The organism is Sphingobacterium sp. Lzh-3, from assembly GCF_046764375.1.
GTDB lineage: Bacteria > Bacteroidota > Bacteroidia > Sphingobacteriales > Sphingobacteriaceae > Sphingobacterium.
The window spans coordinates 922,401-980,071 of record NZ_CP177226.1; the positions used below are offsets into that span (position 1 = coordinate 922,401).

Sequence of the window (57,671 nt, forward strand, 5' to 3'; positions counted from 1 at the left end):
CTTTGGGTAATGGCAAAGAGATCGTGCGGTACATTCGGCTCTAATGTTACTAACATGCCTTTTGTTAGACTGATTTTGCTTCCGTTAACGCCAAAATCAATATTGCCTTCGACAATTTCTACAATAATTGATGCAGCTGTTTTATGCTCCTTTAGATATTGCCCTTCTGCAAAAGCCAAGCGATATTCTTTGCTGCCATTTGTTTCTAGCAGGAGGTCCATTTTGGGTTTTTTGTCCTGAAATGTGACGTTTTGAAAAATAGATGCTGTCTGCATGGTCGTTTTGCTATTATCTGTTGTTGCTAATATATTGTTGATAAAGGTCCTGTAAATAGGTCTGTAAGATCAGGGCGTGGGTATGGATGGTGATGGGGGGGCTTTCATGGCTATATTTATAAAATAACGCTATTACTGATATTAAAATAAATATATGATTTTCAGCTGTAAAATGTGTCAGCTCGTTATCTTATTTGTTCTATAATCGAACGAATTTCCCTCTCGGATAGACGGGAAGAAGTTGGTCAAAACGATGGAAAGTTTCCTATTGCAGGAGTTTTAAAAACAAGTTCACAGGTACTATAGTGAATCACGAACTTCAAGCAGAAAGTTCTTCAACCGCTCCAATGAATCTACAACACGTTGATTTTCTTTTGCCTCAGATTTGTTGTCACGCAGGTAATCACGTGCACCCTGTAGTGTATAACCTTTATCTTTAACCAAATTGAAGATGATCTTTAAATTGGCAATATCTTCTTGCGTAAATAAGCGATTGCCTTTTTTGTTTTTCTTAGGTTGTAGAATGTCAAATTCACGCTCATAAAAACGTATTTGGGACGCATTTACATCAAACATTTCTGTAACTTCTCCCATTGTATAATACAATTTATTTATTTCACGCTCTTTGTACGGCATATCTTCACGATTAATCTATAGCAAACTTAATAAAAATTCCAATTCAAAAAGAAATTTTTGCGATCTCTTATCTGATCAGGTACTGACCGGGAGGGGTATCGTACAATTCTGAGAAGCCAATAATAATTGTGTATAAAGGTAAATTTTTCTAAGTTTGACTAGTTTGAAAACGGTCTTGACATCCTATATGATTATAGTTAGCAAATTTTGGACGAATTTCTTCTCTTTTGGAAAAGCCAATGCAATTACTATTTATCCTTTTATCTTTCTGAAAAGTACCTTTTTTAAACAGCAGGACGACTTGATTCGTCATGAGCGTATACATTTGCGACAGGCGCTTGAATTAGGTATTCTCTTTTTCTATGTATGGTATCTCATAGAATTTGCCGTTCATTTTATTCAATTTAGAGATTTTGATAAAGCTTACCGGCGTATTTCTTTCGAGCGGGAGGCGTATGACAGGGAGGGCGAAACAGATTATTTGTCCAAAAGAAAAATATGGGCTTTTTGGCGATATCTTTAAAAGGATGGTCTATTCAACCCTGCCATAAAAGCCTCATAAGGTCACAGGCTCAACAGTTATGAGCTGAATTGAAGCCGCTTTCTAGCGGATAAAAGAGATACCTTCAGAAAAGAAAGCGGTGCCAAGAGTATTCTTGGCACCGCTTTCTTTTTTATTTTGAGGATGATTATCCCACTAATTTAAGATAAGTAGCTACTTTGTTTTTTAACTGTCTACGGTCGACAATGAAATCCAAAAATCCATGCTCAAGAACGAATTCTGAAGTCTGGAATCCTTTTGGAAGATCCTTTTTGATTGTTTCTTTAATGACACGTGGTCCTGCAAATCCGATTAATGCTCCCGGTTCTGCAATATTTACATCACCTAACATCGCGTAAGATGCTGTAACTCCTCCTGTGGTAGGGTCTGTCAATAAACAAACGTAAGGAAGTCCTGCCTTTGCCAATAATGCTAATTTAGCCGAAGTTTTAGCCATTTGCATCAATGAAAATGCGGCTTCCATCATACGTGCACCTCCTGATTTGGAGATTAGCATAAATGGAATTTTATGCTCAATACAGTAATCTATTGAACGTGCGATTTTTTCACCAACGACAGATCCCATTGATCCGCCGATGAAACTAAAGTCCATACAAGCAATAACAATGTCTTGACCATTCATTTTTCCATGGCCAGAACGTAAAGCATCTTTCAGGCCTGTTTTGGCTTGACTTTCCTTTAAACGTTCAGGGTATGGCTTTGAATCGAAAAATTCTAATGGATCACCAGAATTTAGATTAGGGAATAGTTCTGTAAATTCGTTATTGTCAAATAAAATTGAAAAATATTCTTTGGAGCCAATTCTTAAGTGGTGGCCACAATATTGACAAACATAGTCGTTTTCTACTTGTTCAAGATGCAACAATGGTTTTTTACATGTGGGACATTTGTTCCACATACCATCAGGTGCTTCTTTTTTATTAGCGGTAGCTGTGCTAATACCAGCTTTTTCTCTTTTAAACCAACTCATACGATAGTTCTTATTCGATTACAAACTTATATAAATTTGCTTTTATATACAATTATAATTGTGTTGAATGTACATGCCAAGCGATTAAAACTCCTTGTGTAGCAGGGCTTCTATAAATAGGGGAAATGCGGGTAACAATTGGGATATATAAGATATTTAGCTGATTATTAGGTTAGAATTGAATTTTGGACCGGAGGATTAGTCAAAAAAATGGGCATAAAAAAAGGGTAAGCTACTCCTATCGCACCGCTCAACCAAATACCCTTGCTTTGTTCCCAACCTGGGGGAGTCAATGGGAGCTGGTCGTAGAAGACTTACCCGCCACAAAAGTAGAAAAAAAAACAGTTTTAGGAAAGAAAAAATGCTATTTTATCTTATGCTGCTGATTATCATTGCAATAAATTATATTTAGGAGCTGCTCTTAGCGCTTTTTTATGATGGAAAATAGTGGGTATCCGTGTAAATCCGCTAAAAATGGTGTAAAATAAGTGCTTGACGAAGTCCATTGGTTGTAATTGTTCTTTTGAAAACGTCGGAAGTAGTATAATCTAGTTTATAGGAGATCGACTTTGAATAGGCTGAATAGTCTAGTTTCCCTTATTCAAAATCGATCTCATTTTTTGGACTACATTTTTTCTTGATTGTATTCGCCCAATAGGGAATAATAGCCAAATAAGCCGAGTCCTATGGAGATTATGGGAGTTAAAATGCACAGGATAATGATGCCAAATACCAGATCTTCCTGATGTCCCGTTGAAATCTTTGGCAGGGCCAGTTCAAAAATGGAGAAATAGGCAGTAAACAATGCTAAAACGATCCAAATTATGCCGAGGAATTTTTTGAGATTATTCATGTGTTGGGGGAGTTGATTTGTTGTTGATATAGATACTGCCAATGATAAAACATACAATGGCAATGATAATAGGGTACCATAAACCTGCAAGATAGAATTGCGGAGTAGCGGATGCTTCGGCATTTGTCGTTAAGTACGTCGATACAGCTGGTAGGAGCCCGCCGAATATTCCATTTCCAACATGATAGGGCAAGGACATGGAGGTGTAGCGGATCTTTACAGGAAATAGTTCAACAAGAAATGCCGCAATGGGCCCGTACACCATTGTAATATAAATCACTTGTATAAAGATCAGCAGGACGAGCAGCATATAGTTCTTCCCTGCAAGATGGACTGTGGTTTTGGTCATTGGCTGTCCCTTGAGTTTTCCTGACTGATGTATCATGCTGGTTCTTGTAACTTCTGTCTGGTCCTCATATTGAGTCTTGGTGATCGAAATAGTTTCCGTTGATTGCGGCCCGCTGGGGGCCTCCGTTGTTTCGTTCACCTTGACTTTCTGTTCTGCATTGGACAGTTGGTACATGGATTCGTATATAGGTCGATAAGTCAATACGGCAAGTAACATCCCACCGAGCATGATCCATTTTCGTCCAACTTTGTCACTAAGCCACCCAAATACGACAAAAAAAGGAGTTCCCAAAAGTAATGCGATACCAAGAATCGTATCGGCCTGGTCAGATTGAAGATGCATGACCGTCTTCATGAAACTCATCGAGTAAAACTGTCCGGTATACCAAACAACCCCCTGTCCCATGGCTGCGCCAAAAAGTGCGAGCAGGACAAATTTGAGGTTATAGCGGTTACCAAAGCTTTCTTTTAGTGGATTTGCACTTGTTTTTCCTTCCGCTTTGGCCTTGCTAAATTCGGGTGATTCCTTCATCTTCTTACGAATAAGATAGGAAACGTATACCATGACTAAAGATAGGAGGAAGGGAACCCGCCATCCCCAAGAATCAAATTGTGATTCGCTGAGAAATCCTTTGGTCAGGAGGATGACAACGAGTGATATAAAAAGGCCAAAAGTAGCAGTGGTTTGTATCCATGATGTCCAATAGCCCCGCTGGCCCAATGGGGCATGTTCGGCGACGTAAGTTGCCGCACCGCCATATTCTCCTCCTAGGGCAAGACCTTGCAAGAGACGAAGGATCAGCACCAGCAGCGGGGCCCAAAACCCAATACTCGCATAGCTGGGGATACAACCTATGAGAAATGTTGCTCCGCCCATGAGCATTAAAGTAACCATAAATGTATATTTTCGACCGATAATATCACCTAGTCGCCCAAAAAATAGGCGCCAAATGGCCGGACAACAAATCCTGCGGCAAATGTAGCTAAGGTGGAAAGAAAAGCCGCAGTTGGATTGTCTGCAGGAAAAAACTTAGTGGAGATGACAATGGAAAGGCTGCCAAAGATAAAAAAGTCGTACCATTCAATCAGTGTTCCCATGGAGGATGCTCCGATGACTTTCCAGATACTTTTTGTATTGTTTTCGTTCATTAATTGTTGGTTTTTGTTGTTGGTTTATGGTTTAGTTCACTTATTTTAGAGGTAGCATATGCTATTTTACCACAGAGGGGCCATTAGAATGCGAGGGGCCTTGGTCCTTTGACAAGATTTAATTTTTTTGAACTTCGGCCAGTCCGACTGTTCTATATCGTTTACCGGGCAGGGCGTGAATGAATGACTGCATTTCGAGCTCCAATAGGATCAGTGCCAATTTACTTTGTGGCCATTTTGTAAGTTCAATCATGTGGTCTATTTCTAATTGTCCTTTTTGCTGAATGAGTGTGAAAAGGAGTTGCTGGTCTTTCGTCAGCGTTAACGGAAGGCTAAGCTGTTGGTCAACGGTTTTTGTGCTGATTTCCCAATTCATGAGGTATTCGAGATCCTGAAGCCCTCGAATCATATGAGCACGGTTGGTTTTGATGAGGTAGTTGGTGCCTTCGGAACTTTTTTCATAAATGGAGCCGGGGAAGGCACATACATCACGGTTGTAGCTGTTGGCTATTTCTGCAGTAATTAAAGCACCACCTTTAATGGCTGCCTCCACGACAATGGTGACATCTGCCATTCCTGCAATGATGCGATTGCGCATAGGGAAGTTACTGCGTTCGGGTAAAGTGTTGGATGTGAACTCCGTCAGTAGACCGCCATGGTCTACCATTTTTGCGGCAAGCTCACGATGGGAATTTGGATAGATTCGATCTAAGCCATGTCCAAGTACGGCAACGGTAGACAGATTATTTTTTAGCGCATTGCGATGTGCTAGTGCGTCAATTCCATATGCGAGACCACTAACGATTAAGGTGTCTTTGGATTCATGCATCGCCTCCAGCAAATCTTCACATATTTTCTGACCATAGTGGGTGGCATGCCTTGTGCCAACGATACTAATTACCTTTGTTTTGTTAAGGGGCTGATTTCCCTTATAATATAAAACGATAGGGGCATCTTCACATTGCCGAAGCCGATGGGGATAATTTTCGTCTTCCAAAAACAGTGCTTGTATTTGGTGTTTTTCTATAAAGGCGAGTTCTTTTTCGCAGGCTGGCATATAACTTTTATTGGATATTGCTTCTGCTATCGACTCTCGTATCCCAAGGACTTGCATCAAATCTTTTTTTGAATAGGTGAACAAGTCTGCTAACTTGTAACCTTTTTCAAGGATGTTACGCGCTGTTCTAGGGCCAATGCCCTTGATTTTTGTCAAAGCTATGGGATAAATTAGTTTCATAATTGGGTTTATTTAAAGATAAGAAAAATATAACTAGCTGTCGTACTTTTTGTTAGAATTGCTCTCGGACGCTGTAGTTTTAATGGAATCAGCCAACCCCATTGAGCAGATATATGCTCTTTGTTGAAAAGCTTATGTATTGCTGTTGAACCCAGCAGAATTCCTATGGCCTGGATGATACACTATGAGACGAAATGTTGGCCTATTTTAGAAAGAAAGAGGAGGAATTGGTAACTTTGATTGATTAATGATATTTTGACTATGGAAATGAAGGAACCTTTTGATATCGAATTGGGGGATGTAGTTTATTCTGTTTTCCCTGAGGAAGAAGATACATATGTTATTTTTAAAGATGGCGTAGAATACGTAAAGATTATTAAAGACAATGATACAAACTGGCTGAAACTGAATCCAGAAACGGAGCTTCCTATGTTCGGTATGGATGAGGAAATTAATCTAATTGGCCTAGAAATTAAAAAAGAGTTGGGTCTTTAGTTTGTTTTAGTTAAAGATAGTTAAAGCCCTTTTAACTTTATTTATAGTTGGTTATTTTAGTTTATCAATTATAAATATGGTACGTATTGGCTTTCTATCTTTATTGTTTTTCTGTATTTACTTTTCATTATATCGGCCGGGAGTTTTTGCCTATCCAGCGGAATATTACCATGAGGATACCATTGGGAAAAAAGGAAGTCCAAAAGATACTTTACGTTTGGATACTGTTTCGATCAAACGCAAATCAGCGGGGGATAAATGGGAAGAAAAAAAGGAGGAGTATAAGTCGATCTTTTTCTGGGGCGATACGAAAAATATGGTGACCTTGCCTCACCAGGGGGGAATTGCTGTCAATCTGAACAAGCTTTACAATAAATTTAGTCGAAAGGGACGGAATTCGAGAAAGCTTCAGCGTCAGTTTGAAAAAGAATATCAGCAGGATCTGATTCGCGAGGAATGGTATCCATTGACACAGGAATACAGTAAGTTGTCGGGAGATTCGTTGCGTAAATTTAGGATATATTATGAGCCTTCCTTAAAATGGCTTCGAGAGAATGATCGCTACGAGAAGATTGCTTATATCCATAAGTGTTTAACAAACTACCTCGATTCTGTAGACATTATCCATAGGCGACTTCAGTTTCCTATGGGTAATGCCAAACTTTAACTACATCGGTACGTAGACCAGATATTTTGTTTCAAAGAAGTCTTCTTTAAAGTAGCCTGAAAGCGGGTGTAATTCTGCTTTGAGCTTAGATTCTTTGATCTCTTCGGTGAGATCTCCGCCTTTCAAGTAAAGAATTCCATTAGGAATCCCGTTTTTATCTTTTTTTGCGAATTTATTCTGTATCCACGGCGTAAATTCGCCAAGTCTTGTCACGGCACGTGATATGACAAAATCATATTTGTCGTCGAGTTGTTCTGCGCGAATATGATCTGCTTCAACATTCTGGAGACCGAGGCCAGCGGCAACTTCACGTACGACTTTAATTTTTTTGCCGATAGAATCGACCAAATGGAATTTGACTTCAGGAAACATAATGGCCATTGGGATACCTGGAAAGCCTCCTCCGGTCCCCACATCCAAAATTTGTGTTCCTGGCGCGAGCTCTTGGACAAATTTGGCAATACCTAGCGAGTGTAACACATGGTGCAGGTAGAGGCTATCGATGTCTTTACGCGAAATGACATTGATTTGGCTATTCCAAAATGTATAGAGGTCGGCAAGTTTTGCAAACTGTTCTTTTTGAATATCCGTTAATTTTGGAAAATAGTTATAGATGATATCAACTGTTGGATTCAAAGCTTCGTATTTTAAAAGTGAATTATTTCCAGCTTATTTTTTTCTTTTTTCTGCTGAAGATGCCATTGATGCAAATATAGAAATAGTAGATGAAGTCTACCAAAGGCAGCCACCAAATCAGTTCCTTTACTTCTAGTTTTTTATAGATGTTGGCAAATATTATCCATTGTGCAATTAGCCTTAGGAGGTAGGCTGTAACAGGAACATACCAGTACATTGGAAAGGCAATTGCTGTTGCGATAAGTGCTATGTAAAAGCAGACTGCCGATACCAGCTGGGTGCCCAGCATGCGCTGATGTCGCTTTTTGTAAATAGTAGAGGCGCCTGAGTGTCTTGCTTTTTGCTTGTAATAGCTCTTCCAGGTCGCTTTGGGTTCTGAATAGACAATGGATTCGGCTGCCAGTGCAATATTAACGTTGGTCGGATTTGCATTTTGGTTGACAAAAAGATCATCATCGCCCGATTTAATATGCATATGGGCAGCGAATCCTTTGTTACGAAAGAAAAGGTCTTTTTTGTAAGCCATGTTACGCCCTACTCCCATATAGGCATCTCCCTTTAATGCATAGGAGAAGTAACTCATGGCGGTATGGCTGGTTTCAAATCGAATCAATAGATTTAGTAAGCTTTTTTTCTTAAAATACGGAGAATAACCTAATACAATTTCTGTTTCTGGTCTGAAAGCTGCTGCAATTTCTTTGAGCCATTGATCAGATTGTGGCGCACAATCCGCATCGGTAAACACCAGTGTCTGGTGCTTTGATGCTTTGATCCCCATACTGACTGCAAACTTTTTACCATGTTTCAAGCGAATATGCTCTTTGATATCCACAATTTTTAAATGGGGATATTTTGCTTCAAACTCATGCAATATCCAAGGCGTATTGTCTGTCGAGAAGTCATTGACAACAATTACTTCAAAATTGGGATAGTCTTGATTCAGTATACTTGGGAGGAATTCAGGAATATTATCCTGTTCATTGTGTGCACAAATAATAACGGATAGCGGTGGGAATTCAGTTCCTTCTTGTACAGGTTCAAGTTGATAACTAGTCAATTTACTATATACAAATAAGATGTAGTACAATTGTATCAATAGGAAAAGACCCAATACTCCGAAAGCAATATATGGAAGATTGGCCAAAAATACGTGAAGGTCAAGCATAGCTCACAAAGATAAGTGCTTTCCGCAACTTTTTTATAGGGGAAAAATGATAATTTATTTTTGAAACATCCTGTTTGCAAATCTTTTTATAGTATTTTTGCAACGTATTCTAGGGATGAATCCGAGCTTGGGTGGAAATTAGGAAAGCTATAGCGACTTTTTAAGTTTCAACTAGTTGAAAATGAGTTTTTAATTTTTTTTACTCAAATTGCCGATAGCGCCATATCCATGGCGAATCATCCTTTAAAATAGAAATAGTCTCAGAGGAAAAATATTAATGAAATTTACGCTACAAGCACAAGATAAGTTGTCAAAAGCACGTGCAGGTGTTGTCGAAACTGCACACGGTCCCATTCAAACACCTATTTTTATGCCTGTTGGTACGGCAGGTACAGTGAAAGCAATTCATCAACATGAATTGAAGAACGATATTGAAGCACAGATTATTCTGGGTAATACGTACCACCTCTATTTACGTCCAGGGTTGAATGTATTGAATAAAGCCGGCGGATTGCATAAATTTAATGGTTGGGATCGACCTATTTTAACGGATTCTGGTGGTTATCAGGTGTATTCGTTGACGGAAGTACGTAAGATCAAAGAAGAAGGGGTTACCTTTCGTTCCCATATCGATGGATCAAAACACCTATTTACACCAGAAAATGTAATGGATACGCAGCGTATTATCGGTGCGGACATCATTATGGCATTTGATGAGTGTACGCCTTATCCATGTGATTATGGGTATGCACGTCGTTCTTTGGATATGACCCATCGTTGGCTGAAACGTTGTGTGGATCGTTTTGATAGCACAGATCCGCTATATGGATATGATCAGACTTTGTTTCCGATCGTTCAAGGATCTGTTTACAAAGATTTAAGGATAAAATCTGCGGAGACTATTGCTTCGTTTAACCGCGAAGGAAATGCGATCGGTGGATTGTCGGTAGGTGAACCTGCGGAAGAAATGTATGCTATGACCGAAGTTGTCTGTGATATTTTACCGCATGACAAGCCACGTTATCTCATGGGGGTGGGAACACCGGTAAATATTCTTGAAAATATTGCCTTAGGGGTGGATATGTTCGATTGCGTTATGCCAACCCGTAATGCTAGAAATGGCATGCTTTTCACACAAAATGGTATTATCAATATCAAAAATGAAAAGTGGAAAGACGATTTTTCACCAATAGAAGCGGAGAGTGATCTGCATGCGGATCAATTTTATTCGAAGGCTTATCTAAGGCATTTGATTAAGTCGCAGGAAATTCTTGGGGCACAAATTGCTTCTTTACATAATTTACATTTTTACCTTTGGTTGGTTAATCAGGCTAGGGAGCGAATCATTGATGGAACGTTCTACGATTGGAAAAACAAAATGGTGAAAATATTGGATCAACGTTTGTAGAACTAAAGCTCAACTAAAAAATGCTGTCGTTAATCGATCGTTACATTATCAAAAAGTATCTAAGTACTTTTTTATTCACTATGGCCATATTTACTGTCGTCATGGTGGTTTTTGACGTGTCCGAACGATTGGATGATTTTTTAAAATATCATGCTCCTCTCGATAAGATTATTTTTGAGTATTATGCTGGATTTATTCCTTTTTACCTAAATTTTCTTTGTCCGCTGATCAACTTTATTGCGGTTATTTTCTTTACATCGAAGATGGCGGACCAAACTGAAATTGTCCCGATTCTAAGCGCAGGATATAGCTTCAACCGTCTGCTTCGTCCTTACATGATCGCTGCAACTTTAATCTTTATCGTTTCTCTGGTATTCAATATTTTTATTATTCCAAATACCAATAAGATGAAGGTTGATTTTGAAAATATCTATGTAAAACCACCCAAAGACAACTCGAGGGTTTCTACCCACATGCAGTTGGACAAAAACAGCTATGTTTATATAGATAATTTTGATAATACAACCAAAACTGGATACGGCTTTGTCCTTGAAATTTTTAAAGGGGATACCCTCAAGGAAAAAATGATGGCCGACCGTATTACCTGGGACTCGGTGGCCACAAAGTGGAAGATCGAAGGGTATACCAATCGTATTATCAATGGACTACATGAACGCATGGACAAAGGTGCCGTTAAAGACACAACCTTGGATATGAAACCTTCGGATTTTGAGGTACGTGATAATATGTTTACAGCCATGGATACACGCGAATTAAATATTCGTATCCATAAGGAGGAGATCAGAGGAACCGGAGTCATGAACGATTTATTACTTGAGAAATACAAACGTTATGTGTATCCATTTTCAGCTTTTGTACTGACCTTGATGGGCGTGGCTCTGTCATCCAAGAAAGTGCGTGGGGGAATAGGATTGAGTCTTGGTATCGGTATCGCGCTAAGTTTTACGTACATCGTCTTTATACAGTTTGCAAACATGTTTTCTTTGAAAGGGGGACTGCCACCGTTGATAGCCGTATTAATTCCGAATGTTACCTTCTTAATCGTAGCAATATACCTGGCGATAAAAGCGCCAAAATAATTTTTTGTTCAGTTTTCAATAAATCAGTGAGCTTGCCTTATAAAGGGAAATAATAGGTATTGCTCATCATTTCTATATACATCTATTCTAGCGAATATGACTAAAATTAAATTAAATCGGAATATTCTAATTCTGCATTTAACAATACTTATTTGGGGATTTACCGGAATTTTGGGTAGTCTGATTTCCGTATCTGCTCTTCATTTAGTGTGGTATCGTGTTGCAATAGCGTCTATCGCGCTGTTGATCTATTTCTTGCTAACCAAACAGTCTATCGTAGTTTCGCGGAAACAATTTCTCCAATTTTTTATGGTAGGGGCTGTTGTTGGACTGCATTGGGTATTATTTTTTTATTCGATCAAAGTATCTACGGTATCAGTGACATTGGTTACGCTATCCTCTGTGACTTTATTTACGGCAATATTGGAGCCTATTGTGAATAAAAAGCGCATTGCGCTGTTGGATATTGTTGTTGGTATGGTAATTATTATCGGTATTTATACCATCTTTTCTTTTGAAACACATTACCTCATTGGTCTGTTGGCGGGACTTGGGTGTGCGTTTTGCGCGAGTATATTTTCAATCGCCAACGCGCGCATGGTTAAAAAATCGAGCCCAACCCTGATTACGTTCTATGAGATGATGGGAGCATGCTTCTGGATCAGTATATTGATGTTGTTTACAGGAGAGTTCAATGCTGAAATGCGCTTGGGACAGCAAGATTTAATCTATCTTTTGTTGTTAGGGGTTGTTTGTACTGCTGTGGCCTATGTCATGGGCGTTGCCGTCATGAAGGAGTTGTCAGCCTTTACCGTTGCGCTGACAACCAACCTGGAGCCTGTTTACGGTATTCTATTGGCGATGTTGATCTTTGGACAGAAGGAGACCATGAGCGGCGGCTTTTATCTTGGAGCCTGTATTGTTCTGGGGGCTGTATTCACTTACCCTTATGTAAAGACCAAATTGGAAAATAGACAAAAAGATCTTATCGTCCGGAAATTACATTAAACAAAATAGGCAAGTCAAATGACTGGCTTGCCTATTTTGTTGACTATAGGTTATTGAAATGAAAACTCGCCAATCCCTACACTGCGTTCTTTATTGCGGTCCAGATAGATCGTAACAATTTTTCGTTCCTGCTTTCCACTGCTATAGTAGGTATAGATTTCAGCCATGACCGCTGCTGGACCTGCAAGGGTCAGGGAACCATCGTTAAAGAAATCAACTTCAATTTTGTATTTTCCCTTCAATGCTTTTTTCAATAAAAACTGTTCAGGGCCATAGCCGCCAGTAAAGTCATTGCTGAGCCTTCCTCCAATGGCTGTGGCAGGATTACTATAAAAGCATTTTTCTTGATTTGGATCAGTTACCCAAAGGTCGATATCCGTGTTTTGTGAATTCCAGTTGATGACAACTCGAATGTCAACCGGTAGGTCTGCAATCAATTTTTTGTCCACTCCTAGGGTAGAGCCTGCCGATTTGTTTGCCTTAATGAGATTATTGATTTCCATAACCAATGTTTCTTCAATACCGTCATCGCGGTCGGCAGCTTCCGGGGAGTAGCTCTGGGTCAAAATCCCATATAATTGTTCTAGTGCTTCCTTGAACATACCTTTGTCCTGTAAGACAAGGGCATAATCACGGTGGCTTTGTGGATCCATTGGACGCCATTTTAATACCTTAGCCGTAATGAACAGTGCATTGTCGTAATCTCCCCATTCCCGTAACTTATAGGAGATGGTTTTGTAGAGATCTGCATTTTCAATTTGTAAGTCTGCGAGTGCACTTAAGATGAGTAAGGCTTTGTCTCGATCTCCTCTTTTGAAAAAGAAGTTTGCGACATCAAAATAAAAAGTTGGCGTTCCCATATACTGATTCCGAAGTTGGAGATAGCTTTTGTAAGGATCTTTGGATTGAATAAGGCCCTGTAAATAGGCTTGGTCTTCTTTAATTTCGGGGATGCTGATTTTTCCGCGTATGTTAGCGGTGGCGTTGGCAGTTTGTATGCCAGCTACACGTCCTTCTAAGGATTGAACAACAGCGAATTCCTGAAGAACGTCCTCAGATGCGGCCGCCCTCGCCAGTTCGCCGGTTGTTGCATGGGCAGTGCTTGCATTGCCGGTTGCCGAGATGCTTTTCGCTGAGGTTCCGTCAGATGAACGCGATTCTAAGACTAGTGTAGGAGCTGCAGGACTAGCTGCGGGACGCGACGGACTGGGTGTAACTGGAGCAACACCGGTAGCCATCTCTTCAGCAACGGCAGGTTCTGGAATTCGAATCAATTTTTTACGCTCTGGATATTTCTTTTTTTGCTGAAAATCGGTATTCCACCAGGACCGAAGCTGTTTGGTAATGTCTTGAGCCTGATCCAACAAGTCTGCTACACGTTCTTCCTTTGCTATACGTTCTTCTTTTATGAGCCGATTAAATTCGGAAAGCAATTCGGCAGGTGGAGTTATTGCATAACGTATGTAATCTTCTGCAGTTTCCAGTACAATTAAGCTGGTATTTCGGGTAACAATACCGAACTGTTTACCAAGGGTTTCAATTTCTTCACGATTGTCTTCGTACTGAAGATCCAGCGCTTCAATTTTCTTTTGTGCCCAGATTTGCTGTAGATCAATTTCACCATGGTCAGGTTGCAGCGCTATACTAATTTCTTGTGGTGCTTGCTGCCCATCTCCTACAAGTACTGTGAGCTGCTTCAGTCCTGGACGTTTCCCTATGCCTGCGATAGAAAAATTGGTTTGTATCGGGGCGCCTTTTTGAGGATAAACTTCCTCAAAATCATTTTTTTCTTTTATCCCAAGGTAAATAAGGTCTATTGTATTTAGATTATGATACGCTTCAGTTATTGAGGTATTGACTAAATTGATCATCTTTCCAATATGTTTCTGGGCGATTTGTTTTAGGACACCATAGTCCGATCCACTGGATGAAGTAATGCAATAGACTGGATTGTCAAGGCTCATTTTACTTTGACCGAATGTAGAAAGTCCGTCGCTAAACAGCAGGTAATTGCTGGCCTGTATTACACCGGCCTTTATTTGGCTATAATCTGTACCGCCATCGTAATCAATTCCTTTGATGTAGTTTTTGAGATCATTCCAATTACCTTGACTTACCTGAAACGTATGCCCTTTTACAAAGCGGATGTTCAATAAGCCCAGATCAACAGTCATATTGGGGTTTTCTTTAAAGAAGAGATCTAATAGCGCGAGTTCCTTTTCGATATCTCTATTTTTACTGCTGAGCGAACGGTCCCATATAATTCCAATGCTGTGCCCCCATTTTTTCTGAGCAGGTTTTACGGAGTTGACGTTTGCATTGGCAAGAAAATAAAAGGTATTGTCATTATTTGCCTGAAATAGACCTGATGTTTCCCTGTTGTCTGTCGGCAGTTGAATGACTAAATTTCGCTGGGATTTAAACTGTTGTTTATGTAAAGAAGCTGTATAATTTTTATTTTGTTGTGAGAATGCCAAAGAACCATCTGGTTTTTCTGTGAAATCTGGCTTATGTGTATCCTGAAAGACATGAATATCCAAGGCGAAATTTTCCATGGGGGACGTATAGTTTAAGGGTAGATGGTAGTAACGAGCCTGATCGGATGCTGTTGTCAGATTTTCCGAATAGCTGATCTGAATGGTGCGCTTCCCATTCGCTGGTAGTGGGTAAATTCGAGTTCGAAAATTATTTCCCTCGACTTTTTCCAATAGTCCTGGATCGACCCTACGTGTTTCTATACTTTCAAATACTTCGGTACCTTTATTTTTATCGACTGGAACTGCCTGGCGTAATTTACCGTTGATATCTAGGGCGTAGCCGCTCACGGAGACGTCTTCCGGCATAGGGAATGTCAGTTCGCCCTCGAGATCGCGATTGGTCTTATTGTCGAAGATCATTGTCATCGTCGTTTTGGCAATATTTCCAAAGATGACGACATCTACTTTGAGATCTGCCAACATCACCTTGTTTTGCTGGCCATTGTCATTTTTAATTTTTAAGCTGGGTATTTCGCGTGTAGTTCTGATCTGAGATTTCGTATCCACATTGGAAAATACCAAAATTATGAAAAGGGCAATTATGATCTTTTTCATCTTTCTATGTTTAGTAGGTGAGGTCCGTGAATACATCGATGGTTCGCGGCACAATTAGCTGTTATTTTTCTAGTGATGCACGAAAATTCAAAATTCCATAACCGCGGGTATTTAATTTTTATAGGGTGCTTTTTGCGATAGATGCAGTTTATTTAAACTTATGTTAATGATTGGCTAATATCTAGCAATTATGTTTGCATCAGTATTCGGACAGCCGGTCAAGCCTAGATTATTTAGACTAACATTACTGTTTTATCAGATATGCTAGGCAACAGAAATAGAATTTGGTTATTGGAATAAACCTGAACAGCAGTAAGCATTATTTAAAAATTTGAACAGATGAAAAAAATATACAGTGTACTGGGGATGGCCCTATTGTGTGCTTCATGTAGTAAAGATGATGTGTCGCAGATTATTGACCCGATTGTGGAATTGACCTATCCCCAAAAGGCAATAGCAACAGACCCAAAAGTATTAAGTGATATTAATGGTGTAAAAGTGTATAATGGAGGCTATGGGTCATCGATGGTCCAAGATCCTACTGATAAATCCATATTTTATCTTTTAACTGATCGGGGACCGAATATTGATGGAACTGAAAGTGATAGCAAAGTATTTGCTACTCCAGCATTTGCGCCACAGATCGGTAAATTTAGGTTAAAGGATAATACGCTGACATTGGAGTCTGTTATCGAATTAAAAAATAAAGATGGCGTGAAATTGAATGGTCTGCCAAATCCTGAAGGAAAGGGTGGTTCTGGGGAAAAAGCATTGGGGGTTGATGGTAAAGATCTAGGGAAAAGTGAGGATGGAATCGATTCCGAGGGACTAGCAAGGGCTGCGGATGGTACTTGGTGGGTCAGTGACGAATATGGACCACATATTGTTCACTTTGACGTTTCGGGAAAAGAAATCGAACGGATTAATCCTTGGTCTACGGGCAAAAAGTTGCCTTTGGTATTTGCCAAACGTCGTCCTAATCGCGGAATGGAAGGATTGACGCTTACACCAGACGGTAAAACACTGGTCGGAATCATGCAATTTCCACTGTATAATCCATCTAAAGATGCGATTAAAAATTCGTTGGCAATCCGTATTGTTACGCTGGATATTGCGAGCGGCGCCACGAAACAATATGTCTATATGATGGAGCGTACCGATTTGCAGGCTGTGAGTGAAATCGCTGCCGTGAGCAATTCAACATTTATTGTCTTGGAACGTGATGGGGAATACGCGACAGAAGCAACTCGTTCTACTGTATTTAAGAGAATTTATAAAATAGATCTTTCTGGCGCAACAGATATCTCAGATGCGAATAATACCGCAAACGGGAAATTATTTGACGGTAAAACTGTCGAGGAACTCAAAGACGCGGCTACATTGGCTAAATATAATATTAAACCAGTCAATAAAACGTTGGTTGCCGATTTAATGACTGACATCAAGGAATTGTATCCGCATGATAAAGCAGAAGGCTTGGCTGTTATTAATCCATCCCTGATTGCGGTATGTAATGATGATGATTTTGGGGTAACCGGAAAAGGTTTCTATGAGTCGAAAATATTGCCTTACATAAAGACTGTAGATAAGAATAGCATTTATTTTGTTAAGCTTAAGGACCCATTGAAATAGGGACTAATAACTGATTATAAAAAGGTCCGTTGAGAATTCAACGGACCTTTTTATAATTTTATACTGTTCACGCTTTTGCTCTTATCGCTAAAGATTATACGGTGGCTTGGTGTACCACTTGTATGACCTCTCTGTTGAGCGCGGCCTACTTTTAAGCATTTATTGTGGTCAGGAAGTCTTTGCTTTCAAGCTCTGAATAACCCATTAGGTATTCATCGACTTTTCGAGCACATTCGCGTCCTTCGGAAATGGCCCAAACAACAAGCGATTGGCCTTTACGGCAGTCTCCGGCAGTGAAGATGTTATCAATTGTCGTTTGGTAGTCTTTGTCATTTGCGAGGATATTTCCTTTTTCATCTACACGAACACCTAACTGTTCTAAGAGCGTATGTTCAGTATGTTGATAACCAATAGCCAGTAATACGAGGTCTGCCGGTATTTCACGGATCTCGGATTCTCCTAAGCGGGTTCTTTTTCCAAATTCATCAACTTCGTATTGAACTTCCTTGATTTTTACTCCCTTAATATGACCATTTTCGTCTTGGACAAATTCCTGGGTTTCTGTAGCCCAAAGTCTTTCACAGCCTTCTTCTTGGGAAGAGGAGGTTCCGAATGTGAGCTTGTCCATCGGCCAAGGATTGTTCTTTAGGCGATGTGTAGATGGTGTAGGTTTGCGGGCAATCTGTGTGATACTTTTTGCACGATGACGATTGGATGTACCAATACAGTCTGATCCGGTATCACCGTCACCGATGACAACAACATGTTTGTCTGTTGCCAAGATGCGGTCTTGTTCGATAGCTATTCCGCTTACTTCTTTATTCTGTTGGGTCAAAAAGTCCATAGCGAAATGTATGCCTTTAGCTTCATGTCCCGGCAATTGCATATGCCAAGGAACGGTTGAGCCGGTGGCCAATATAACTGCATCATAAGCTTTTAATTCATAAAAGCTGATGTCTTTGCCAACTTCTGTATTGACCTTGAATTCTATTCCCGATTCTTTCATGAGATTGACACGGCGATCGATCACCGATTTTTCTAATTTAAAATCCGGAATACCGTAGCGGAGTAAACCTCCAACCTGGTCATCACGTTCGAAGACGATAACATCGTGTCCAGCCTTATTGAGCTGAGCGGCAGCCGCTAGTCCTGCTGGACCAGAGCCCACGACAGCGACGCGTTTGCCTGTTTTTAAATAGCTTTTATGTGCTTTGACATAGCCTTTTTTGAAAGCGATCTCAATAATATGTTTCTCAATCTCTTCAATAGTAATCGGACTGCTATGTATACCTAATACACATGCCGATTCGCAAGGTGCCGGACATATCCTGCCTGTAAATTCGGGGAAGTTATTGGTGGAGGACAAAATCTGATAGGCCTCTTCCCATTTTCCATCGTATACGGCATCGTTAAATTCAGGGATAACATTGCCCAGTGGGCAACCTGAATGGCAAAATGGAATGCCGCAATCCATACAGCGTGCAGCTTGCTTATTGAGCTCATTCTCTGAATATCCTTTATTGAATTCCTTAAAGTGCTTTACGCGACCTTCCACAGCTTCTTTTGTCGGAAGCACGCGCTCAAATTCTTTAAAACCTGTAATTTTTCCCATGATCTGTGCTTCCTATATTATGCTTCCACTAATTTTTGACGAATGACATTTTTGTATTCTCTAGGGAATACCTTAATGAATTTATTTTTTTCTCTTGACCAGTTTTGCAGGATGAAATCTGCTCTGCGGCTATTGGTAAGCAAAATATGACGTTTCAGCAAAGCGATAATTGCGGTTTCGTCTTCACTTTCCAATGGATCCAGATCAACCATTTCCTGATTACAGTTTTCGCGGAAATCTTCGTTAATGTCGTAGATCCATGCGATACCACCGCTCATTCCGGCAGCAAAGTTACGACCCGTTGCCCCTAAGATCAGTGCACGACCTCCAGTCATGTACTCACAGCCATGGTCACCAACACCCTCAACTACAGCTGTTGCACCTGAGTTACGTACAGCGAAGCGTTCGCCGGCCTGTCCGTTGACGAATAGATGGCCGGATGTTGCTCCAAATAGTGCAACGTTGCCGATAATGATATTATCTTCCGGTACGAGAGCACTTTCTGCAACTGGATAGATTGCTAGCTGAGCTCCTGATAGCCCTTTTCCAACATAATCATTGGCTTCACCTTGTAATTCAAATGAAAGACCCTTTGTTGAAAATGCACCGAAACTTTGTCCGGCCGAACCTTCAAATTTGAAATTGATGGTATTATCAGGTAGGCCTTCAGAACCGTAGAGTTTTGAAATTTCATTGGATAACATTGTTCCGATCGTACGGTCTGTATTTTTGACCTTAAATGTGCCAAACACAGGAGTTTTGCTCTCAAGAGCTAATTTAGACTGTTTTAATAAGCCCCAATCCAAGATCATGGCCATACCGTGATCCTGCTCTTCGGTATTGTATAACGATTGCCCAGGCTCGTTGCGTTCCACGTGCAAGATGTCGGTAAAGTCAATTTTCTTTGCTTTCCAATGATCTATATTTTCGCGTTTTTTCAAGAATTGAGCTCTTCCCACCATTTCGTTGATGGTACGGAAGCCTAGATAAGCCATTGTTTCACGGACTTCCTCTGCGAGGAAGGTAAATAAGTTGACAATATCTTCTGGTTTTCCAGAGAATAATTTACGCAGTTCTGGATCTTGGGTTGCAACACCTACAGGACATGTATTAAGATGGCATTTACGCATCATGATACAGCCGCCGGCAACCAATGCTGCTGTCGATACGCCCCATTCCTCAGCACCCAATAGTGTAGCGATGATGATGTCGCGACCTGTTTTTACCTGGCCGTCCGCTTGTAATACGACGCGGCTGCGCAATTTGTTTTTAACAAGTGTCTGATGCGCTTCTGCAAGGCCTAATTCCCAAGGTAGTCCAGCATGCTTAATTGAACTGATTGGAGATGCACCTGTACCACCATCAAAACCTGCAATAAGAATGACGTCGGCATGGGCTTTTGCAACTCCTGCAGCAATGGTACCAACACCAGCTTTAGAGACCAATTTTACGTTGATTCTTGCTTGACGGTTAGCATTTTTTAGGTCAAAGATCAGCTGGGCTAAATCTTCGATGGAGTAAATATCGTGATGGGGTGGTGGTGAAATCAGACCGACACCCGGTGTCGAGTGTCTGGTTTTTGCAATCCAGGCATCCACTTTGGGACCCGGTAATTGACCTCCTTCTCCCGGTTTGGCACCTTGGGCCATTTTTATTTGTAGTTCGTCCGCTTGTGTCAGATAATTGGACGTGACACCAAAACGGGCCGAGGCAACCTGTTTAATTGCCGAGCGCATCGAATCTCCATTTGGAAGCGGTTGATAACGCAATTCATCTTCTCCACCTTCACCGGTGTTCGATTTTGCACCGATGCGGTTCATAGCGATGGCAAGGGTACTATGCGCTTCGTGGGAAATTGACCCAAAGGACATCGCCCCGGTTGCGAAACGTTTTAGAATTTCACTAGCAGGTTCTACTTGCTCCAACGGAATAGAGTTGCGATGTTTTGCAAAGTCCAACAATCCACGAAGGGTAAACATATGTTCCTTCTGCTCGTTGATTTTCTGTGCATATTTTTTATAGGTTGCGTAGTCTCCTGTGCGACAGGCCTGTTGCAATAGGTGAATCGTGTCTGGATTCCAAAGGTGGCCTTCACCGCGGCGTTTCCATTGGTAAATACCGCCTTCTGGCAATAGATTTTGGGGTGTACGGCTTTTTTCAAATCCACGCCAGTGTTTTGAGAGGGCTTCTTTGGCAAGATCATCTAATGTCATGCCACCGATACGTGAGACTGCTCCGCAGAAAAATTTATCGACGACAGATTTGTCGATGCCAAGTACCTCGAAGATCTGTGCTCCGTGGTAGGATTGTAATGTGGAGATCCCCATTTTGGAGAAAATTTTCAACAAGCCATTATTGACGGCCTTGACGTAGTTTTTCGATAATTCTGGCCAAGTGAGCTCTGTATCTAAGGTATTTTGTTCCTTCATCGTACGGATACTCGCCAATGCCATATACGGGTTGATCGCAGTGGCACCGAATGCCAATAGGCAGGCAAAATGGTGTACTTCCCAAGCATCACCTGCTTCGACCACTAGACCTACAGCACCACGGTTACCTGTTTTGATCAAGTGGTGATGGACGGCCGAAACAGCAAGTAACGATGGTATAGCTGCATGTTTAGAGTCAATCGCACGATCTGAAAGAATTAAGACTTCAAAACCATCACGTACGGCATCATCCGCATAGCGGCACAGGCGTTCCAGACCTGCTTCCAATGATCCAGGTTTACCATCCGAGCGGAAATAAGACTGAATGGTTTTTGCTTGGAATAATCCTGTATCGATCGAACGCAATTTCTCCAGTTCTTTGGAGGTCAAGATTGGATGCGGCAAAGTCACACAGTGACAGAATTTCTTGTCTTCGATCAGGATATTGCCTGCATTACCGATGAATGTTGCTAAACTCATGACCAAGCGTTCACGAATCGGATCGATTGGTGGGTTGGTTACTTGGGCAAAAAATTGCTTAAAGTAACTTGAGATATGTTGTGGTTGATCGGAAAGAATGGCCAGCGGAACATCGGAGCCCATTGAGCCTGTCGGTTCGTACCCTGTCAATGCCATTGGGGTCAGGATGGTTTCCAAATCCTCGCGGGAGAAACCAAATGTCTTTTGATATTTGAAAACGGAATCTTTGGAAAGATAGGTGTAGGTTACACGAGGTTCTTCCAGTTCTTCCAGTTTGATTTTGTAATTGTCCAACCAATCGCTGTAGGGCTGCTGGTTGATCAGCTGATCTTTTACTTCTTTATCGGTAAGAATACGTCCCTGTTCCATGTCGACAAGAAAAATCTTGCCTGCTTGTTGGCGGCCTTTTTTGATGATGGTAGACTCCTCGATCGGAAGCGCTCCCGCTTCAGAAGCAACAACGACGCGGTCGTCTGAGGTTACGGCATAACGAAGAGGACGTAAACCGTTGCGGTCTAGTGTAGCACCAATATGCTTACCATCGGTGAAGCAGAGTGCTGCAGGACCATCCCAAGGCTCCATCAACGTCGCGTGGTATTCGTAGAAAGCACGTTTTAAAGGATCCATTTGTGTATTGCCATCCCAAGCTTCAGGGACCAACATCAACATAACATGGGTGAGGCTACGACCACTGTGTAAAAGAAGTTCCGCTACATTGTCGAGGCAGGCCGAATCGGACTGACCACGGTCAACGATTGGAAGTAAGATTTCCATCTCTTCTTCCGTAAAATAGGGCGATGATAAAGCGCGCATACCTGCATAAAACCAATTCAGGTTACCTGTCAACGTGTTGATCTCGCCATTGTGTGCCAGCATGCGGAATGGCTGTGCGAGGGACCATGAAGGGAAGGTATTGGTGGAAAAGCGCGAGTGAACTAAGCCAAAAGCAGATACCACACGAGGATCGCGTAAGTCAAGATAATAAGTTCCGACCTGGTATGTTGTTAATTGACCTTTGTAAATAATTGTTTTGCAAGAAAGCGATGCAAAGTAAAGCGGGAGAGGATATTCTTGTTGTTGTTTAACTTTTTGAATGATCAGGCGACGTAGTACAAAAAGTTTGCGTTCAAATTCTTCAGTGTTTGAAACGCCGTCCGGTCTGCTGACAAAAAATTGGACAATTTCAGGTTCTGCACTGAGCGCTGTTGGTCCAATACCTTCACGATTGACTGGTACTGGACGGTAGCCAAGGAATTTCATACCCCTTTCTGCTGCCGCTTCCTCAATCAAGTCCCGACATATTTTGTTCATGTCTTCTTCTTTAGGAAGAAAGACCATACCTGTGCCATAATAACCTGGCTCCTCCAGTTGTATACCCAAGTTGATACATTCTTCCCATAAAAATTCATGGGGAAGCTGGATCATGATACCTGCTCCGTCACCGCTTTCTGGGTCACAGCCACAAGCACCGCGGTGTTCCATATTTTCCAACATGGTCAATGCATCCTTGACTTGTGCGTGTGATTTATTTCCTTTGATATGGGCGACAAAGCCTACCCCACAGGCGTCATGCTCAAAATTAGGGTCGTAAAGGCCCTCCGTTTTCGGTCTCTGTTCGATCATCTTTCCTTTTCAAATAATTATGATTGCTAATATAGGAATAAAAATCGTAAATATTATAAATATTATAATGAAAATGTATTTAATTTGATTTTATCATTTCTTTTAACAGGTTTTGTTGCTGATATTGTATTTGGTATTCGTGGCTGTTAATACAGTTTGATGCGTAGCTGAATAATGCATCATTTGGCAATATTTTTTGTGGAATATGGAAAAAGCATCCCAAGAATGCGAGAATATATATAAATTAGGCAAAGTATTGCATATCCTTTTATGCTGTATCGACATGACTTAACTAAAGAGAATGAGATGAAAATAACTGAAATTGAAATTTATCGATTAAGCATTCCTATGGAACCTTTTGTCATTGCGACAGGGACAATGGACTATGCGCAAAATACTTTTATACGTATATATACCGATGCTAATATATATGGTGTGGGCGAATGTTCTGCCTTTCCGATGATCGTTGGAGAAACACAGGATACTTGCTTAGTTCTGGCAAGAGATTTTGCAAAGATCTGGAAGGGGCGCGATCCTTTGGCCATAGAAGAGCGTTTGGCTGAACTGGATTTGTATATTGCCGGTAACAAAACGATCAAATCGGCTTTTGATATGGCCTTGTATGATTTGGCCGCCAAGCATGCTGGTCTACCGCTTTATCAGTTTCTAAAGGGAACGAAACGAGAGATTACGACAGATATCACTTTAGGAATTGCATCTCCGGAAGAGATGGCGCTGAAGGCAAAGCGTTTACAGGACGAAGGTGCGGTTATGTTGAAAGTTAAACTGGGGAAGGATCCAAAAACGGATATTGCGCGTATCCGTGAAATACGTAAGGCTGTTGGATTCGAAATGCCTATTCGCGTGGATGCAAATCAAGGCTGGTCTTATGCGGGGGCAATAGAAGCTTTGCAGGGGCTGGAACCTTTTAAGATACAATTTTGTGAACAACCAATGCGTACCTGGGATGACGAATATTTACCCCAATTGCGCACAGAAACTATTGTTCCCGTGATGGCAGATGAATCTGTTTATTCTCACCATGACGCAGAGCGTCTCTGTAAAGCTGATGCTTGCGATTATATCAATATTAAATTTTCGAAATCAGGAGGTATTCAAGAGGCCTTAAAAATTAATCATATTGCCGCGGAATACGGCATTACTTGTATGATAGGAGGAATGCTGGAATCTCGCTTGGCTTTGGCTGCTAAGGTACATTTCGCGTATGCTGCCCCAAATGTCAAGTTTTTTGATCTAGACACATGTATGGTTGGCCATCTGGAGGATCCTGTTATCGGTGGTATTCAATATGACGGATACAAAATACATATCTCAGACCAAATTGGAATCGGGGCAGATATAGACCAAACTTTTTTAGATCAATGCGAGAAATGGATCATTTAAATTGGGAAAAAAATTATGAATAGTATGAACTGGGGAATAGGGACACAAGAGATTATTGTCCTGATTATTATCGTTATCTTTTTGATAGCGGCCTATTTGTTTTTCTCTAAGTTGTTGAAAAAATAGGTTTTAGATTCTTTTTTTTGATTGAATATCTTCTGTGAACTTGTTTTTCAGTTTTATAACTTATTTTTCAGTTGTAAAACTGAAAAATAAGTTATAACTTTATGTTAGTATAAACAACGTATCAAATTATGGAAGAATTAACAAAAAAAGAAGAGGAAGTCATGCAGGTGATCTGGAAGCTCAACGAGGTCTTTGTCAAAGATATTATTGAGTATCTGGATCCAAGTAGTTCCATACCCTATAATACAATCTCCTCGATTGTAAGAATATTGGAAAAGAAAGGGTATGTAGGTTATAGAGCCTTCGGAAAGACTTATCAGTATTATCCTTTGATTTCGAAGATGCAATACCGAAAGTTATCATTCTCAAGAGTGCTCGATCATTATTTTGATGATTCGGTTGAGAATTTACTGTCTTTTATGGTAAAAGAAAAGAAGCTTTCGGCGGAGGATATTCAGAAAATAGAACAACTCATCAAAAAACACGAAGATCATGAATAGCTTACTTTATTATTTATTTGAAGTTAACTGCAGTCTGATAATCGGGGCAGTTCTTTATTTTCTGGTATTCAGACAGCTTTCATTTTTTCAATGGAACCGTTATTTTATCCTGGGTTTATGTTTGTTGAGTCTGCTTCTGCCATTTGGAACTGTACGTTTGGGCGAACTATTTCTTTCGCCAACAAGTCCAGTGCTCGCTTTTGAACAATCGAACACAGTTGCTCATTCGATAGGAGCTTCGGGTGATCTCGTATCTGAAACAGAAATGGTCGATTCATTCTGGCATTCCTTTTCGATTGGATATGGCATTGCTTATGGTTATCTGCTTGTATCTTTTGTTTTGTTATGCCGATTTGCGTTACGCTATATCCGCTTAGGCCGTCGTATTGGACAGCTGAGTCAGTATAAATTTGAAGGATTTACGATGGTTGTTCCCTTTGGACATTATGCAAATTGTTCAGTTCAGCATGTAATTGTTATGGAAGAAGATCAGCTTGATACGGCCGATGGGAAATTAATTTTTGAACATGAGAGCCAGCATATTGTTTTTAACCATCGCCGGGATAAATTGCTTATAGAAGTTTTTCGTTGCCTTTTTTGGCTAAATCCATTTGTTTATTGGATGCGTAGACAGCTGTATTTGGTGCATGAATATCAGGTTGACGAGGTATTGGCCAATCGATATGGTAACAGCGGCTATGCCCGTTTTCTACTGACTTTAACACAGCAGTCCTGTCCTGCTGGATTGCAGAGCAGTTTATTTAACAATAGGCATGAGCTGGTTGAACGGGTTCAGGCTATGATGGCAAAACCTTCCTCTAAAAAGAAAAGATGGCAATACGTATTGACCGTTCCTTTATTAGGCCTTTTACTGCTATTTTACTCTTTTATTAATCCACCCAAGAGCGTTTGGTTTTCCGCATCTTTAAATGGGAAAAAGAATCCGTCTAAAACGATCATCCTTGACCCCGGACACGGTGGGAAAGACACGGGGGGGATTTCATCTTTCGGAGTGGAAGAAAAATCATTGACCTGGGAAACCTGTTTGCTTTTGAAACAGGAGCTGGAGCGCAAGGGGTACAAAGTAGTGTTGTCAAGGGCTGCTGATGAATATAAATTACTCAGAGACCGATCGAACTTTGAAGGGGATTTATTGCTATCGATCCATTTCGACAATGTAAAGGACAAACAATCTCTTCCTATTCGAATATTATATCAGTCGGGGGTTAATCATACGATGCTAGAAGAGCTTAACCGCAAATTTGCATTTAGTTTAGGACAAAGATTGCAACAGAATGGACTGGCAGCAAGTGCTCCGGCGATAAATACAAAACTAGCGATTTTACGTGGTGCTAAAATACCGGCACTTCTTCTTGAGCTAGATAACATCAATGCCATTGATAAAAATGTGAAACCTGACTTTGTCAATAAACTAGCCCACGCTATAGATCAAAGTTTCGAATACTAAGCACTAATAAAACAGATCTAAATTTTAATTATACATTTGGCCTTTATAAAAAGCAAAAGATCAAACAGACTTCGATCGAGGGAGAAGCGTCACGTTTATAATCGCAGCCTAGGAATACCATTTTTTTTACATTTGTTAAAAAAAATCTGGTCTATACGCGTTTTGAATCTCTATTGGGACGAAAATAGATTATATTCAGTACCTTTGCGATACTTATTATTTTATAAAAGTTAGAAAATATCATGAGTACTCAAAAAGGACCTATTTCTCAATTTATTGAGCATAATTACCGTCACTTTAACGCAGCTGCATTAGTAGATGCTGCAAAAGGTTACGAGGAACATCTATTGGATGGTGGAAAAATGTTGATCTCTTTGGGAGGTGCAATGTCTACTGCTGAATTGGGTGTTTCTTTGGCAGAAATGATCCGTCAAGATAAAGTACACTTTATTTCTTGTACTGGTGCTAATTTGGAAGAGGATGTGATGAACCTTGTGGCACACTCACATTACAAAAGAATCCCGAATTATAGAGATTTGACAGCTGAGCAAGAAAGAGAGTTATTGGATAACCACTATAATCGTGTTACAGATACTTGTATTCCGGAAGAGGAAGCTTTCCGTCGTTTGCAGAAACATCTTGAAGATGTTTGGCATGCTGCTGAGGCTAAAGGTGAGCGTTACTTACCACATGAGTTTCTTTATCAGGTTGTTAACTCTGGTGTGTTAGAGCAATATTATGAAATCGACCCAAAAGATTCTTGGATTGTTGCTGCTGCTGAGAAAAATTTACCGATTGTATGTCCAGGATGGGAAGATTCAACGACGGGTAATATCTTTGCTTCCAATGTGATCAAAGGAAAATTGAAAGCGAGTACGGTTAAATCTGGTATTGAGTACATGATTTACTTGACAGAGTGGTACCGTAACAACTCAGCAGGTAAAGGTGTTGGATTTTTCCAAATCGCAGGTGGTATTTCTGGTGACTTCCCAATCTGTGTAGTTCCGATGATGTATCAAGATCTTGAATGGGAAGAAGTACCTTTCTGGGCTTATTTCTGTCAAATTTCGGATTCAACAACTTCGTATGGTTCTTATTCTGGTGCTGTTCCAAACGAGAAAATCACTTGGGGCAAATTAGATATTGATACGCCTAAATTTATCGTAGAATCTGATGCGACGATCGTTGCGCCATTAATCTTCTCGTATATCTTAGGTCATTAATCTTTTTGACATACAGAAAGGAGCGATTCTTCGCTCCTTTTTCTTTTCCCTTTTCTTCTTTATCTTTACTGTCTAATATTTCTTTTCCCGATGAGCAATCTTACAACAGAAAATCCCGTTGCACTTCAGACCTTAATGGATGAAACAATCTTTGGAAATGGTTTTGATTTTCAAGCAGATCTGTCTCCACATCCTATGCAGGAGGAGAACGGTGCTCATGCGCAAGTAGCTGTTGTACAAGCATCATCGGAAATGAAGGATACCTCGTATGTGGCCGTGGGCTTAGGTGCAGAGAAAGCCGCTGAAGCGATTGAGTCCGGCAGGGGCGGCGATACTGTTAACCATCTGGAGGTATTGGGCGGTGAGTTTATATATCAGGGAAATAAGGATCAAGGAGTACTTTTTATTTTGCGTTACGAGCAATACCCTTACTTTTCTCCCGCCGCATTAGACGCTTTTGAAAAAACAATTGGTGCTTTGAAATTGACCAAAGAGACCGTTGCGGTACTCAATTTGGCAAATCCCCATAACCCGAATGATTTTAAGCGTATTATGCAGTTTTTCCAACCAACTAAGATTATATTGTTGGGTGTGGAACCCGCGTCTTTGAAACTTCCATTTATTGAACATAATTCCTACATGAAAGGCCGTATTGCGACGGTTTTTAATACGTTCAGTTTTGAAGAGATGTTTGTTGATGTGAATAAAAAGAAGCTGTTCTGGAATGAATTTAAGACCTTTATTGTTTCTTGATTTTTTTATCAGAAACTTGTTATGAATAAAATTGGGATTTAAGAGGGAATGTGAGCTCCTAAACCCCATCTATTATTTAATCTTCTTTGTTATTAATTTGGCAAGGGACTTTGCAGTTTTAGCGTAACCCTCGGCTATTCTGTCATTAGTATTGGGTATCCCGACGAAATCAAAATCTCCAGAAAGAACTTTCATTTTTTGTGCAAATGTACTGCATGGCGACACCATCACTAAGGTCAGCAGTAGATAAACTGCTAAAGAAAACTTTTTCATTATTTTTATTGGGTTAATAGTTGCCAAATATAAGTTTTATTACAGAATATATATATCGTAATGCTTATTTTTGAGGTGTAACTTCATGGAAAAATCGTAGCCCACTGCAGAGTGAGGAGCACGGTCGATAAAGCGAAATAACAAACAAAAACTAAATTTCAAGAAGATGCTAGAACTAGTGTTTGCAACCAATAATACCCATAAACTAGAAGAGGTCCAAGCGATCGTGGGGAGTGCTTTTATCATTAAGAGCTTAAATGATATTGACTGTAACGATGATATTCCAGAGACGGGAGTGACCTTTGAAGAAAATGCCCAGCAGAAAACGGACTATTTGGTGAACAAATATGGTCTTTACTGTTTTGGAGATGATTCAGGCTTGGAAATTGATGCATTAAATGGCGAGCCTGGAGTTTATTCAGCACGTTATTCCGGATCGAGGGATATGGAAAAGAATATTGATCTTGTCCTGAAAAATTTAGGCGATAACCCCAATCGTACAGCGCGATTCAAAACAGTTATTTCACTATATTTGAATGAGCAGCAGCACTTTTTTGAAGGAAGTATAGAGGGGAAAATTATTGAAGTGCGTAGGGGTATTGATGGTTTTGGTTATGATCCCATTTTTATTCCGAATGGCTATGATAAAACTTTTGCGGAGATGACTGCCCTGGAAAAAAACAGCATAAGCCATCGCGCGATTGCTGTCGGTAAACTTGCTGAATACCTAAAAACAAAATAGGTTATATTAAGGTACTCATTTGAGTTGTAAAATAGAAATTTCCATTTATCTGAGGTAGGGAATGAGCACATCTAATAGGATCAGCAGATAGCCTTAAATACAAAAAAGCAGCGCAAAACAATTTGTTTTGCGCTGCTTTTTTGTGCGACTCAGTATTGGCCGGTTATTTAGCTTTTACTTTTGTCTGTGTACTATCTTGTGCAGGTATTATCGCCGATTTATTAGTTTTTGAGTCGGACTTTGCAGCAACTTTGTCGGTTGCGGTCTTTACATTTGTTTTTGTAGCGTTGGCTTTAGTCGTTGTTTCAGATGGTTTAGCTGTTTTGGTAGCAGCGCTTGTTTTATTGTTTGTAGCGTCTACCTCTTTTTCTTTCTCGGGCGTTTCGTTCGCACCAGCTTTATTGGTGGCACCTTTTTGAGGGGTAGTTGTTTTATCACCTTTCTTAATAGACTTCATTGTTCCAGATTCTTCACCTTCTGGTGCCGCCGGAACCGTAAATGATGCTTTTGAAAGATCTCTTTTTCGATTTAATAAATCATCTTTTGATTTAGGTCGATCTTCGGGGCGCCAGATGAAATTCGGAAGAAACTCCTTGTCGGCCGTGACTTCAGCAATAGGATATACTTTGCCATCCACTTTCCGAATAGATACATATTCCTTCAGCTTATTATCTTCCATCAAGATCTTAAAACGGCTGCTTCGATCATGGATAAGCTCAGTGGTTACATTGGTCTTTTCATCAATATTGTAGAAGATATTTTCTGCGTTGCCATCAACAAACAGACGTTCCATACGGTTATTGGTGAAAAAGCTGGTAATCTTCCGACCTTTAATCTGATTGAATTTTAATGAGTCGCTTGTTGCGTTTACCATGAAAGCGTTACCGACTAGTAGTGAATTGTCCAATTTTTGATTCTTTACCTGTAGGAATATGGTATCTCCAGAGATTTGTGAGTTTTCGGCCCACATCATTGGTTTTCCCATTAGTCTGAACATGGAATCTTGCATACCATAATACATAGAATCTGCTACAGCTTGCAGGTCCGATTTAAATAATCGGGCATTATAATATGCCTTTATAATCCGTGTTTTGGCCGTATCCTGGGCGAGAGAATCCCGATTACCCTGTTGGGCATTTTTTAAAGCTGCGCCCATCAGTTTATCGGATTCACCGCCTTTCGGGATGATCGCTTTTTTACGCAATACACTATCAGCCTTAAGGTTTTTTTCAATTTCTATCTTGTTTTGATCACCGACAATAGCTGGTGTTTTCTTTGCTGCAATCGGTTTCTTATTTGTCAGGGTATCTTGTACTTTTTTAATGCTCTTTTCAAGAACCGGTTTGCCGTTGTCTTTTTTAGGCAAACTGTCGATTCCCTTGTGAAGGTTATCTTTTATATTTTCTAATGTACCCGTGGAATCAACTGTTGTTGAGCTGGAATCCTGGTCACCATAATCGACCTCATTGTCGTCCTCAATAGCCCCGCCTTCACGATTCAATTTAAAATCTTTTGCAATATAATCTCGGCGAAATATCATCTGTGAGAAGAGCGTGTCGGCTGTCATAAAAACAGAATCTACCTGTGCGTCAGCCTTAAGTGGTTTATTATTGCCGCTTTTGATATTTTTACCTGGATGTTCCTTTTCTTCTAGAGCAACTTGTGATGTGGTTTTATTTGATTTGAGGTCATCTTTGCGTTGTTCTTTTTCAATCTTCTTTAATTCTTTAGCTTCATTTTTTAGCTCTTTCTCCGACTTTTGTTGGACAGGAGACAAAGAAGATACAGAATCTTTTTGTGTTGAATCTTTTTTAACAACCGAAATGATCAGTGGTTTGTCTGTCATCGTAATGGATTCATTCCTCCCGTTGTACAAACCAAATCCACCATAGGCGTAAAATTTGTCTAAAGTATCAACAAAGACCACATTTTTTACGGCTTTACCGATTCCCACTTGTCTATCGTAGAATAGGCTGTCACCCTTAAGAAACTTTGTCCCTTCTGTATAAAGGTTGTTTTTAGAGAAATAAGCCTGGCCCGTTGCCATATGGTATCGGCCTTTTTCAGTATACAGATTTTCCCCTTTATTTCCCTTGATATTGGTAGGCCCATAGAAATCAGTAATACGTGTATTACCATTATATTTCATGGAGTCCGTGTAGACTTTTACATTGGTTGATCGGACCACAACTTTTTGATTGAAATAAGATTCCCCTGTATTTTCGAAATAAGTAGCTCGCTGGCTTGTAATTGTATCGCTTCCGGATAGAATACGCCCGCCACTGTAATAATTACCGATTTTACTTCGCATATTATAGACAAGGTGATCAGTTGTCAGTATAGAGCCACTGGTGCTGACCATTCGTACAGCGCCCGTAAGTGTAGCGAGCTGCATGGCCGCTTCATAGTGTAATTTATTGGAAAATATCTGCGTACCGTCGGGTTGAGTAATGATTACATTTCCAAAGGCTTCAAAAAATTGTCTACCAATGTTGTCTTTGTGTAAATAGCCACTATCTGATGATAGTGTTGAGCCTACATGTTCATAGACTGGGCGGTAAAAGAGGATATTGCCGTCTTTTCCAGTAATAATATGGGATGATGAAAGAAGCTTTAGTTCATCCTGTTTCTGCGCTTGGACCGACAAGCCAGTTAAAATAAATACAATAAGTGTATAAATGTATTGTTTCACAAGGGCAAAAATATGGATTTTAATTGCTACTTCACTGGATTTCACAAATTTTAAGACTTGAATTTATCATTCGGACAAAATATACCGTAACTTTGTTATATGAATGTGCTGGAAAGACTAATGGGCTATATTGAAAAGGAGCATTTGTTGATGCCTCATGATAAAATATTGCTTACGGTGAGTGGGGGGAAGGACTCGATGTTAATGGCACATTTATTTGCAAAAGCAGGGTATACGATTGCTATTGCACATTGCAATTTTCAATTAAGGGGGGCGGAATCGGAAGCGGATGAAGCTCTAGTCAGAAAATTTGCAGTGGAAAATAATGTTCCAATATACGTGAAGCACTTTAATACACAAGCTTACGCAAAGGACCATCAGATTTCGATTCAAATGGCGGCACGGGAACTTCGTTATGCTTGGTTTGAGAAATTGCGACATGAGCTGCAGTTCGACCGAATTGCAGTAGCTCAGCATCTGAACGATCATATCGAAACGGTACTCCTAAACCTTTCACGTGGAACCGGTCTCCAAGGACTCCAGGGTATTTTCCCTATCAGAGAGCGTATCATCCGACCACTGCTTTTTCTGAAGGCAAGCGAAATTGAACATTTTGTGAATATGTATGGGATTGCTTATCGAGACGATCAATCCAACTTTTCAACAAAATATGCACGTAATAAAATAAGGATTGATATCATCCCACATTTTAAAAAACTTCAGCCAGATTTTGAAATGGTCTTCGAGCAGAATATCAATCATTTTAAGGAATCTTACCAGCTGTTGCAGCAATTTGTGGAGCCCATTCGGAGAAAACTGTTTTACCCTATAGATGAGGGTTGGGGAGTTCGGAAAGAAGATCTGGAACCCTATATGGATAATTTGCCTTTGCTCTATGAGCTGTTTTCGGCTTTTAATTTCTCAAAGCCGGTGCTAAGTGATCTTCAGCAAGCTTGGTCAAGAGAATCGGGGCGTATTTTTCAATCCGATGCCTACCATATGCTCCTGGATAGAAATGAACTTTTTATTCGTGAAAAGGAATTTATTTCACCCGATGAGGCTTTGATCACCTCTGAAACTTCAACTGTGGAGTGGAAGCACTATTGTTTTCATGCCAATGTTTCTGCGGATCTAGCTATTGTCAAAGCGAGTGGGGTTGCAAAGCTGGATTATGATGTATTGGTTTTTCCGCTTACGATTCGTTCGTGGAAAGTTGGCGATAGCTTTTATCCTTTAGGTATGGAAGGGCGCAAGAAGTTGAGTGATTTTTTTATCAATAAAAAGATCAGCTTATTTGAAAAGGAAAATATTCCGATCGTGGTGAATGGAAATGGAGATATCCTTTGGGTAGCCAATTATCGCATGGACAATCGTTATAAAATTACCGCCAATACAAAAAAAGTCCTTACTTTAGTTTGCAGAACTGATTAACAAGAAAAATTGTTGCTGCTAAAAATGATGGAATGATCCTGAATGATATAAAATCTATTGAAGCAAAAATGATACTAATGAGGAGTTCAAATAATAAGAGACAATGGTGCGAAGTCTCCAAATTAATAGCTAAATCTTAAGTAAATGAAAGAAGGTGTACTCTATTCGGAAAATCAATATTTAGGTCGTGACCGCGTTTGGATCAGTGTGCGTTTAGTGCTCGTACTTTTTTGCTTTACGGCATTTTATTTGAATTTAGACCATTTGATATCGAGCCAATTGTTCTTTATTGTAGGAGTAGGTATTATCATCACGTCTATTGTCATGATGTATATGGTATTATTCCGTACGGAAGTATTTCAAGACCATATACTTATTAGTGGACTATGGTCTACTCGAGTCGTCAAAATCGATCTTGCTTCTATTAAAAAAATAGAGAAGGCGCCATATAGCACATTTTTTTTCAATAATCCAGTTTATAATCTGCATACAAAGGGAAAGATTAAATTCTTTGCTGGCGGCAAAAATGCAGTTTTTTTAACGGATAAAGATGGTCTTACTTATGTGTTGGGTACACAGCGCCAGGAAGAGCTTTATCGAATTATTATGGAAACAAAAGCGCGATTAGGAAAGTCTTAAAATTTGTTAATAAATTCTTATCTGACATTTTAAAGACAACAGTTTATCGAGTTATTGGTTAAATTTGAGAAAATAGCAACGAATTAACTATGGCATTTTTAAAATTTATACTTATTACATTCGCTGTTTACTTTGTAGTAAGATTCTTATTTAGATTATTTTTACCGTTTGCAATGCGTAAAGCAGCTGAAAAGTTGATGAAAAAAGCGCAACAGCAGGGTGGAGCATACGGTAGCCAAGGATCAGGCGGTACCTTTTATTATGAATTTAATGGTCAAGGGCAACAGGAAAGTAAAAGGTCTCAGCCCGAAGGTAAAGTACATGTCGATTACATTCCACCCAAAGAAAGCCCTGAACGTAAAGGAACTGAAACCGCTGGTGAGTTTGTGGATTTTGAGGAAATAAAATAATTTTTAGCAATCCAAATAGCGTATCTTTGTGCTATGTGGCTGAAGCAACTTTCTGTTCTAAATTTCAAGAATTACTCGGAATCATCTTTGGAATTTCTCCCCGAGGTAAATGCGTTTACAGGGAATAATGGTGTTGGTAAAACCAATCTTTTGGATGCGATTCACTATTTATCACTCTGTAAAAGTTATTTCAATCCAATTGATTCGCAGCATATCAAATCAGGCAATGACTGGTTTATGGTACAGGGTGAATTTGATAAAGAATCCAATAGTGATTTCATTTCTTGTAGCCTTAAAAAAAATCAGAAAAAGCAATTTAAAAAAAATAAAAAGGATTATCCCCGACTGGCTGATCATATCGGCTTATTTCCTTTGGTCATGGTATCCCCAAACGATAGCATCATTGTCACAGATGGGAGTGAAGAGCGTAGAAAGTTTGTGGATAATGTGATTTCCCAAACAGATAATAAATATTTAGATACCCTGATTATTTATAATAAGTTTTTAGCCCAACGTAACAGTCTCCTTAAACAAGCACGTCAAACCAGTGTATTGGATCTTGGCCTAATCGAAATTCTCAATTTTCAACTTGAAGAAGTTGGAAATATTATTTTTCAAAAAAGAAGGTCTTTTATGGAGGAGTTTCAGCCGGAGTTTGACCGACACTATCGGTTCCTCACCGAGGATGCAGAGTCTGTTCAATTACACTATGAATCGCCTTTAATGACAGATTCGTTTCTAAATATTTTGGAGAAGAATTTGGAACGTGACCGTATGCTGGAACGCACAACGCAAGGAATACATAAAGATGATCTGATCTTTACCATTCACGGTGGAATGCCCTTAAAGAAGTTTGGTTCTCAGGGCCAACAAAAATCTTTTCTAATTGCTTTGAAGCTTGCACAATATTCTTATCTCCAGCAGAAAAAGGGTTTTAAGCCCTTACTTCTTTTGGATGACATCTTTGATAAACTTGATGATCGCCGTACACACAAATTGATGCAGATGGTTTCAGAAGATGATTTTGGACAGATTTTCCTGACAGATACGGATTCCGTGAGAATTCAGCGAATCTTTGACGAAATCAGCCGACCTGTTCGTATATTTGATATTGAAGGAGGACAAGTCAATGTATAAGAAGCAAACTAAAAAAAGCCTAGAATTCATTCGGTCAAGCGACGATATGACAATTAAGGAGGGGGTTGAGCGTCTTCTTGAGGCTTATAAACTACGAAGAAAATTTGATGAAACTTCGATCGCATCTGTTTGGCCTCAATTGATTGGTAAAGCTATTGCTAATCGCACACAGCAGCTATATGTTCGTGATAAAAAACTGTTCGTACGTGTAGAGTCTGCTGTTATTAAGAATGAATTGGCGCTTATGCGAAGACAAATTCTAGGAAGGGTAAATGAATATGTAGGTCACGTCATTATTGAAGAAGTCGTGATTTTATAAAACCTCCTTTCATGTTAGATCAGCTCTTTCAAGATTTTTTTCCTATTTCTGAGGCTAGTTCCTTAAAACTTTTCTCAAACTTCGAGCGTATTGAATTAAAACGAGGGGAATATCTGATCAAGGTGGGCGATTATTCTTCCAATCTGTTTGTGATAGAATCCGGATTAATCCGTCAATATGCTTGGTCAAAAAAAGGAGAGTTTACGCAATGGATAGGTACAAGGAATCATTTTGTGACAGATCTTGCTTCTTTCATTTTTGACAAGGCTTCCATATGGAATTTCCAATGCGTTAGCGATTGTACGGTATACCGTTTGTCAAAGTCCGATTACCAGCGAATGGAATCCGAAATTGTGGAATGGAATAAATTTGAGAAGGCTTTTTTGGCAAAATGCTTTTGTACTATGGAGCAGCGAATCTCAGATTTTATTTGTCTAACAGCGGAAGAAAGATATGTCCAATACTTTGAACAACATAAATTATTATTTCAACAAGTTCCCCTTCAATATATCGCCTCCGTGTTGGGTATGAGCCCAGAAACCTTGAGTCGTATTCGAACAAAAATAAGTTCTTGATAAAAGTCAAGAGCGAGCTGCCTGCCTTTTTCTAGTTTTGTCTTGTAGCTGTTAACGAACAGCCTGCTTAATCGAACACGTAACCAAAATTTTGTGTATTTATACATTTATATGGTTCATATTAAGCTTGGAGTAGTTTGTTTGCAGTTGTAATAATTGAAATTAAGATAAAACTAGAATAGCATCACATGTGCTTTATCGTTATTTGAAGACAGGTGAAGAAGCTTGAGCTATTTTGTCATTTCAGCAATAAAAAAACAAAATGAAAAAGATTGAAACGAGTATTCTCATTGATGCAACAGCAGAAGAGGTTTGGCAGGTATTAATTGAATTTAAGGCTTATTCCCAATGGAGCCCAACAATCAAACAGTTTGAAAAGCAACCGGTAGTCGGAAAACGCTGCAAAGTCCTTTTAGAACAACCAAACGGATTCAAGATCAAAATGAATCCAAAATTCCTGTCTATTGAACAGCATAGCGAGCTGCGCTGGAAAGGAGATTTATTCTTTCCAGGTATTTTTGATGGCGAGCATTATTTTAGGTTAGAACAAGTGGGAGCTTCACAAGTTAGATTTGTCCAAGGTGAATTTTTTTCTGGATTGCTGGTTCCTTTTCTGGGAAAACTACTGATAGAAACAAAGCGCGGATTTGAACTTTTCAACATAGCGATAAAAAGGCGGGTGGAGTATCGTTCTTAACTTTCCACAGAGATCTGTTAGTATAGTTTATTTATAAACACGATATTTAGCGAATTTGTCGATGAATGTTATCTTATACACATTTTTATGTGTATAACCCCCTAGTTTTACACATTTTGTTACTTTTTTGAATCCTTTCGGTTTGCGTTATTAACAATTCGATGTTGATAAGTGGTCGGTTATACACATTTTGTGTTAATATGTCCATGTCAACAGACTGCTTATTAACATTTCTTGTGTTAATAAGTAGTCTATTTTGTTGATAAGTATGTTGATGGAGTAGTTTATGCACAAATTACCAACAATGCTGCTGCTGGGAATTTTGCAAATAGTTAATAAGGGGAGTTTCTATTGAAAGTTGGTTTTTTTATAGGAATTGCTCCAAATCACCTTTTCCTTCACGAATAACATCAAAAGTTCCTTCGGTAACATCGACCACGGTAGATGCGACATTATCGCCATAACCGCCATCTATAACAGCATCAACTAGATCTTCGTATTTTTCGTGAATTAATTCAGGATCAGTAGAATACTCAATAATTTCATCTTCATCGTGAATGGAGGCTGTCACAATAGGGTTGCCTAATTGTTTGACTATTTCACGAACAATATTATTGTCTGGGACACGGATACCCACAGTCTTCTTTTTGGAACTTAGGAGCTTAGGGACTTTAGTTGTTGCATTAAAAATAAAAGTAAAAGGTCCAGGTAAGGCTTTTTTTAATACGCGGAAAACGGAGGTATCGAAGGATTTTGTGTATTGCGAAATATCTGTTAAATCATAACATATAAATGATAGATTTGCTTTTTCAGGCTTTAGCCCTCTAATTTCACATACTCGTTCTATGGCTTTTTGTTGCGTGATATCACAGCCAATACCATATACGGTATCGGTAGGGTAGATGATTACACCACCACGTCGAAGAATATCAACCGCCTGTTCTATTGCCTTGGGGTTGGGGTTGTCGTTATATATCTTAATAAGCATTTTCTATTGTTGTTAAGTACCTGAATTAGGTTTGATCTCAAGCCCTATTGAAGGATGCCAATTGGGCAATGGTTACTATCTGTCTTCAGATACGCTATATCTAAAAGAACAACAGCCAAAATATTTTGTTTTGGCTGTTGTTCTTTATATTAAAATTCTGCGTTTTTCGGTGTGCGTGGGAACGGAATGACATCGCGGATATTGGTCATTCCTGTCGTGAATAAAACGAGGCGTTCAAAACCTACGCCAAATCCAGAATGTGGTACCGATCCAAAACGGCGTGTATCCAAGAACCACTCCATTTCTTCTGCGGGAATACCAACTTCAGCCATACGATCAAGTAAACGATCAAGATTTTCTTCACGCTGCGAACCACCGACCATTTCACCAATACCTGGGAAAAGAATATCCATGGCACGTACGGTGTTTCTTCCTTGCGCATCCGGCTCATTTTGCTTCATATAGAAGGACTTGATTTCGCGTGGATAGTCTGTTAAGATAACAGGTTTCTTGAAGTGTTTTTCAACCAAATAGCGTTCGTGTTCCGATTGTAAATCTGCCCCCCAATCATCAATTAAATATTTGAATTGTTTCTTTTGGTTTGGTTTGCTACGCTTTAATATTTCAACAGCATCGGTATAGGTAACGCGTTCAAAATCGTTTGTTAATACGAAATTTAATTTCTCAACAAGGTTTAATTCTGAGCGTTCTGCAGCGGGCTTGGATTTTTCTTCTTCCAACAAACGATTTTTGAGGAACTCGATTTCTTCTGGACAAGTTTCCAAAGCGTATTTGATGACATATTTCAGCAAAGCTTCGGCCAAGTCCATATTGTCTTCTAATTCATAGAAAGCCATTTCGGGTTCGATCATCCAAAATTCGGCTAAGTGACGTGTTGTATTTGAGTTTTCCGCTCTAAATGTCGGACCGAACGTATAGATGTTTCCAAATGCCATGGCACCAAGCTCACCTTCCAGTTGTCCCGATACCGTAAGGTTCGTCGATTTTCCAAAGAAGTCTTCCTTGAAATCGATATCTCCATTTTCTTTGCGTGGCGGGTTTTTTAAATCCAGGGTTGTAACCTGAAACATTTCTCCAGCACCTTCCGCATCCGAACCTGTGATGATTGGTGTATGCATGTAGACAAAGTCGTTTTCCTGAAAAAACTTATGTACCGCAAATGCTAAAGCATTACGCACCTTGAATACCGCATTGAATGTTCCGGTACGGAAACGCAAATGCGCAATTTCACGTAAAAATTCTAAGCTATGCTTTTTAGGCTGTAATGGATATTTTTCGGGGTCAGAGTCGCCAATAATGCTTACCTCGGTAGCTTTAACTTCAACTTTTTGCCCTTTACCCAATGATTCTATCAATTGACCTTTTACGCGGACTGCTGCTCCAGTGGTGATACGTTTTAAGATATCTTCAGGTGTATTTTCAAAATCGACAACTGCTTGAATATTATTGATTGACGAACCGTCATTGATTGCTATAAACTGATTGTTGCGGAAAGTTCTTACCCAACCTTTAACAACGACCTCTTTGCCAAATTCTGTGGCATTCAATAGTTCCTTTATTCTTGTGTGTTCCATCTTAATTTTTGGAGATTGACTTGTAAAAGATGCTTTGTTAAAAAAGCAATACAAAAATAAGCTATTCTGTTGGTTTATTGGCTATAAATGTTGATTTAATTCACTTTATGAAGGTTCGTTAACCTCATAAGGAAAATATATTTTGAAATAAAGACAGGTGAAAACTCAAACATTGGGAAATGGCACACAGCTCGTTTTGCTATGGAATATAGGTTTGCTAAGAAGAGAACTTTTTGTTTGTGTCGCGAACGATACGAAGATTAGAAACAAAAAACGCGGACTAGTTATAGTCCGCGTTTTTTGTTATGATGATTAAAGGAATTAACCTTTCAATACTTTCGTTACCAATTCAGCAGCTTCTTTCAATAAGATTGCAGAATAAACTTGTAAACCGGACTCATCAATTAATTTTTTCGCTTCTTCAGCATTTGTACCTTGAAGGCGAACGATGATTGGAACAGGGATGTTACCGATTTCGCTGTAAGCATCAATTACACCTTGAGCAACACGGTCACAACGAACAATACCACCGAAGATATTAATCAAGATCGCTTTTACGTTAGGATCCTTTAAAATGATATTGAAACCAGCTTTTACAGTTTCAGCATTTGCAGTACCACCTACGTCCAAGAAATTTGCAGGTTCACCACCAGCTAATTTGATGATATCCATTGTAGCCATTGCTAAACCAGCACCATTTACCATACAACCTACGTTACCATCTAATTTAACGTAGTTTAGGTTTGATTCACCAGCTTCAACTTCTGTTGGATCTTCCTCCGTTACGTCACGCATAGCAGCGTAATCTGGGTGACGGTATAAGGCGTTCTCATCAAGATTTACTTTCGCATCAACTGCTAAGATCTTGTCGTCTGAAGTTTTTAATACCGGATTGATCTCAAACATAGAAGAGTCTGTAGAATCGTATGCTTTGTAAAGAGCGGCAACAAATTTCACCATTTCTTTATGCGCAGCACCAGAAAGACCAAGATTGAAAGCAATTTTACGTGCTTGGAATCCTTGTAAGCCTACTTTTGGATCGATTTCTTCTTTGAAAATCAAGTGTGGTGTTTTTTCTGCAACTTCTTCGATATCCATACCACCCTCTGTAGAGTACATAACAATGTTACGTCCTTTAGCACGGTCTAATAATACAGACATGTAGAATTCTTTTGTTTCGCTCTCGCCAGGATAATAAACGTCTTGAGCTATCAAAACTTTGTTTACTTTTTTACCTTCAGGTCCAGTTTGAGGCGTAACTAATTGCATGCCAATGATGTCAGTTGCTCTTTGTTTGACTTCATCTAAGTTCTTAGCCAACTTGACACCACCACCTTTACCACGGCCACCAGCGTGAATTTGAGCTTTAACAACAACCCAATCAGAATTGTAGTCTTCTTTCATTTTTTTGGCCGCTTCCACAGCTTGCTCTGGAGTATCTGCTACGATACCTTCCTGTACGCGCACACCAAAGCTCTTTAGTATTTGCTTTCCTTGATATTCGTGAATGTTCATTTGCAAAAATATTTGGCGTAAAAATATAATTTTTTGGGGGATAAGACAAGGGATAAGTTGCTCTTTTATCTATTTTTTGACATTTAGGCAAAATAAAATGGCTGGAATAGAGAAATAACAGCTTATTTATTCAAACGCGTGGTATCGTAAATTTATTTATCTTTGTCCTATGATGTTACATGCCAAAGGAATTCACAAAGCTTATGGGTCATTACCAATTTTAAAAGGTGTTGATATCGCTGTTGAAAAAGGGGAAATTGTCAGTATCGTTGGTGCCTCAGGAGCTGGTAAAAGTACGCTGTTACACATCATTGGTACATTGGATAAAGCCGATCAGGGGTCGGTATTCATAAATGGTGTTGATGTTCAAAAATTGAGTGCTAAAAAGCTGAGCGCCTTCCGAAATGAACATATTGGCTTTGTTTTTCAATTTCACCATTTGTTGCCCGAATTTACCGCATTGGAAAATGTCTGTATTCCTGCTTTTATCCAAGGAAAAGGAAGATCTGAGGCAGAAGCTAAAGCAAAGGAATTGTTGGAATTGTTGGGGGTTTCTCACCGTATTGACCATAAACCGGCTGAAATGTCGGGTGGTGAACAACAACGTGTTTCTGTGGCCCGTGCCTTGATCAATGATCCTTCCATTATTTTGGCAGATGAACCTTCAGGTAATCTCGATTCGGAAAATGCTGCCGCTTTACATCAATTGTTTTTTGATCTTAGACATAAATTTCAGCAGACATTTATTATCGTTACCCATAATGAGGAGCTTGCCCGAATTTCGGATCGAACGATTCATATGCGCGATGGGTTAGTCGTGTAACAGTAATCCGGATTATAACTATATTTTTAATGAAGAAAATACTCATAACTTTCGGAACCAGACCTTTGGCGATGCGTATCGCGAAAAGACTTGGTGCTGATTTCGAAATAGTATATGCAAGTTCAGAAGATATTCCCGAATTGCTTTTAGCATCGGGGAAATATGCGAAAATTCCGAAAGGCCTTCTTCCAACTTTTGCACACGAGGTACTCAAATTAAGCTTAGACCAACAGGTTGATTATGTGCTGCCTTTAGGTGGTTTTGAACTGGAACCATTGGCTGCAGCCAAAGTTTTATTTGAGGAATATCAGATTTCAGTTCTTGTCCCCGATAAGGATCTGCTTGAAGCTATTCCTGTTATGGAAAATCCACCAGCTGATTTGCCTTATAGACTTCTGTCCAAGGGCAACGATTTATTGAACTCAGCGACTTTCGAAAGATCACTGGATGGATTGTTTGTTGCTTCGGATTCCGGGGAGGATTTAGCATTAATTTGTGTGTCCAAATAGAATCTTATTTTTGTGGTTAGTGTCATTAAGGTTTTAACCCTGTCGACACAGCCCTTAATTTTAAGCTTTTACATATCATGATGTTCCCAGAAGAAAAAAAGGTATATGTTTTTGAATTAGATGACGTTGTTTTTCCTAAAAAGGATTACTTACTTCAAGTATATTATCTTTTTGCTAATTTTATAGAATTTACAGAGACTGTTCCGGCTCAAGCAGATTTGGTTCAATTTATGAAAAATCACCTCGAGCATCAAGGTGAGAATTTATTGTTCGAACATGCGCAGCAAACTTTTGGATTTGATCAAAAATATAAGGAGAATTTTGAGCGGCTTCATGTCAATGCAATTTTGCCGCTACGGTTACATTTGTTTGATCATATTCATACGCTGTTTAGGCAGTTAAAAGCCGCAGATAAACATGTTTGTATTTTGACGAAAGGAAATCCGCTAGAACAACTCAATAAAGTCAAATTTGTGGATTGGGGTGAATATGGGGATGATATAAAAGTTTACTTTAAGGATGAACTTGTTTTTAGGGGAATTGATCCATTGGAGTTCCTCGCCGATGAGTTTACGGTAGACACGACCGCAATTCAATTTGTAGACTAACTTTACAGTCAGTATCTTTGTTGAATCTACCAACAATAATTGTTATTAAAGTCGTTTTCGATATTGTTGAGAAAAAATTATGATTAGGGATATAAAAGCCCTATTTTTATATAAAGCCCTTGGATTTATGAATAAAGTGAACAAGCCTGCCACGATTAAAGAAATTGCCAAGAAGCTGAAAATCAGTCCTTCGACGGTTTCTAGAGCATTGAATGATCATCCTAGTATTGGATTGGTAACAACAATGCGCGTAAAAAAAATGGCCGAAGAATTGAATTATGAACCCAATCAAACGGCTATATTCTTCAAGCAGCGTAAAACTTTTACGATTGCTGTTATCTTACCGAGTTTGTCTGAACCATTTTTTTCTTTTGCGATCAGTGAAATTGAAAATGTTGCGTCAGAACACCGATATACTGTTTTGATGGGACAATCATTGGACGATCCTGATCGAGAAGAACAGATCTTGAAAACATTTAAAAACCATCGTGTCGATGGGATTTTGATGTCTATAGGGAAGAAGACGACCAATTTAGAATTCATTGAGAAATTGGAAGCGTCTGGTATACCGATTGTCTTCTTTGACTGTGTACCTAGCTTACCCAATATCAATAAAGTACAAAGCGATCTTTCTACGGGTATGAACGAAGCTGTGGATGCTTTTGTCGCGCGTGGACATAAAGTTATTGCACTTGTAAATGGGCCCAAAACCTTGCCGGCTAGTGAAGATCGAAAAGTAGCTTATCTATCCGCCATGAAAAGGAATGGTATGGATATTCTAGAAAAGAATATCATCGAAACAGACCTGAGTACGGAAGGAAATGAAAAGGCTATGGATAGTATATTTGCGATGTCTGAGCGACCTTCTGCAATTATATCTTTTAATGATTTCGTTACACTTGATTTGATGAAAGCGGCCAGACAAAAGGGGCTTGTCTTAAATCAAGATATTTTCTTTATTAGTTATGCCAACTATCCGTTATGGCAATATATGGAAAATCCGCCAATGGGACGCATCGAGCAATTTCCGGGAATGCAAGCGCGTAAAGCGGCTGAAATTTTATTTGAACGGATTGACAACACCGAAATTGTCGATCAACAGATCGTCTTTAAGTCAAGGTTGGTTATGTAGTCGCCATTGCTAATCGGTCATAAAACTAAAAAGGGGAAAATCGTTAGATTTTCCCCTTTTTAGTTTTATTTGTTTTAATACTATAAGTGAATGACTTCACCATAAGCATCAGCACAAGCTTCCATAATCGCTTCACTCATTGTTGGGTGAGGATGGATCGTTTTAATCATTTCATGACCTGTTGTTTCCAGTTTGCGGGCAACAACAACTTCTGCAATCATTTCTGTAACATTGGCTCCGATAAGGTGTGCGCCTAGGAACTCACCATATTTAGCATCAAAGATAACTTTAACAAAGCCATCTTTCGCACCAGCAGCTGACGCTTTTCCAGAAGCTGAGAATGGGAATTTACCAACTTTAATTTCATAGCCAGCTTCTTTCGCCGCTTTTTCGGTATAACCTACAGAAGCAATTTCTGGGGAGCAATATGTACAGCCTGGGATATTATTGTAGTCGATAGGTTCAACATGTAGACCTTTGATTTTTTCCACACAAGTGATCCCTTCTGCTGAGGCAACGTGAGCCAAGGCTTGGCCTTTAACAATGTCACCGATCGCATATACACCTTCGATGTTTGTTTTGTAGAAATCATCTACAACAACACGGCCGCGATCAGTTATTACACCAACCTCTTCCAAGCCGATATTTTCGATATTTGGAGCGATACCAACAGCCGATAATACAATCTCTGCTTCGATAACTTCAATACCTTTTTCAGTTTTGATAGAAACTTTGCTCAACTCACCTGTTGTGTCAACGGATTGAACTTCAGATTTCGTTAAGATGGTGATACCTTGTTTCTTTAAGCTTTTCTCTAATTGTTTTGAAATTTCTTCATCTTCAACAGGAACGATTCTATCCATAAACTCTACGATAGTTACTTTTGTTCCGATTGCATTATAGAAATAAGCGAACTCAACACCGATAGCACCTGAGCCAACTACAACTAAAGATTTTGGTTGTTTAGGAAGAGTCATTGCCTGACGGTAGCCGATGATTTTTTTACCATCTTGAGGTAAATTAGGCAATTCACGTGAACGTGCACCAGTCGCTAGGATGGTATGTGTTGCCGAATATTCTTTAGTAGAACCGTCTGCACCTTTTACATCGATTTTACCACCTTTTTTAATTTTTGCAGTTCCATTGATGACGTCGATTTTATTCTTTTTCATCAAGAACTGAATACCTTTACTCATTCCTTCAGCAACCCCGCGACTTCTTTTGACAATAGCGTCAAAATCAGCCTCACCACCTTGAACATTGATGCCGTAATCAGCGGCATGGTTTAAATATTCAAATACCTGAGCACTTTTCAATAATGCTTTTGTAGGGATACAGCCCCAGTTTAGACAGATTCCGCCTAATGATTCGCGTTCAATAATCGCTGTTTTGAACCCTAACTGAGCGGCTCTAATGGCAGCAACATACCCGCCTGGACCACTACCGATTACAATGATGTCGTAATTCATATAAATAAATATTCTGTAGTTGAGTGTTATAGCTTCAAATGACAAAATCTGTGAAGCATATATTCATTCAAAAGTACGCATTTTTTCTGATGAATATGAACTATTTATTGTAAAATTGGCGGTTTCTGATAAAACACTGTCGCTGTTTCTAGCTGAATGTCACATCCTGGTCAAAGGGGGAAAAATAATAGTTAAAGCGTTTTTAGAGTCTTATTTTTGAAGTTCACAATACACAGTTTATCATTATGTTAAGAATATTCAGACAGATCGCCCTGTGGGAAGCAATCTCCACCATTTGCTTGTTTTTTATTGCCATGCCGTTGAAATATTTCGCGGGAATCCCCGAAGCAGTCAAAATAGCCGGTTCCATTCATGGCTTCTTTGTCGTTATCTTCGTCGTTATGCTGATCATGTCAACTGTAGAATACAAGTGGCCTATATTAAAGGCCGTGAAATATTTCTTGGCTTCTTTGATCCCTATTTTTGGCTTTTGGGTAGAATTGGATCTTAAAAAAGAAATTGAAGGAAAGAGACAGAAATCATAGTTTGTTGAAAAAACGCAAATGCATAAATTTTTGCAAAGGGTTAGGTAGGGGAGAGATACACCAAATTAATAAAGACAGGGGAGATGTTTAATCATCTCTACCTGTCTTCTCAATCCCCATATACGCATAGGTAATGCTATCTTTTCCATGAGGAGCTGGATTGCCATCTTCATCCAGGTTGACAAAGACCAATTTATCGATCGATAGAATTGTTTTCCTGGATATTTTATTACGTACCTCGCAGCGCATCGTTAACGATGTTGTTCCAAAATTGATCGCTTCAATACCCAGTTCGAGAATATCGCCTTGCTTGGCTGAGCTTACAAAGTTTATTTCTGAAATAAATTTCGTAACCACTTTGGGATTTCCTAATTGAACGATAGCATAGATGACCGCTTCTTCATCAATCCATCGTAATAAAGTTCCACCAAATAATGTTCCATTGGGATTTAGGTCTTCGGGTTTGACCCATTTTCTTGTATAAAAATTCATCGTGTATAGGTATTTATGACAAAGGGGAAAAGTTTCCTTTTCCCCTTGAGTATTCGATATTTATCACCTAAGCGTGTATTGCTCTGTTCGCGGTTGCTGCAAGTGCTGCTTCTTTGATTGCTTCAGTATAGGTTGGGTGTGCATGGCAAATACGAGCGATATCCTCTGCAGATGCGCGGTATTCCATAGCTACAGTAGCCTCACCAATCATATCTGCCGCACGTGGTCCAATCATATGTACGCCTAATACCTCATCAGTAGTAGCGTCAGCTAGGACTTTCACAAAACCATCTGTGTCACCCGATGCTTTTGCACGACCAGAAGCTTTGAACGAGAATGATCCAGCTTTGTATTTTACACCGGCCTCTTTAAGTTGCTCTTCAGTCTTTCCAACAGAAGCAACTTCAGGCCAAGTATAAACAACACCTGGAATCAAATTATAATCAATATGTGGTTTTTGACCTGCAATATATTCTGCAACATAGACACCTTCGTCCTCAGCTTTGTGTGCCAACATTGCTCCAGTGATCACATCACCAATTGCGAAGACTCCTTGTACAGCTGTTTCCAGATGGGCATTAACAGGGATTTTCTTACCTCTTTCTTCTACTGTGATGCCGATATTTTCTAATCCTAAGCCTTCAGAATATGCGGTACGACCAACGGCTACGATACAATAGTCGCCTTCTAAAGTGACTTCTTGTCCTTTTGGATCTTCAGCAGTTACTTTTACGACTTTACCTTTTGCGGAAGCTCCGGTCACTTTATGGCCTAAATAGAACTCCATGCCCAATGATTTTTTCAAAACACGTTGTAGTTCTTTTCCTAAGCCACCATCCATTGTACCGATGATAGATTTTGCAAATTCAACAACAGAAACTTTTGAACCCAAACGAGCATAAACAGAACCTAGTTCCAAACCTATCACACCACCACCAATGACAATAAGGTGTTTTGGAATCTCTTTTAGGTTAAGTGCTTCGGTTGAGGTAATGATTCTTTTTTTATCTACAGGTAGGAAAGGCAATGAAGTCGGTTTCGATCCCGTTGCGATAATTACATTTTTACCAGTGATCTGCTCTGTCGAACCATCTGCTTTCGTTATTTTGATGGTGTTTTTGTCCACAAATGAACCCACACCCTGAAAACTGTCAATTTTATTCTTCTTGAATAAGAAGGTGATACCGGCAGTATTTTGGGCAATGACATCGTCTTTACGAGCAATCATCTTTGCCATGTCTACTTTCAGGTCTTTTAAGTTGATGCCAAATGCATCAAAATTATGCGCAGCATTGTGGTAATGCTCCGAAGAATCTAAAAGCGCTTTTGAAGGAATACATCCAACGTTAAGACAAGTACCACCAAATGTGCTATATTTTTCAATAACAGCTGTTTTTAATCCTAATTGGGCGCAACGGATAGCTCCTACATATCCGCCTGGACCACTTCCGATTACAATTACGTCGTATTGCATTGATTACGTTTTATTTTTTTGTACCACAAATTTAATGATTATTAATGGGATAGGAAATCAAAACTTACGATTTGTGGCCAAAGGCCCTTACTTTACATTTTTTTGATAAAAGAAGGGAAATTATGCACCGTAGGGAGAAATGTAGTGATGCCTGCCTGGGTATAAATCAAAAAAGGATATTCATATTTTGAATATCCTTTTTTATTTGATTATTGTCTCGTCCTGAAATATCGATACACAAAAAAAATCGTTATGGAAGAAGGAACAAATTATGTAAAGCGGACTCAGCGTGATTACACTTTAACATTGAAGCTGAATGTCGTTAAAGAGATTGAATCGGGGAAATTGACACTCTCCCAAGCACAAAAACAGTATGGCATCCAGGGAGATAGCACTATTCGCAATTGGTTAAAAAAATATGGTAACTTTGATTGGGAGAATCAAATACCATCCAATATGGCAAAGTCACCAGAACAGCGCATTTTAGAACTTGAAGCCAAAGTCAGACTGCTGGAGAAGCAAAAGGCTCAACTTGAGCATCAGAATCACATCGCTGATTCCAAAGCGATCATCTTTGACATGATGATCGATATTGCAGAAAAAGAATATAAAATCGACGTAAGAAAAAACTTGAAACCCGCGCAATCAATCGTTTCCGGCAAGAAAAACAAGAAAGCCTAAGTTTTACTTGTGGATTGTTCGGGTTAGACAGGCAGGTGTATTATCGAAGGATCAAACGTATAGCCAGGAGCCAGGGTATAGCCGGGAAAATTGTGGACTTAGTTCATGAAATACGCACTACCCAGCCAAGAATAGGTACACGGAAACTTTACCATATGTTGGCAAGGGAGCTACGGGCATTAAAGGTGGGTAGAGACAAATTCTTTGATATTTTACGCGCCAACCATTTGTTAATTACACGTAAAAGAAGCTATCATACGACCACTATGTCACATCATAGATTTAGAAAATATCCGAATATTATTAAAGAAGTGGCTGTTTGCCGTCCCAATCAGGTTTGGGTAAGTGATATCACTTATATAGGAAAGCGAGAAAACCCCTGTTACCTGAGTTTGGTTACAGATGCCTATTCGAAGAAAATTGTTGGCTTTGAGGTCTCACAGACCATGTGCACACCGCATGTTGTAAAAGCACTAAAAATGGCACAAAAACAAAGAAAAACAAACGAGCCGTTAATCCATCATTCCGACAGAGGAGTACAATATTGTGCAGAAGAATACCAATATTACCTAAGCAAGTACCAGCTCAGTTGCAGTATGACAGAAAACTCTGATCCTTATGAAAATGCCATCGCTGAACGAATCAATGGTATACTCAAACAAGAGTTCATGATTGATACCTATCATTTAGATCTACATTTGATGAAGCAGATCGTAGCTGAAGCAATCGATATCTATAATAATGACAGACCACATTGGTCTAATCATATGCTAACTCCAAATCAGATGCACATGAAATCAAACATGAACTTCAGAACTTATAAAACAAAAAACAGTAGCAACCTATCGGCTACTACTGTTTAAATTATTTATTTTTAATCACTGAAAACCTGTATCGATTTTTCAGGACTAGTCATATTATTCTGCAACAATTTTTCCTTGCATGACACCATAGTGACCAGGGAAGCTACAAATAAACGTATAAACTCCTTTTTCAAGTGTAAAAGTGATTTTATCAGTTTCTCCAGGTCCCAATAATTTTGTGTGGGAAACAATTGAAGATAAAGCTGATTTTGGAATATATTCGTCTGCAGCAGCTGCAGCAGCCTCAGCACCAAAAGTTGGAAGGTCAACACCTGGTTTTAGGATAACTACGTTATGTCCCATGGACTCTTTTGGCATAGTACCTGCATTTTTGAAAGATAATTCTACTGGCTCACCCGCTTTTACACGGAATAGATCCTTATTATATTTCATTTGATCGTTACCTTCTAAAGATAAGCTGTTGGAAATAGCTACGTTTTCAATACCAGGCACTGTTTCTGTTGCTTGGCTTTCTGTTGAAGTTGTCGCTTCTGTACTAGTTGATTTTTCAGACTTGTCACTGTTTCCACCACAAGACGCAATTGATAAAGCAACTGCAACTGCTGGTATCATAAAAAGTTTTTTCATTAGAATGATTGTTTGTTTATCTTTTATTTATTGTAGGCATTTCCGCAGCCTTTAGCGGTTTAGTGATGAAGTTATGACGAACGTAATTCCTTTTTGGATGCACGTTCATGAGAAATAACATCAAACATCTTGATTATGTTCTAAAATTAATGATTTCATTGCTAAATTGAAACTATCATTTCAATTTTGACAATAAAGTATCAATTGTTTTATACAATTTGATAGGATCGAATGGTTTTCCGACAACTTCATTGGCTCCAGCATCGAGCGCTTCCTGTTGTTCGGCTTGGAGCACAGAGGCTGAAATGGAAATAATCGGCATGTTTGCGATTATCGGATTCGCGTTTCGACGTATTTCCTTGATCGCTTCAAAACCACTCATGAGCGGCATATGGGCATCCATAAACACCAGGTCGATTTTTTTCTTATTGATTTCTTCTAGTGCGATGAGTCCATTCGTCGCCAAAGTAATTTCGCAATTCCAGCTTTTGAGGATATTCGCGAGCATAAAGCTGTTTAATTCATTGTCCTCAGCAATGAGCACCATCGGGAAGTTGAACTTGGGCAATTCCGTATAGAGTATCTGCGTTTCTTTTTCTACGGGTTTATCTTTGATTTTGTCGAAAGTACATTCAAAAGAGAAAATACTCCCTTTACCATATTCACTCGATGCAAAAACCCGACCGTTGAGCAGCGCTGCAATACGTTTTACAATTGCGAGGCCCAATCCAGTACCGCCAAATTTTTTGGTTATACTATCTTCTCCTTGTTCAAACGCAATAAATATTTTTTCCAGGGCATCTTCTACGATGCCGATTCCTGTGTCTATCACCTGAAATCGTAAACAGATGCTATGGTTATCTTCAGTTAGGAGCTGAATTTTTAATACAACAGAACCTTCCGAGGTGAATTTGAAACTATTTGATATAAAGTTGGTCAATATTTGTTTCAACCGTAGTGGATCTGTCAGAAAATAACTTGTGATCCGATCGTCCACATCAATGGAAAAATTCAGCCCTTTGTAGATGGCTTTATCAATAAAGAGGTTGTTTAGATCATCGGTAATATCGTGCACTGATGTTGACTCCATGTTAAGTTTCATCATACCTGAGTCGACTTTCGATAGGTCCAATATATCGTTGATAATAGTGAGCAGATTTTGCGAGGCAGAATCCAGCTTGTTAATCCAGTTTTCTTGTTCTAGCGTCAGTTGAGAATTTTTTAGCATCTGTGTAATGCCCATAATACCGTTAATAGGTGTACGGATCTCATGACTCATATTGGCTAAAAAGGTTTCCTTGGATTTTCGAGCAAGATCGGCCTCTTCTTTCGCTTTGAGAATAGCCTGTTTTGATTCTTCTAAGGCAATGTTTTTTTCTTTAATTTCCTGCTGTATCAGTAATTGCTGCACAAAAGATTTTACTTTCGCGATGGTTGCTTCAGGGTTAAGCGGTTTATATAGATAATCCACAGCGCCGCTATTAAGTCCCTGAATGAGGTATTTGTCTTCTTTTGAAATCGCTGTTACCATAATGGGGATGATATGGTTTGTTTTCGGATTCTTCTTTAGGAAGGAAACAAATTCAAAACCATTGATCTCTGGCATCTGCACGTCAACGAGCGCCAAATCAATATCCTCTTTCCAGCAGATTTTTAAAGCTTCGTTGGGATCTGTGCTCGTCACTATATTTATATTTTCGATATCCTCCAGCAGTGCTGTAAGACTGATAATATTTTCAATTTTATCATCGACAATCAATATATTTATCTTCTTCATTATAGCAAATCTAAATACAATTTTAAGTCAATTGCTTGATGTAATCTTTTATTTCTTGAATGGTCAAAATGCGTTCCTGTGCATCGAGTTGAATAGCTGCTTCGGGCATGATGGGAACTTCAGCCGTGGCAGGGTCTTGTACAAAAGTCGTCCCGCCGTATCGTTTTATCATTAATAATCCCTGTGCACCATCCTGATTCGCTCCAGAGAATAAGATAGCTGTACAATTTTCTTTATATATTTCGGCCACGGATTCGAAAGTCACATCAATTGATGGTCTTGAGTATTGAACAGGTTCTGAGATATCCAAAGAAAAGCTATAATCTGGTTCAACTAAAAGGTGATAACCAGCAGGGGCAAAATAAATAGTCCCATTTGCTATCGCTTCCTTATCATCTGCAGTTTTTACTTTTTGAACAAGTGCTTTGGAAAGCGTGTCCTCAATACTAGAAGCATATTTGGGGTTTCGATGTACAATGACAATAACGGGTATAAGGATTGGCCGTTCCAATGACTTCAAGATATTTAGAATGACACTAAATCCACCTGCAGACCCCGCTAACAAAAGAATTTTTCTTTCCATCACGTATTACCCAATTTTTTGGTAAATATTCTGTTTCTTGTTTACGATCTTAAATTTAGCAGCGTCTTTGTAGTTGATTAAAGATTCTTTCGCTCCCAAGCATAAAAAGCCCAAATGGCAAAGTGAATGATAGAATAGATCCAGGACTTTATTTTGCAATTCGGTGTCGAAATAGATCAATACATTACGGCAGGTAATCAGTTGAAATTCATTAAAAACGCCATCGGATACCAAGCTATGCATGGAGAAAAGGACATTTTTTTTAAGACTATTATTAATGGTAGCGGCGTTGTACATTGCTGTATAATAATCCGACAATGAGTTTTTTGGCTCCGTTTTAATAAAATTTTCCGAGTATTCTTTCACTTTTGCAAGAGAATAGATACCACGTTTTGCCTTTTCTAACACTTTGCCGTTAATGTCGGTGCCATAAATAAACGCACGTGGGTAAAGATTTGCTTCTTCTAACAAGATGGCCAGCGAATAAACTTCTTCGCCAGTAGAACAACCGGCACTCCACAGTTTTATATGCGGATAAGTTGCGAGATAGGGAAATACATCTGTTTTTACAGCTTTATAAAAATCGGGATCCCTAAACATCTCAGTCACATTAACTGTAATTTCCTGCAGGAAATAGGTGCTGAATCCGGGTTGATTGATTAAATTGGATTTTAGCTCCTGTAGATTGAGCTTGTTAAGTTCCATTATTCTAGTCACCCGTCTTTTTAAAGAAGCTCTTGTATAACCGGATACATCATAGCCGTGTAGATTTTTGACTATATCAATAACTTCTTCCAACTCTTCAAAACTTATCATTACTACTCTTTTATCGGTTAACTCAGCCATACGCGCATTAGGGATATTAATTTGTCGACATCAACCGGTTTGCTAATGTAATCGTTTGCTCCGACAGCAATTGTTTTTTCTCTATCCCCTTTCATTGCTTTCGCTGTCACAGCAATAATAGGAAGGTTTGCAAATTTCTTGTTTGCCCTAATTTTTTCAATAGCCTCATAACCATCCATAACGGGCATCATGATATCCATTAAGACAAGGTCAATCTGTTTATTTCGTTCAAGAATATCCAACGCTTCCTGACCATTGTTAGCGATTTCAATGTTCATATCATAGCTTTCAAACGCCGTGCTCAGGGCAAAAATATTCCGCATATCGTCATCTGCCAGTAGTACGGTTTTGGAAGCTAAATTGTTTTCCGCAATTACAGAGGCTCCGGAATGATTGAACATCGTGTATTCGTGCTTATTGCTGCGGATTTTATTTAAGAATAAATTAACTTCATCAATCAGACGATTATTTGATTTAGCTGATTTAAGGACCATCGCCTGGCTATGATGCAGAATTTCGGAAGTCTGCTCTGTAGTGAGTTCCATTGCCGTATTGATGATAATGGGTAAATCCTTAAATTGAGTGTTCGATTTGATCTCATTTAGGAGTTCAATGCCTGATTTATCGGGGAGATTCAGGTCCATAATGATGCAGTCAAACAATTTCTCTTGATCTAATAGATCGAGGGCTTGTTTCGCATTGAAGGCCTGAAATATCTGAATATGCTGTTCTTCTAAAGATTGTTTGATAAAATCGCTTTGGATTTCCTGATCTTCCACCAGCAGAATTTTTTTCAATGGATGACTAGTCGACGCTTTTATTTTTAAGAATGTTTCAGCCAAAGATTCTTCTGAAACAGGTTTAGCCATAAATCCGATGGCTCCGGCAGAAATAGGTTCATCATGTAAAAATGTTCCTGCCGACATCATGTGTACGGGAATCTCCTTGGTGCTGTCAATTTTTTTGAGGTTACGAAGAACTTCCCAACCATCCATTTTAGGCAACATAATATCTAAGATAATTGCGGCAGGTCGTAAATTTTGTGCTTTTTGTAACCCATCTTGCCCATCATAGCTAATGTATACATCGTAGCCGTTTTGTTCGGCGTAGTCTTTTAGAATATCTGCAAAAATAAAATCATCCTCAATAATCAGAAGTTTATTGTGTTTTCCATCGTTGTCGATCGACTTCGTTTTTTCGACTATGGGATTTTCCTTCGGCATTTGTGACGGCGGATCAATTTCTTTTTCGATTGATGTTACTTTCGGGACTGGAATTTCCTGCTCCAGCGGGATACTGAAGGTAAAGATACTGCCTTCACCAACCTTACTGGATAAGCTTATTTTCCCTTTTAATAAGCTAGCAATTTCGCGGCATATCGATAAGCCTAAACCAGTGCCACCATATTTACGACTCGTTGAGCCATCTTCCTGTTTAAAAGCATCGAAGATTAGCTCTTGTTTTTCAGGAGCAATGCCAATACCGCTATCTTTAACCGTAAAAAGAAGATTTTCAGCTTCAGCTTCTATCGCTAAAGAGACTTCGCCCTTTTCACCTGTGAACTTGAACGCATTGGATAATAAATTCTTGAGGACTTGTTGTATACGATGTTCATCACCGATGAATTCCTGCGGTGCATTTACATTGACATCGAGTAGGAAGTCAATATTTTTCGACGCTGCGGTATCATTGAAAAAATCTTTAATATAATTGACAAGGTAGTTTGTGTTGATACGTTCTTTTTGGACTTCAACTTTACCGGATTCAATTTTTGCCAGATCCAACAATTCGTTAATTAAATGGAGGAGATCTGAACCGGCACTGTGAATAACAGAAGCATACTTTATTTGGTCCTCACTGAGGTTTTTCTTTTTATTATCCTGAAGTAATTTGGCAAGAATGAGAATACTATTAAGTGGTGTCCGCAGTTCATGGCTCATATTGGCCATAAATTCAGATTTATATTTGCTGGACAGCTCTACTTCCTCTATTTTTTGCGCTATGGCCTGACGGGCTTTTTCCAGATCTTCATTTTGTGCAAAGAGCAATTTGGCCTTCTCGTCCAGCTCGTTATTGGTTTGGATAAGTTCTTCCTGCTGTACTCTAAGCTCTTCCTCAGAAGCTTCCAACAAATGTGTCTTATGGATTAACTCCTCATTTGTTGTTCTCAATTCTTCCTGTTGCGTCTCTAATTCCTCGGTCTGTTGTTGAAGTTCCTCATAAAGATCGGCAAGCTTTCCATGAGTTTGGGCTACTTTGATGATAACGGCAATGTTATCTTTTGCTTTATCCAGGAAGTTAAATCGTAGTTGCTCGTCTTTCTCATTGACAATGGGGCAACAGATTTCCATGACACCGACACAATGGCTTTCATAAGAGAAGGGAACAATATAGATCTCAGCGTCTAAGCGATCGGATAACGAGGTTTCTAAGATAAGATGCTTGTGGTCGACGTCTTTTATTTTAACGACTTCATGATTGTTTGCGACTTCGCCCAAAATGCCATCGTTTTCTTTAAACGTTCGTTTGATATACTGTGTGGAGGAAATACCAATTTTGTGGCAAAGCTGATACTCCTGATAGTTATCATCGAAAATGTAAATCGTTCCACCTAATGCTTTTGTCGTGGAAGCAATAGCATGTAGGCTTATTTCGGCAATTTTCTTGTCTGTATAGTCACCGCGTAACTGTTCGTCGATGCCATTAATCGCATTCAAAATCCAGTTATCACTGTTGGTCTGTTCTTGCAATCGTTGGAGACTTTTATTGGATTCTTGTTGACTTTTCACTGTAGACCTCAGAAATCTAGAGATCGAGGAAATTTTAGCGAGAATATAGAAGAACCCACTTAAGCCAATAGCGATGAAAAGGTAAGTAATGTACTGGGCCAGTTGCAATTCATTTCTAGATTTTTCTAAGAGTCTTGCCCGTTGGTCTAATAGATCTCTCGACATGAGATCGATCTGATTTAATATCGAGGCCTTTCGTTCGTGAATATTATGGGATATGGATTGAGTTTCCTTTGTGTGATCGATATCCTGCTCAAAGTTATAAAATGCAACAATATCTTTGCGGATGTTTTCGGTGCTGTTTGGTTGAACATGATAGAAATCATCTTTCAGACTTAAAGATCGCAACAGTTCGTCCATTTTTTTTAATTCCATTTTATAAGGAATAAATAGAGAAGCGTCTTTCTTATTCAGGTAATCCAGTTTGATATCATTTACCTCGTCGACACTTGATTTAATTTCATTAATGATATTGAATCTATTTTCGGCAACACGAACAATACTTCGCTCGTTATTTAAGTTATGATGCAGCGATATGAAAAAATATAGGGCTGAAAGGAAGATAAGCGAAAAAGAAATTATCACTCCTATGGTAATTTGCTTTCTATAATTTTTTCGATCCATGTTA

Annotated in this window: 50 protein-coding genes, 1 other RNA gene and 1 pseudogene (1 of these 52 only partly in view); 27 read left to right on the top strand and 25 right to left on the bottom strand. The window is 39.3% G+C overall.

Annotation, left to right across the window (positions count from 1 at the left end; translation table 11 throughout):
• Both ACLCDV_RS03720 and ACLCDV_RS03725 read right to left on the bottom strand, forming a co-directional pair.
• A protein-coding gene (locus ACLCDV_RS03720) for a cupin domain-containing protein (RefSeq protein ID WP_120333520.1) crosses the window boundary here: on the bottom strand, positions 1-275 show its 5' portion. Its footprint begins 34 nt before the window's first position; only the first 275 of its 309 coding nucleotides appear in the window; its start codon is at positions 273-275; the stop codon falls past the left edge of the window.
• Positions 276-575: 300 nt separating this feature from the next.
• Complete coding sequence (locus ACLCDV_RS03725; protein ID WP_046674120.1) at positions 576-911, bottom strand: MerR family transcriptional regulator; 336 nt, start codon at positions 909-911, stop codon at positions 576-578.
• A gap of 187 nt (positions 912-1,098) precedes the next feature.
• Here ACLCDV_RS03725 and ACLCDV_RS03730 point away from each other — a divergent pair, with 187 nt between their 5' ends.
• A complete protein-coding gene (locus ACLCDV_RS03730; protein ID WP_201666327.1) occupies positions 1,099-1,434 on the top strand; it encodes a hypothetical protein in 336 nt (111 codons plus the stop codon).
• Between the two features lie 166 nt (positions 1,435-1,600).
• On the opposite strand, the gene accD is transcribed toward ACLCDV_RS03730, so the two are convergent.
• The 5 genes and pseudogenes from accD to dprA all read right to left on the bottom strand — a co-directional run bounded on the left by accD (position 1,601) and on the right by dprA (position 6,030).
• A complete protein-coding gene (accD, locus tag ACLCDV_RS03735; RefSeq protein WP_088160245.1) occupies positions 1,601-2,443 on the bottom strand; it encodes an acetyl-CoA carboxylase, carboxyltransferase subunit beta in 843 nt (280 codons plus the stop codon).
• Between the two features lie 222 nt (positions 2,444-2,665).
• Positions 2,666-2,763, bottom strand: an RNA gene (ffs, locus tag ACLCDV_RS03740) — signal recognition particle sRNA small type.
• Between the two features lie 305 nt (positions 2,764-3,068).
• Positions 3,069-3,296 (bottom strand): DUF6814 family protein, encoded by a 228-nt coding sequence (locus tag ACLCDV_RS03745; RefSeq protein WP_201666325.1) that lies wholly within the window; start codon positions 3,294-3,296, stop codon positions 3,069-3,071.
• Positions 3,289-4,793, bottom strand: a pseudogene (locus ACLCDV_RS03750) (MFS transporter). Before ACLCDV_RS03750 ends, ACLCDV_RS03745 begins: the two are co-directional and overlap by 8 nt.
• Positions 4,794-4,911: 118 nt before the next feature.
• On the bottom strand, positions 4,912-6,030 hold the full coding sequence (dprA, locus tag ACLCDV_RS03755; RefSeq protein WP_336830015.1) for a DNA-processing protein DprA: 1,119 nt from the start codon (positions 6,028-6,030) through the stop codon (positions 4,912-4,914).
• 261 nt (positions 6,031-6,291) lie between these two features.
• Between dprA and ACLCDV_RS03760 the strand changes: the two genes are divergently transcribed.
• Together ACLCDV_RS03760 and ACLCDV_RS03765 are read left to right on the top strand one after the other, a co-directional pair.
• Positions 6,292-6,525, top strand: coding sequence for a hypothetical protein (locus tag ACLCDV_RS03760; RefSeq protein WP_293905108.1), 234 nt, complete (start codon positions 6,292-6,294; stop codon positions 6,523-6,525).
• Between the two features lie 76 nt (positions 6,526-6,601).
• Positions 6,602-7,192 carry a hypothetical protein gene (locus tag ACLCDV_RS03765; protein ID WP_411972938.1) on the top strand — a complete coding sequence of 197 codons (591 nt, stop codon included), beginning with the start codon at positions 6,602-6,604 and terminating at the stop codon, positions 7,190-7,192.
• On the opposite strand, the gene rsmG is transcribed toward ACLCDV_RS03765, so the two are convergent.
• Positions 7,193-7,828, bottom strand: a complete 636-nt coding sequence (gene rsmG, locus ACLCDV_RS03770; RefSeq protein ID WP_411972939.1) for a 16S rRNA (guanine(527)-N(7))-methyltransferase RsmG — start codon at positions 7,826-7,828, stop codon at positions 7,193-7,195.
• A gap of 22 nt (positions 7,829-7,850) precedes the next feature.
• Positions 7,851-8,993 (bottom strand): glycosyltransferase, encoded by a 1,143-nt coding sequence (locus ACLCDV_RS03775; protein ID WP_317668398.1) that lies wholly within the window; start codon positions 8,991-8,993, stop codon positions 7,851-7,853.
• A gap of 277 nt (positions 8,994-9,270) precedes the next feature.
• On the opposite strand from ACLCDV_RS03775, the gene tgt reads away from it, so the two are divergent.
• From tgt to ACLCDV_RS03790, 3 genes are all read left to right on the top strand, one after another.
• Positions 9,271-10,401, top strand: coding sequence for a tRNA guanosine(34) transglycosylase Tgt (tgt, locus tag ACLCDV_RS03780; RefSeq protein WP_075991063.1), 1,131 nt, complete (start codon positions 9,271-9,273; stop codon positions 10,399-10,401).
• Between the two features lie 23 nt (positions 10,402-10,424).
• Positions 10,425-11,501, top strand: coding sequence for an LptF/LptG family permease (locus ACLCDV_RS03785; protein WP_411567696.1), 1,077 nt, complete (start codon positions 10,425-10,427; stop codon positions 11,499-11,501).
• Positions 11,502-11,597: 96 nt separating this feature from the next.
• Positions 11,598-12,509 carry a DMT family transporter gene (locus ACLCDV_RS03790; RefSeq protein WP_317668396.1) on the top strand — a complete coding sequence of 304 codons (912 nt, stop codon included), beginning with the start codon at positions 11,598-11,600 and terminating at the stop codon, positions 12,507-12,509.
• Between the two features lie 50 nt (positions 12,510-12,559).
• On the opposite strand, the gene ACLCDV_RS03795 is transcribed toward ACLCDV_RS03790, so the two are convergent.
• Positions 12,560-15,601 carry a VIT domain-containing protein gene (locus ACLCDV_RS03795; RefSeq protein ID WP_411972940.1) on the bottom strand — a complete coding sequence of 1,014 codons (3,042 nt, stop codon included), beginning with the start codon at positions 15,599-15,601 and terminating at the stop codon, positions 12,560-12,562.
• Between the two features lie 339 nt (positions 15,602-15,940).
• On the opposite strand from ACLCDV_RS03795, the gene ACLCDV_RS03800 reads away from it, so the two are divergent.
• A complete protein-coding gene (locus ACLCDV_RS03800) occupies positions 15,941-17,233 on the top strand; it encodes an esterase-like activity of phytase family protein (RefSeq protein ID WP_336830010.1) in 1,293 nt (430 codons plus the stop codon).
• Between the two features lie 151 nt (positions 17,234-17,384).
• Here ACLCDV_RS03800 and ACLCDV_RS03805 read toward each other — a convergent pair whose 3' ends face one another.
• Together ACLCDV_RS03805 and gltB are read right to left on the bottom strand one after the other, a co-directional pair.
• Entirely contained in the window at positions 17,385-18,845 is a 1,461-nt protein-coding gene (locus ACLCDV_RS03805) for a glutamate synthase subunit beta (RefSeq protein WP_333576253.1), read from the bottom strand.
• A gap of 17 nt (positions 18,846-18,862) precedes the next feature.
• Entirely contained in the window at positions 18,863-23,377 is a 4,515-nt protein-coding gene (gltB, locus tag ACLCDV_RS03810) for a glutamate synthase large subunit (RefSeq protein ID WP_317668392.1), read from the bottom strand.
• Positions 23,378-23,683: 306 nt separating this feature from the next.
• On the opposite strand from gltB, the gene ACLCDV_RS03815 reads away from it, so the two are divergent.
• From ACLCDV_RS03815 to ACLCDV_RS03835, 5 genes are all read left to right on the top strand, one after another.
• The gene (locus ACLCDV_RS03815) at positions 23,684-24,781 is read left to right on the top strand and encodes a mandelate racemase/muconate lactonizing enzyme family protein (RefSeq protein WP_411972941.1); all 1,098 of its coding nucleotides are present in this window, start codon (positions 23,684-23,686) and stop codon (positions 24,779-24,781) included.
• A gap of 254 nt (positions 24,782-25,035) precedes the next feature.
• Positions 25,036-25,407, top strand: coding sequence for a BlaI/MecI/CopY family transcriptional regulator (locus tag ACLCDV_RS03820; protein ID WP_336830006.1), 372 nt, complete (start codon positions 25,036-25,038; stop codon positions 25,405-25,407).
• The gene (locus ACLCDV_RS03825; protein WP_411972942.1) at positions 25,400-26,875 is read left to right on the top strand and encodes an N-acetylmuramoyl-L-alanine amidase; all 1,476 of its coding nucleotides are present in this window, start codon (positions 25,400-25,402) and stop codon (positions 26,873-26,875) included. Before ACLCDV_RS03820 ends, ACLCDV_RS03825 begins: the two co-directional genes overlap by 8 nt.
• Before the next feature lie 242 nt (positions 26,876-27,117).
• Complete coding sequence (locus ACLCDV_RS03830; protein ID WP_046674101.1) at positions 27,118-28,098, top strand: deoxyhypusine synthase family protein; 981 nt, start codon at positions 27,118-27,120, stop codon at positions 28,096-28,098.
• Positions 28,099-28,188: 90 nt separating this feature from the next.
• On the top strand, positions 28,189-28,851 hold the full coding sequence (locus ACLCDV_RS03835; protein ID WP_411972943.1) for a hypothetical protein: 663 nt from the start codon (positions 28,189-28,191) through the stop codon (positions 28,849-28,851).
• 72 nt (positions 28,852-28,923) lie between these two features.
• Here ACLCDV_RS03835 and ACLCDV_RS03840 read toward each other — a convergent pair whose 3' ends face one another.
• Positions 28,924-29,124: a hypothetical protein gene (locus tag ACLCDV_RS03840; protein ID WP_293956387.1), complete on the bottom strand. Its 201-nt coding sequence runs from the start codon at positions 29,122-29,124 to the stop codon at positions 28,924-28,926.
• Positions 29,125-29,290: 166 nt separating this feature from the next.
• Here ACLCDV_RS03840 and rdgB point away from each other — a divergent pair, with 166 nt between their 5' ends.
• Positions 29,291-29,866: an RdgB/HAM1 family non-canonical purine NTP pyrophosphatase gene (gene rdgB, locus ACLCDV_RS03845; protein WP_411972944.1), complete on the top strand. Its 576-nt coding sequence runs from the start codon at positions 29,291-29,293 to the stop codon at positions 29,864-29,866.
• A 163-nt stretch (positions 29,867-30,029) separates the two neighbouring features.
• Here rdgB and ACLCDV_RS03850 read toward each other — a convergent pair whose 3' ends face one another.
• The gene (locus ACLCDV_RS03850; RefSeq protein ID WP_411972945.1) at positions 30,030-32,558 is read right to left on the bottom strand and encodes an OstA-like protein; all 2,529 of its coding nucleotides are present in this window, start codon (positions 32,556-32,558) and stop codon (positions 30,030-30,032) included.
• A gap of 99 nt (positions 32,559-32,657) precedes the next feature.
• Between ACLCDV_RS03850 and tilS the strand changes: the two genes are divergently transcribed.
• From tilS to ACLCDV_RS03885, 7 genes are all read left to right on the top strand, one after another.
• A complete protein-coding gene (tilS, locus tag ACLCDV_RS03855) occupies positions 32,658-33,989 on the top strand; it encodes a tRNA lysidine(34) synthetase TilS (RefSeq protein ID WP_411972946.1) in 1,332 nt (443 codons plus the stop codon).
• Between the two features lie 144 nt (positions 33,990-34,133).
• Complete coding sequence (locus ACLCDV_RS03860; protein ID WP_317668386.1) at positions 34,134-34,628, top strand: hypothetical protein; 495 nt, start codon at positions 34,134-34,136, stop codon at positions 34,626-34,628.
• An 89-nt stretch (positions 34,629-34,717) separates the two neighbouring features.
• Positions 34,718-35,038 (top strand): DUF4834 family protein, encoded by a 321-nt coding sequence (locus ACLCDV_RS03865; RefSeq protein ID WP_088160261.1) that lies wholly within the window; start codon positions 34,718-34,720, stop codon positions 35,036-35,038.
• A 33-nt stretch (positions 35,039-35,071) separates the two neighbouring features.
• Positions 35,072-36,175, top strand: coding sequence for a DNA replication/repair protein RecF (recF, locus tag ACLCDV_RS03870; protein WP_317668385.1), 1,104 nt, complete (start codon positions 35,072-35,074; stop codon positions 36,173-36,175).
• Entirely contained in the window at positions 36,168-36,494 is a 327-nt protein-coding gene (locus tag ACLCDV_RS03875) for a DUF721 domain-containing protein (RefSeq protein ID WP_070560660.1), read from the top strand. The genes recF and ACLCDV_RS03875 overlap by 8 nt, the downstream gene beginning before the upstream one ends.
• A gap of 11 nt (positions 36,495-36,505) precedes the next feature.
• Positions 36,506-37,069: a Crp/Fnr family transcriptional regulator gene (locus ACLCDV_RS03880; RefSeq protein WP_317668384.1), complete on the top strand. Its 564-nt coding sequence runs from the start codon at positions 36,506-36,508 to the stop codon at positions 37,067-37,069.
• A 262-nt stretch (positions 37,070-37,331) separates the two neighbouring features.
• The gene (locus ACLCDV_RS03885) at positions 37,332-37,766 is read left to right on the top strand and encodes an SRPBCC domain-containing protein (RefSeq protein WP_317668383.1); all 435 of its coding nucleotides are present in this window, start codon (positions 37,332-37,334) and stop codon (positions 37,764-37,766) included.
• 367 nt (positions 37,767-38,133) lie between these two features.
• On the opposite strand, the gene ACLCDV_RS03890 is transcribed toward ACLCDV_RS03885, so the two are convergent.
• From ACLCDV_RS03890 to sucC, 3 genes are all read right to left on the bottom strand, one after another.
• The gene (locus tag ACLCDV_RS03890) at positions 38,134-38,754 is read right to left on the bottom strand and encodes an L-threonylcarbamoyladenylate synthase (RefSeq protein WP_075991081.1); all 621 of its coding nucleotides are present in this window, start codon (positions 38,752-38,754) and stop codon (positions 38,134-38,136) included.
• 149 nt (positions 38,755-38,903) lie between these two features.
• Positions 38,904-40,349: an asparagine--tRNA ligase gene (gene asnS, locus ACLCDV_RS03895; protein WP_317668382.1), complete on the bottom strand. Its 1,446-nt coding sequence runs from the start codon at positions 40,347-40,349 to the stop codon at positions 38,904-38,906.
• A 321-nt stretch (positions 40,350-40,670) separates the two neighbouring features.
• The gene (gene sucC, locus ACLCDV_RS03900) at positions 40,671-41,864 is read right to left on the bottom strand and encodes an ADP-forming succinate--CoA ligase subunit beta (protein ID WP_077437873.1); all 1,194 of its coding nucleotides are present in this window, start codon (positions 41,862-41,864) and stop codon (positions 40,671-40,673) included.
• A gap of 172 nt (positions 41,865-42,036) precedes the next feature.
• Here sucC and ACLCDV_RS03905 point away from each other — a divergent pair, with 172 nt between their 5' ends.
• From ACLCDV_RS03905 to ACLCDV_RS03920, 4 genes are all read left to right on the top strand, one after another.
• Positions 42,037-42,687, top strand: coding sequence for an ABC transporter ATP-binding protein (locus ACLCDV_RS03905; RefSeq protein ID WP_411973927.1), 651 nt, complete (start codon positions 42,037-42,039; stop codon positions 42,685-42,687).
• A 29-nt stretch (positions 42,688-42,716) separates the two neighbouring features.
• Complete coding sequence (locus ACLCDV_RS03910) at positions 42,717-43,196, top strand: hypothetical protein (RefSeq protein WP_317668381.1); 480 nt, start codon at positions 42,717-42,719, stop codon at positions 43,194-43,196.
• A gap of 77 nt (positions 43,197-43,273) precedes the next feature.
• Positions 43,274-43,804, top strand: coding sequence for an HAD family hydrolase (locus ACLCDV_RS03915; protein WP_286896827.1), 531 nt, complete (start codon positions 43,274-43,276; stop codon positions 43,802-43,804).
• Positions 43,805-43,931: 127 nt separating this feature from the next.
• Positions 43,932-44,936, top strand: a complete 1,005-nt coding sequence (locus ACLCDV_RS03920) for a LacI family DNA-binding transcriptional regulator (RefSeq protein WP_286896824.1) — start codon at positions 43,932-43,934, stop codon at positions 44,934-44,936.
• An 80-nt stretch (positions 44,937-45,016) separates the two neighbouring features.
• On the opposite strand, the gene lpdA (ACLCDV_RS03925) is transcribed toward ACLCDV_RS03920, so the two are convergent.
• The gene (gene lpdA / locus ACLCDV_RS03925) at positions 45,017-46,405 is read right to left on the bottom strand and encodes a dihydrolipoyl dehydrogenase (RefSeq protein ID WP_411972947.1); all 1,389 of its coding nucleotides are present in this window, start codon (positions 46,403-46,405) and stop codon (positions 45,017-45,019) included.
• A 245-nt stretch (positions 46,406-46,650) separates the two neighbouring features.
• Between lpdA (ACLCDV_RS03925) and ACLCDV_RS03930 the strand changes: the two genes are divergently transcribed.
• Positions 46,651-46,950, top strand: a complete 300-nt coding sequence (locus tag ACLCDV_RS03930) for a DUF3817 domain-containing protein (protein WP_046674086.1) — start codon at positions 46,651-46,653, stop codon at positions 46,948-46,950.
• A gap of 87 nt (positions 46,951-47,037) precedes the next feature.
• On the opposite strand, the gene ACLCDV_RS03935 is transcribed toward ACLCDV_RS03930, so the two are convergent.
• Both ACLCDV_RS03935 and lpdA (ACLCDV_RS03940) read right to left on the bottom strand, forming a co-directional pair.
• Entirely contained in the window at positions 47,038-47,442 is a 405-nt protein-coding gene (locus ACLCDV_RS03935) for an acyl-CoA thioesterase (protein WP_075991086.1), read from the bottom strand.
• Positions 47,443-47,509: 67 nt separating this feature from the next.
• Positions 47,510-48,916, bottom strand: coding sequence for a dihydrolipoyl dehydrogenase (gene lpdA, locus ACLCDV_RS03940; RefSeq protein ID WP_317668378.1), 1,407 nt, complete (start codon positions 48,914-48,916; stop codon positions 47,510-47,512).
• Positions 48,917-49,168: 252 nt separating this feature from the next.
• Here lpdA (ACLCDV_RS03940) and ACLCDV_RS03945 point away from each other — a divergent pair, with 252 nt between their 5' ends.
• Positions 49,169-49,597, top strand: a complete 429-nt coding sequence (locus tag ACLCDV_RS03945; protein WP_289011629.1) for a helix-turn-helix domain-containing protein — start codon at positions 49,169-49,171, stop codon at positions 49,595-49,597.
• Between the two features lie 14 nt (positions 49,598-49,611).
• The gene (locus tag ACLCDV_RS03950) at positions 49,612-50,460 is read left to right on the top strand and encodes an IS3 family transposase (protein ID WP_411972948.1); all 849 of its coding nucleotides are present in this window, start codon (positions 49,612-49,614) and stop codon (positions 50,458-50,460) included.
• 54 nt (positions 50,461-50,514) lie between these two features.
• Here the strand turns inward: ACLCDV_RS03950 and ACLCDV_RS03955 are convergent, their stop codons facing one another.
• The 5 genes from ACLCDV_RS03955 to ACLCDV_RS03975 all read right to left on the bottom strand — a co-directional run bounded on the left by ACLCDV_RS03955 (position 50,515) and on the right by ACLCDV_RS03975 (position 57,667).
• On the bottom strand, positions 50,515-51,048 hold the full coding sequence (locus ACLCDV_RS03955) for a plastocyanin/azurin family copper-binding protein (RefSeq protein ID WP_075991088.1): 534 nt from the start codon (positions 51,046-51,048) through the stop codon (positions 50,515-50,517).
• A 175-nt stretch (positions 51,049-51,223) separates the two neighbouring features.
• Positions 51,224-52,825: a response regulator gene (locus tag ACLCDV_RS03960; RefSeq protein WP_286896815.1), complete on the bottom strand. Its 1,602-nt coding sequence runs from the start codon at positions 52,823-52,825 to the stop codon at positions 51,224-51,226.
• 22 nt (positions 52,826-52,847) lie between these two features.
• The gene (locus ACLCDV_RS03965) at positions 52,848-53,408 is read right to left on the bottom strand and encodes a chemotaxis protein CheB (RefSeq protein ID WP_317668377.1); all 561 of its coding nucleotides are present in this window, start codon (positions 53,406-53,408) and stop codon (positions 52,848-52,850) included.
• A 6-nt stretch (positions 53,409-53,414) separates the two neighbouring features.
• Complete coding sequence (locus ACLCDV_RS03970) at positions 53,415-54,224, bottom strand: CheR family methyltransferase (RefSeq protein WP_286896810.1); 810 nt, start codon at positions 54,222-54,224, stop codon at positions 53,415-53,417.
• A gap of 17 nt (positions 54,225-54,241) precedes the next feature.
• Positions 54,242-57,667 carry a response regulator gene (locus ACLCDV_RS03975; protein ID WP_411972949.1) on the bottom strand — a complete coding sequence of 1,142 codons (3,426 nt, stop codon included), beginning with the start codon at positions 57,665-57,667 and terminating at the stop codon, positions 54,242-54,244.
• Positions 57,668-57,671 lie beyond the last annotated feature (4 nt).

Bases quoted from the DNA above. Each gene is read 5' to 3' on its own strand.
- ACLCDV_RS03725 (WP_046674120.1), bottom strand. From the start codon at position 911: ATGCCGTACAAAGAGCGTGAAATAAATAAATTGTATTATACAATGGGA.
- ACLCDV_RS03730 (WP_201666327.1), top strand. From the start codon at position 1,099: ATGATTATAGTTAGCAAATTTTGGACGAATTTCTTCTCTTTTGGAAAA.
- accD (WP_088160245.1), bottom strand. From the start codon at position 2,443: ATGAGTTGGTTTAAAAGAGAAAAAGCTGGTATTAGCACAGCTACCGCT.
- ACLCDV_RS03745 (WP_201666325.1), bottom strand. From the start codon at position 3,296: ATGAATAATCTCAAAAAATTCCTCGGCATAATTTGGATCGTTTTAGCA.
- dprA (WP_336830015.1), bottom strand. From the start codon at position 6,030: ATGAAACTAATTTATCCCATAGCTTTGACAAAAATCAAGGGCATTGGC.
- ACLCDV_RS03760 (WP_293905108.1), top strand. From the start codon at position 6,292: ATGGAAATGAAGGAACCTTTTGATATCGAATTGGGGGATGTAGTTTAT.
- ACLCDV_RS03765 (WP_411972938.1), top strand. From the start codon at position 6,602: ATGGTACGTATTGGCTTTCTATCTTTATTGTTTTTCTGTATTTACTTT.
- ACLCDV_RS03775 (WP_317668398.1), bottom strand. From the start codon at position 8,993: ATGCTTGACCTTCACGTATTTTTGGCCAATCTTCCATATATTGCTTTC.
- tgt (WP_075991063.1), top strand. From the start codon at position 9,271: ATGAAATTTACGCTACAAGCACAAGATAAGTTGTCAAAAGCACGTGCA.
- ACLCDV_RS03790 (WP_317668396.1), top strand. From the start codon at position 11,598: ATGACTAAAATTAAATTAAATCGGAATATTCTAATTCTGCATTTAACA.
- ACLCDV_RS03795 (WP_411972940.1), bottom strand. From the start codon at position 15,601: ATGAAAAAGATCATAATTGCCCTTTTCATAATTTTGGTATTTTCCAAT.
- ACLCDV_RS03800 (WP_336830010.1), top strand. From the start codon at position 15,941: ATGAAAAAAATATACAGTGTACTGGGGATGGCCCTATTGTGTGCTTCA.
- ACLCDV_RS03805 (WP_333576253.1), bottom strand. From the start codon at position 18,845: ATGGGAAAAATTACAGGTTTTAAAGAATTTGAGCGCGTGCTTCCGACA.
- gltB (WP_317668392.1), bottom strand. From the start codon at position 23,377: ATGATCGAACAGAGACCGAAAACGGAGGGCCTTTACGACCCTAATTTT.
- ACLCDV_RS03815 (WP_411972941.1), top strand. From the start codon at position 23,684: ATGAAAATAACTGAAATTGAAATTTATCGATTAAGCATTCCTATGGAA.
- ACLCDV_RS03820 (WP_336830006.1), top strand. From the start codon at position 25,036: ATGGAAGAATTAACAAAAAAAGAAGAGGAAGTCATGCAGGTGATCTGG.
- ACLCDV_RS03825 (WP_411972942.1), top strand. From the start codon at position 25,400: ATGAATAGCTTACTTTATTATTTATTTGAAGTTAACTGCAGTCTGATA.
- ACLCDV_RS03830 (WP_046674101.1), top strand. From the start codon at position 27,118: ATGAGTACTCAAAAAGGACCTATTTCTCAATTTATTGAGCATAATTAC.
- ACLCDV_RS03835 (WP_411972943.1), top strand. From the start codon at position 28,189: ATGAGCAATCTTACAACAGAAAATCCCGTTGCACTTCAGACCTTAATG.
- ACLCDV_RS03840 (WP_293956387.1), bottom strand. From the start codon at position 29,124: ATGAAAAAGTTTTCTTTAGCAGTTTATCTACTGCTGACCTTAGTGATG.
- rdgB (WP_411972944.1), top strand. From the start codon at position 29,291: ATGCTAGAACTAGTGTTTGCAACCAATAATACCCATAAACTAGAAGAG.
- tilS (WP_411972946.1), top strand. From the start codon at position 32,658: ATGAATGTGCTGGAAAGACTAATGGGCTATATTGAAAAGGAGCATTTG.
- ACLCDV_RS03860 (WP_317668386.1), top strand. From the start codon at position 34,134: ATGAAAGAAGGTGTACTCTATTCGGAAAATCAATATTTAGGTCGTGAC.
- ACLCDV_RS03865 (WP_088160261.1), top strand. From the start codon at position 34,718: ATGGCATTTTTAAAATTTATACTTATTACATTCGCTGTTTACTTTGTA.
- recF (WP_317668385.1), top strand. From the start codon at position 35,072: ATGTGGCTGAAGCAACTTTCTGTTCTAAATTTCAAGAATTACTCGGAA.
- ACLCDV_RS03875 (WP_070560660.1), top strand. From the start codon at position 36,168: ATGTATAAGAAGCAAACTAAAAAAAGCCTAGAATTCATTCGGTCAAGC.
- ACLCDV_RS03880 (WP_317668384.1), top strand. From the start codon at position 36,506: ATGTTAGATCAGCTCTTTCAAGATTTTTTTCCTATTTCTGAGGCTAGT.
- ACLCDV_RS03885 (WP_317668383.1), top strand. From the start codon at position 37,332: ATGAAAAAGATTGAAACGAGTATTCTCATTGATGCAACAGCAGAAGAG.
- ACLCDV_RS03890 (WP_075991081.1), bottom strand. From the start codon at position 38,754: ATGCTTATTAAGATATATAACGACAACCCCAACCCCAAGGCAATAGAA.
- asnS (WP_317668382.1), bottom strand. From the start codon at position 40,349: ATGGAACACACAAGAATAAAGGAACTATTGAATGCCACAGAATTTGGC.
- sucC (WP_077437873.1), bottom strand. From the start codon at position 41,864: ATGAACATTCACGAATATCAAGGAAAGCAAATACTAAAGAGCTTTGGT.
- ACLCDV_RS03905 (WP_411973927.1), top strand. From the start codon at position 42,037: ATGTTACATGCCAAAGGAATTCACAAAGCTTATGGGTCATTACCAATT.
- ACLCDV_RS03910 (WP_317668381.1), top strand. From the start codon at position 42,717: ATGAAGAAAATACTCATAACTTTCGGAACCAGACCTTTGGCGATGCGT.
- ACLCDV_RS03915 (WP_286896827.1), top strand. From the start codon at position 43,274: ATGATGTTCCCAGAAGAAAAAAAGGTATATGTTTTTGAATTAGATGAC.
- ACLCDV_RS03920 (WP_286896824.1), top strand. From the start codon at position 43,932: ATGAATAAAGTGAACAAGCCTGCCACGATTAAAGAAATTGCCAAGAAG.
- lpdA (WP_411972947.1), bottom strand. From the start codon at position 46,405: ATGAATTACGACATCATTGTAATCGGTAGTGGTCCAGGCGGGTATGTT.
- ACLCDV_RS03930 (WP_046674086.1), top strand. From the start codon at position 46,651: ATGTTAAGAATATTCAGACAGATCGCCCTGTGGGAAGCAATCTCCACC.
- ACLCDV_RS03935 (WP_075991086.1), bottom strand. From the start codon at position 47,442: ATGAATTTTTATACAAGAAAATGGGTCAAACCCGAAGACCTAAATCCC.
- lpdA (WP_317668378.1), bottom strand. From the start codon at position 48,916: ATGCAATACGACGTAATTGTAATCGGAAGTGGTCCAGGCGGATATGTA.
- ACLCDV_RS03945 (WP_289011629.1), top strand. From the start codon at position 49,169: ATGGAAGAAGGAACAAATTATGTAAAGCGGACTCAGCGTGATTACACT.
- ACLCDV_RS03955 (WP_075991088.1), bottom strand. From the start codon at position 51,048: ATGAAAAAACTTTTTATGATACCAGCAGTTGCAGTTGCTTTATCAATT.
- ACLCDV_RS03960 (WP_286896815.1), bottom strand. From the start codon at position 52,825: ATGAAGAAGATAAATATATTGATTGTCGATGATAAAATTGAAAATATT.
- ACLCDV_RS03965 (WP_317668377.1), bottom strand. From the start codon at position 53,408: ATGGAAAGAAAAATTCTTTTGTTAGCGGGGTCTGCAGGTGGATTTAGT.
- ACLCDV_RS03970 (WP_286896810.1), bottom strand. From the start codon at position 54,224: ATGATAAGTTTTGAAGAGTTGGAAGAAGTTATTGATATAGTCAAAAAT.
- ACLCDV_RS03975 (WP_411972949.1), bottom strand. From the start codon at position 57,667: ATGGATCGAAAAAATTATAGAAAGCAAATTACCATAGGAGTGATAATT.